The following is a 56232-nucleotide window of genomic DNA, read 5'->3' as shown; positions in this document are numbered from 1 at the left end:
TGGTCCGCCTGGCAGGATCCCCGCATGGCTGAACAGAGGCGGGACGAGCGGGATACGGAGGACTCCGGGGATCCCAGAGCGAGCCGGCGGGCGTCCGGGGACGAGGCACGCGCCTGGACGGAACTCGTCGAGGCCGCGCGCCGGACCGTCGCCGACGGACTGGTGGTCGGCACCTCCGGCAATGTCTCGGTCCGGATCGGCGGAACAGTGCTGGTCACGCCGTCGGGCGTACCGTACGACCGGCTCACGGCGGACGATGTGACCGGGGTCGACCTCGACGGCCGCCAGGTGCTCGGCGCACTGGTCCCGACCAGCGAGCTGCCGCTGCATCTCGCCGTGTACCGCACCACCGGCGCGAGCGCCGTCGTCCACACGCACGCCGTGCATGCCACGGCCGTCTCCACGCTCGTCGGCGAACTGCCGCTCATCCACTACATGGCCGCGGCACTCGGCGGCCCCGTCCGGGTCGCCCGCTACGCGACCTACGGCACCGACGAACTGGCCGCCAACATGCTCCGCGCCCTCGAGGACCGCACCGGCTGCCTGCTGCAGAACCACGGCACGCTCACCCACGGCACGACCCTCACCCAGGCCTACGACCGCACGGCCCAACTGGAGTGGATGTGCAGACTCTGGCTGACCGCCTCCTCGGTCCCCGGCCGCTCCCCGCACCTCCTGACCGCGACCCAGCTCGCCGACGCGGAAGCCCGCCTGCGGACCTACGGCCAACACCCCTGACACACCCGCACCCGCACCCGCCAGGCGTGCGGGGAACCGCGCGAACGGGGGTCCGGGGGGCGAGGCCCCCGGAGACGGGACGGGAAGGGGCGGCGGGGGCGAGAAGGACTCCCCCGCCCTCCCCACCAGGCGCCCCCCGGCCCCCCGCCCCCGCCCCCGAAACCGTGAAGCGGAACCGCGACGGCCAGGGCCGCGGAGCGGCTGGCCCGGCCCGCCGCCGCCCGGAGGCCGCCGGAACCGATCCCAGGCGGCCCGCCGCCGCCCGGAGAACCCGCACCGCCCCGCGGGACCGCCCCGCGGGACCACCCCGCACGGGCCCCCACGACCGCGCCCACTGGCCGGTTGTGCGTTCCGACAGGACACTGGAGAGCGTGCGCACTGTCAGAGCGACGGCCGCTGCCGTCACCGCCGTGATGGGCGCCGGCGCCGCCGCGGTGGCCGCCGGCCGGTTCGCCAGCGACGCAGCCCTCAGAATCCCCCCGGGCGGCCCCCTGCCCGCCGAGCCCCGGCTCACGGTCCACGCCACCGCCGCCGGCCAGGTCACCCTGACCCGCGGCCTCGCCGCCCTGCGGCCCGGCCGCCACGGCCTCACCGGTGACGGCTTCCACGCGGTCGTCGGCCCCGTGCTGTCCGGCACCCAGGCCACCGCCGACACCGTCGTACGCCGGCTGGAACGCGTCACCTACGGCACCCCCGAGCCCGGCGACCGCGCCTGGTTCACCCCGAACGTCCACGTCGGCGACCCCGGCACCGCCCTCGGCCTGGACCACACCGGCCTCGGCGTGCCCGGGGAGCTCGGCCCGCTGCCCGTCTGGTTCGTGCCGGGCGACCGGGACACCTGGGTGATCACCGTCCACGGTCTCGGCACCACCCGGGAGCACACCATGAACGTCATGGAGTTCCTGCACCGTCACCGCTTCCCGGTGCTGGCCCCCGCCTACCGGGGCGACCCGGGCGCCCCGGCCTCCCCCGACCGCCTCAACCACCTCGGCGAGACCGAGTGGCGCGACCTCGACGCGGTACTGCGCCACGCGGTGAGCTCCGGTGCCCGGCAGGTGATCCTCTACGGCTGGTCCAGCGGCGCCACCATGGCGCTGCGCGCCGCGGCCCGCTCCGAGCTGCGCGCACGCGTCGCCGGTCTCGTCCTCGACTCGCCCGTCCTCAGCTGGGAGGCCACCCTGCGCGCCCTCGCCGCGGCCCGCCGCACCCCGGGCGCGCTGCTGCCGCTCGCCGTCCGCGCCGCCCAGGGCCGCACGGGCCTGTACGGCGAGCGCAGCCCCGGCGCCGTCCACCTGGACCGGATCAGTGTCCCCACCCACATCTTCCACGGCCCCGACGACAAGGTGGCTCCCTGGCGGTTCTCCCGCCGCCTCGCCGCGGCCCATCCGAACACCATCACCCTGCACGCCGTCGGCGGCGCTCCGCACGCCGCCATGTGGAACGCCGGCCCGGAGACCTACGAAGAGGCCCTGCGGCGCTTTCTGACCCCCTTGATGTGAAGCCGGTGCCGACGATTCCGTTCCGCCCTGGACCACTGGCCTGATCACCTCCTCCGCCCGCGTCCGGGGCGGGGGCGCGGACCGTCCCCGCGCCCCCGCCGGCATTCCGTTTGGGTTTTCGGACCGTCAACCGCGAGACTGCACCCGTGACGTCCCGTATCCCGCGCGACTCCAGGCTTCGACTCGTCCGCCCGCGACCCCTGGCCGCCGCCCCCACAGCGATCAACCAGCGGCGCCCGCGCCGCCCCGCGCCACGCCCCCCGGAAGGCACCCCCGCACCGGCGGAGCTGGCCAGAATGGCGCGCTCCGGTCTGGCCGCCGCGGCCCGCGTCGCCCGCTGGGCCGACGCCGCCCTCGGCCCCGGCGGGGACAGCGCCACCACCGACGGCAAGGCCACTCTCTCCGACGCGACCGCGGAACGGGCGGCCCGGCACCTCGGACTGACCGCCGCTCAGGTCCGCGCCGACTGGGACACCGCCCGGCTGGCCGGCCTCATCGAGGTGCACGGCGACACCGCCCGCCCCGGCTGGCGGCTGCGCGCCTGGAACCGCGACGACAGCGCCGTACTGCGCGGCTGGGTCGCCCTGTGCGACGCGTGGTCGCTGGCCCACCCCGAACCCGAGGAGTACGAGCCCGCCGCCGTCGCCGAGGTCGTCACGGCCATGCCGCAGGTGCTCTCCTTCCTCCAGCTGTCCGCCGGCCCCGTCCCCGTGCCGCAGCTCCTCGACCTGCTGCAGCAGCGCGTCACCGAACTCCGCACGGAACGCTGCGAGATCGACTACGCGCAGCAGACCGGCCCGCTCCGCCCCGCGCTCACCGAGCCGGCCGCCGACGCCCCGCTCGAGCCGCTGCTCGACTGGGCGCTGCGGGCCCTGGCCTCCGTCGGCGCCCTCACCTACGGCGACGGACAGGCGACGCTCACCCCGCTCGGCAGCTGGGCGGTCTGGGTCAAGCTGGAACAGATCTGCGTCGCCGCCCAGAGCCCCGCGGGGAACATCGAGCAGGGCGCCGAGGACATGCTGCGCGGCTGCGGCCGGCTACGGCCCAACGCGGCCCGCGCCGAATACCGGGCCTGGCTCGCCGCCCGGCCGGTCGGCAGCGCCGTCACCGAACTGATCGACGCCGCCCGCGGCGAGGACGCCCTGCTGCGCGGCCTCGCCTTCGAGGCGCTGCGCGTGGTCGGTGCCCCCGCCGAGCCCGAGGTCCGCACCGTGCTCGACGAGCCGACGCTGCGGCCGTACGCGCTGCTGTGGCTCGCCGAGCACGACGGAGCCGACCCGGAGGACGCCCACGAGGTCCTCACCCGCGAGGAGTCCACCTGGCTGTGGGTCGACACCGCCGCCGCCGTCGCCGACCACGGCGAGGCCCCGCTGCTGGTCCGGCACCTGGAGTCCGCGGTGCAGCCGACCGTCCCCGCCCTGCTCAGCGAGGTGCGCGCCGTCGGCCACCCGCGCACGGTGCAGGTCCTGGTGGCCCTGGCCGCCGCCCACCCCGACCCGGCGCTGGCCAAGGCGGTCCGCCGGGCGGCCTTCCAGGTCCATACCGGAGGCTGACCCGCCCGCCGGCACCACGCCGCCCGGGGCCCGGGGGCCGGGCCTCAGCCTCCCGTCTCCGGGGCGTACGTCCCGAAGCTCCAGACGTTGCCCTCCGCGTCCCGGGCCATGTAGTCCCGTGAGCCGTAGTCCTGGTCCGTCGGCGGCATCAGGATCTCCGCGCCCTGCTCCACCGCGCGCCGGTGGTGTGCGTCGACGTCGTCCACGACGACGTACACCCCGGCCGGGCCCGCGCCCTTCATCGCCGTGTCGAACACCCCGCCCCGGCCCTTCGAGCCCAGCATCACCACGCCGTTGCCCTGCACCAGCTCGGCGTGCATCACCGTGCCGTCCTCGCCCTCGTAGACCGACAGCTCCCGGAATCCGAACGCCTCCGTGAGCTGCCGGATCGCCGCCTTCGCGTCCCCGTACAGCAACGTCGGAACGACACTCGGACGCCCGCCACCCGTGCCTGTCATGCGATCACTTCCCTGTGTCTCGCGTACACCGGTATGTCCCGTTGCCGCCAGTCTGGCACCGGGCACCGGCAACGCCGGGCCGCCCGCACCCGGAAAAGGTGTTGCAGGGCCCCGTTAGAATGGCCCGTATGGCCATTCTCCTCGCGCATTAGACGGCGGGAACGTCCTCAGCCGCCCACCGCCAACCCTTACCTGCCCTGGAGTCTGTCCGTGATCTCCGCCTCCGGCATCGAGCTGCGCGCCGGTGCCCGTGTGCTCATCGAAAGCGCCACCTTCCGCATCGCCAAGGGCGACCGCATCGGCCTGGTCGGCCGTAACGGAGCGGGCAAGACCACCCTCACCAAGGTCCTCGCCGGCATGGGTATCCCCGCCGCCGGTACGGTCACCCGCTCCGGCGAGGTCGGTTACCTGCCCCAGGACCCGCGCACCGGCGACCTCGACGTCCTCGCCCGCGACCGCATCCTCTCCGCCCGCGGCCTCGACACGCTGATCCGCAAGATGCGCGACAACGAGCAGCGCATCGCCAACGGGCAGGGCGCCACCCGTGAGAAGGCCCTCAAGCAGTACGAGCGCCACGAGACCGAGTTCCTCACCAAGGGCGGATACGCCGCCGAGGCCGAGGCCGCGACCATCGCCGCCGCGCTGAACCTGCCCGACCGCGTGCTCGGCCAGCCCCTGCACACCCTCTCCGGCGGTCAGCGCCGCCGCGTCGAGCTCGCCAGGATCCTGTTCTCCGACGCGGACACCCTGCTGCTCGACGAACCGACCAACCACCTCGACGCCGACTCGATCGTCTGGCTGCGCGACTACCTCAAGACCTACCGCGGCGGCTTCATCGTGATCTCCCACGACGTCGATCTGGTCGAGACGGTCGTCAACAAGGTGTTCTACCTGGACGCCAACCGCGCCCAGATCGACGTCTACAACATGGGCTGGAAGCTGTACCAGCAGCAGCGCGAGGCCGACGAGAAGCGCCGCAAGCGCGAGCGGCAGAACGCCGAGAAGAAGGCGTCCGCGCTGCATTCGCAGGCCGACAAGATGCGCGCCAAGGCCACCAAGACCGTCGCCGCGCAGAACATGGCCCGCCGGGCGGACAAGCTGCTGGCCGGCCTGGAGGCGGAGCGGAAGTCGGACAAGGTCGCCAAGCTGCGCTTCCCCGAGCCGTCCCCGTGCGGCAAGACCCCGCTCATGGCGGAGGGACTGTCGAAGTCCTACGGCTCGCTGGAGATCTTCACCGACGTGGACCTGGCCATCGACAAGGGCTCCCGCGTCGTCATCCTCGGCCTCAACGGCGCGGGCAAGACCACCCTGCTCCGCCTTCTCGGCGGCGCCGAGAAGCCCGACACCGGCCAGGTCATCGAGGGCCACGGCCTGAAGCTCGGCTACTACGCGCAGGAGCACGAGACCCTCGACCCGGACCGCACGGTCCTGGAGAACATGCGCTCCGCCGCCCCCGATCTCGACCTGGTCGAGGTCCGCAAGACGCTCGGCTCGTTCCTGTTCTCCGGCGACGACGTGGACAAGCCCGCCGGCGTCCTCTCCGGCGGTGAGAAGACCCGTCTGGCGCTGGCGACCCTCGTGGTCTCCTCGGCCAACGTGCTGCTCCTCGACGAGCCGACCAACAACCTGGACCCGGCCAGCCGCGAGGAGATCCTCGGCGCGCTGCGCACGTACAAGGGCGCGGTCGTCCTCGTCACCCACGACGAGGGCGCCGTGGAGGCGCTCCAGCCGGAGCGGATCATCCTGCTGCCGGACGGTGTCGAGGACCTGTGGGGCGCCGACTACGCGGACCTGGTCGCTCTCGCCTGAGCCACGCCCGGGGCGCCGGCCCCGGGTGACCGCGGGCGTGATCCACTGCGTATGGATCATTCGGCCCATCGGTGATCCATCAATCGAGTGAGATCTCCTCATCCCGAGGTGTGTCCTACACGGATTTCGCGGCCGGGCCCCCGGTGAACCGGGGCCCGGCCGTCGCGCCTCCCTGACCTGGTGCTTCTCGAGGGAAGCCGGTGGGAGGTATCGACGGGGCCGGCCGGAATCACTGGTTCCGAATGTGCGGACGCGCTCCTGTCGTCACCACCTTGTCTCATCGACCTTGCCGAATGGGTGGCCATGAGGGCCGGAAGGGGTGATCATGAGGAGACCAGAGCGCACTTCCCATGAGGAGGCACGGGTGGCCGAGACTCTGAAGAAGGGCAGCCGGGTGACCGGCGCCGCGCGCGACAAGCTCGCGGCAGACCTGAAGAAGAAGTACGACGCCGGTGCGAGCATCCGGGCGTTGGCCGAGGAGACCGGCCGCTCGTATGGCTTTGTGCACCGCATGCTCAGCGAGTCGGGCGTCACGCTGCGAGGGCGTGGCGGGGCGACACGGGGCAAAAAGGCCCCGTCGGCCTGATCCCGGCGCCACGAAACCCGATGGTGGCCACCCGGTCGGCCGATTGGCCGGCCGGGTGGTTACTGTGCAGTCACTTACATGACCGCACCCATCGGAGGCGCCCCATGGCTTCGTCCGCCCAGGACCTCGGTCCGGTACTCGACAAGGACGGCGTACGGCTCACCGTCGACGACGCGATCGCCACGGTGACGCTGACCAACCCGGCCAAGCGCAACGCGCAGAGCCCCGCTCTGTGGCGGGCGCTGACCGAGGCGGGCCGGCTGCTGCCCGGCTCCGTCCGGGTCGTGGTGCTCCGCGGCGAGGGCAAGTCCTTCTCCGCCGGGCTCGACCGGCAGATGCTCTCTCCCGAGGGAATCGAGGGCGAGCCGTCGTTCCTCGACCTCGCGCGCGGTGACGACGCCGAACTGGACGCCACCATCGCCGTGTACCAGGAGGCGTTCACCTGGTGGCGGCGCAGCGACATCGTGTCCATCGCCGCCGTGCAGGGGCACGCCATCGGAGCCGGATTCCAGCTGGCCCTCGCCTGCGACCTGCGCGTCGTCGCGGACGACGTGCAGTTCGCCATGCGCGAGACCGGCCTCGGACTCGTCCCCGACCTGACCGGCACCCACCCCCTGGTGGGCCTCGTCGGCTACGCCCGCGCCCTGGAGATCTGCGCGACCGGGCGCTTCGTCACGGCCGAGGAGTCCGTACATACCGGCCTGGCCAACGTCGCCGTGCCCGCGGCCGACCTGGACGCGGCCGTCCAGGACCTCGCCGCCGCGCTGCTGGCCGCCCCCCGGGACGCCGTCATCGAGACGAAGACCCTCCTGCGCGGCGCCCAGGACCGCACCTACGAGGAGCAGCGCGTCGCGGAACGGGCCGCCCAGGCCCGCCGCCTGCGCGACCTGGCCGGCCTCGGCGAGTAGCACCCGGACGACGCCCGCGCCCCGGCGGCGGACACCTGCCGCCGGCCGGACCGGCCTGACACTCCCCAGGACACTTCGCGGACGGCGGTCACCCGCCCGGCCGCGCGGGAGCGGGCTGTGAGACCGGCGTGGCTTCGTCCGGTGAGGCGCGTGGTGAACGAGCGGGGCCGCGGGTGCTGCTGCCCGCCCGGATCCGTCCCGGACCGGACGGCCACGGGTCCCGCCCGCCGCGACGGCCCACCGGCGCAGCCGAAAGGACAGTGCCGCGTGCTCCGTCCCGGTGCGGGGCCCGGTGGCCGGTCAGTCGAGGGCGGTGACCAGGACGGACACCGTCGGCCGGTCCGGCAGGGCCGCCGACACGGCCTCCCGGACCGCCCGGGCCACCTCCAGGGGGCGGTGGTCCATCCGGACGGCGAGGTCCACGCGCACATGCCGGCGGGGCAGGGCCGCACCGTCCTGATGTCCGGCCCGACGGACCGGGCGGGCCGGCCCGCCCGTCAGCCGCGTCACCCCGGGGACGGCGAGCGCGGCGACCGCGACCCGGCCCGCCTCCGGGTCGCCGGGGCCGGCCGGACCAGAGGCCGGCTCGGAGGCCGGCTCGGGCTCGCGCGCCAGCGGGGCGGGCGGCGTCGGCGGCTCGGTGTCCAGCAGCTCCGTCACGCACAGGTCCACCTCCGTCACCGCCAGCCCGATCCGCTCCGCGGCCGCCCCGGCCAGCGCCGCACGCAGACCGGACGCGGTCACCGGCAGCGGCTGGGCGGCAGTGGCCGCGAACCGCGCGGCCAGCCGCAGCGGCCCCGGTGGCAGTGCGCCGGGCGGCGGCGGCACGGCCGGCCCGTCCGCGTCCTGTGGTCCCGCGAGCCCGATCCGCAACCCGTCCAGGCGTACGCCGGGCGTGTCCCGCGCCACCGCGTGGCGCAGCAGTACCGCCGCCGCCCGCTCCGCGATCCACGCGCCGTCGCGCGCTCCGCCCAGGGGCACGAGCCTGCCCAGCCCCACCTGCTGTCGCACCGCGTGCGTCCATCGGTCCGCCGTCACTCCTCCAGCCTGCCGCATTCCTGGCGCGATACCCGGCAACCGTGCTTACGGTTGTCGGAGGAGGACGACCGAAGGGATGTACGGCGATGACCGACATGACCGACTCAGGTTCGGGCGCACAGGCATCCGACCCGGAGAAGAACCTCGAAACCGCCCCGCGCAAGGGCCAGGCGGCCCGGCGCGGCGGAGGTGACCCCTCCACCCGTGGCCGCACCACCATCGCCGACGGGGTCGTGGAGAAGATCGCCGGCCTGGCCGCCCGGGACGTGCTCGGCGTGCACGCCATGGGCAGCGGACTGTCGCGGACCTTCGGGGCGGTACGCGACCGGGTGCCCGGCGGCACGAAGTCGGTGACGCGCGGTGTGAAGGCCGAGGTCGGCGAGGTGCAGACGGCGCTCGACCTGGAGATCGTCGTCGACTACGGCGTGTCCATCGCCGATGTCGCCAGGGACGTACGGGAGAACGTCGTCGCGGCGGTCGAGCGGATGACCGGCCTGGAGGTGGTCGAGGTCAACATCGCGGTGAGTGACGTGAAACTGCCCGAGGAGGAGGAAGAGGAGCAGCAGGAGTCCCGTCTTCAGTAGGAGCCGGTGAGTGTGGAGTGGAGGAGCGCACCATGAACATGGCCGTGGTCGGCATGATCGCCGGCATGGCTCTGGGCTTCGCCGGATACTTCGGCGGTTTCGGGGCCTTCCTGCTGGTGGCTGCCCTGGGCGCCGTCGGCTTCGTCGTCGGGCGGTTCCTCGAGGGTGACCTGGAACTCGGCGACTTCTTCCGTCCTCGTGACGAACGGCGGCGGTGACGGCGGTGAGCACGGGCACCGTCGGACTCGGCGGAAGTCCCCGGGCCGTCGCGGCGGGCGAGCGCGGGGAGACCAGGATCGCCGACCGGGTGGTCGCGAAGATCGCCTCGCAGGCGGCCCGCGAGGCGGTCGGCACCCTGCCGCCGGACGCCGCGCCGCCGCACGCGCATGTGGCCGTGCGTCATGACGCCGCCCGGATCCGTGTGCACATCGAACTCGACTACCCCGGCGACATCGGCGGCCGGTGCCGTCGGGTACGGCGCCACGTGGTCGACCGGGTACGCACGTTGACCGGCATGGCCGTGCCCGAGGTCGCGGTCCAGGTGGAACGGCTGCATCCCTTGGCCGGATCCGGCACGGAGCACGGGAGGACGCGATGAGCGACCCCCACGGCACGGCCGTGGAACAGAATCCCCCGCCCGCGCGGGACCGGCCGGCGCCGGCCGGCGCGACGACGGGCACCGGCGGTTCTGGTCGGCCCGCCGGGTCCCCGCGGGCCTGCTGGCGCTGGCGATCCTGGTGATCGCGGGCGCGTTCCTGTACGACATCGTCGCCGTGCGCGCCCAGCGGGACGGGATGAGCTGGCGCAGGGAGCTGGCCCGGCAACTGGCGCGGCGGCCCCTGGACGACGTCTGGGTGCTGACCGGCGCGGCCGTCGCGGCCGCGCTCGGGCTCTGGCTGCTCCTGCTCGCCGTGACACCCGGCCTGCGTTCCCTGCTCCCGATGCGCCGCACTCATCCCGACGTACGCGCGGGACTGAACCGCGACGCCGCCGCGATGGTGCTGCGCGACCGGGTCATGGCGGTGGCCGGCGTGCAGTCGGCGCGGGTCAGGATGGGGCGGAGCCGCGCCGATGTCCGCGCGGTGTCGCACTTCCGCGAACTGGACGACGTACGGGCCGACGTGACCGCGGTACTCGACGAGGCGGCCGAAGGGCTGGGCCTGGCCCGGCCGCCCACCCTGTCGCTGCGTGTGCGGCGGCCCGGACGGAAGGAACGGTAGCGGTGTCCAAGGGTGTCAACCGTGTGCTGCTCGCGATCGCCGGTCTGGTGCTGATCGCCCTCGGCGGTTCCGTGCTGGCGATCGGCCTGGGGGCGCCGGCCCCTTCCTGGTGGCTGCACCACGGACGCGGCGACGTACTGCTGGACGGAGCCGAGCGGACCCGGTGGCGGGACCAGACCTGGTGGTGGCCGGTCGTCATCGCCGTCCTCGCCGTGGTCGTCCTGCTCTGTCTGTGGTGGCTGGTCGCGGTGGTGCGCCGGCGGCGACTGGCGGAGATCCTGGTCGACACCGGTGACGGCGAGGGCGCGGCACTGCGCGGCAGGGCGCTGGAACACGCCATGGCGGAGGAGGCGAACGGCCTGGACGGGGTCGCACAGGCGCACGTCGCGCTCACCGGCGGCCGGGGCGGTGCCCGGACGCGGGTGCTCCTCACCCTGGAACCCCACGTCGGGCCCGGCGCCGCCCTGCACACCCTCACCACGGGCGCCCTCGCTCACGCCCGCGACGCGACAGGTCTGGCCACCCTCCCGACGGAGGCCCGCCTCCACGCCCAGAAACACCGCCCCGAACGAGTGACCTGACCTGCAGCCCGCAGCCCGCAGTCCGCAGCCCGCACCCGCCCGTTCCCGCGGGCAGTCGGGTCTCCCCCAGTGGGGGAGACACCCCGAAAGCGCCGGGCAGCGCGAACACACCCTGCCCCGCCCCCGCGCCCCGCGCTCGTACGCCCACCCCACCGGCCCGCCCCGCGTCAGAACCCGTGCCGGGAACCCCCGTCCACGGGCACCATCACCCCCGACAGATAGGAAGCCGCCGGCGACAGCAGATACGCCGCCGTACGACCGAACTCCTCCGGCGTCCCGTACCGCCGCAGCGCAATCCGTGACTCCGCGGCCTGCCGCGTCGCCCCCGGGTCCGCGGACAACGCGTCCAGTTCCCGCACCCGGTCCGTGTCGATCCGCCCCGGCAGCAGCCCCACCACCCGGATCCCCCGCGGCCCCAGCTCGTCCGCCAGCGACTTGGCGAAGCCGGCCAGCCCAGGGCGCAGCCCGTTCGAGATCGTCAGCCCGGGAATCGGCTCATGCACCGACCCCGACAGCACGAACCCGATGACACCCCCCGCGCCCAGCTCTCCCGCCGCCGCCCGCGCCATCCGCACCGCGCCCAGGAACACCGACTCGAACGCCGACCGCCACTGCTCGTCCGTGGTGTCCGCGACGAACCCCGGCGGCGGTCCGCCCACGCTGACGAGCATGCCGTCGAAGCGCCCGAACCGCTCCCGCGCGGCCGCGATCAGCCGCTCCGGCGCCGACGGGTCGGCGTTGTCGACGGCCACCCCGGCCGCGCCCGGCCCCAGCGCGGCCGCCGCCTCCGCGACGGACTTCTCCTCACGCCCCGTGACGACCACCTTCGCACCGTCGGCGACGAGCTCGCGCGCGGAGGCGTTGCCCAGCCCGCGGGTCGCCCCGGTGACGACGTACACCCGGTCCTTCAGCCCAAGATCCATGACGTCTATCCTGCCCCCTCGGCGCCGAACAGGGCGAGGGCGGTGTTGACCAGACCGATGTGACTGAACGCCTGCGGGAAGTTCCCCAGCAGCCGTCCGCCCACCGGGTCGTACTCCTCCGCCAGCAGCCCCACGTCGTTGGTGAGCCCGAGGAGACGTTCGAACAGCTCGCGGGCCTCCTTGGTCCGCCCCGTCATGTGCAGGGCGTCCGCCAGCCAGAACGAGCACACCAGGAAGGTCCCCTCCTCACCGGGCAGCCCGTCGACCCGCGCGGCGTCCGGCGTGTACCGGCGTACGAGTCCGTCCTGGCCCAGCTCCGCACGGATCGCCTCGATGGTGCCGAGCACCCGCGGATCGTCCGGCGGCAGAAAGCCCACCCGGGGAATGATCAGCAGCGCCGCGTCGAGTTCACACGATCCGTAGGACTGCGTGAACGTGTTCCGCGCGGCGTCGTACCCCTTCTCGCACACCTCCCGGTGCACCTCGTCCCGCAGCTCGCGCCAGCCGTCCAGGTCCCCCTCCAGGTCCGGGAAGTCCTCCATGGCGCGCACGGCGCGGTCGGCGGCCACCCACACCATCACCTTGGAGTGCACGAAGTGGCGCCGTCCGCCGCGCACCTCCCACAGCCCCTCGTCCGGCTGCCGCCAGGCCGTACGCAGGAACCGCAGCAGTACCGACTGCAGCGCCCACACGTCCGGGTGCGGGGACAGCCCCGAACGCCGGGCCAGCGCCAGGGAGTCCATGACCTCCCCGTACACGTCGAGCTGGAGCTGGTTCACCGCGTCGTTGCCGACCCGTACCGGTCTGGCCCCGCCGAAACCGGAGAGCCACGGCAGTTCGAACTCCGGCAGCCGCCGCTCGCCCGCGAGCCCGTACATGATCTGGAGGTCCGCCGGGTCGCCCGCGACCGCACGGAGCAGCCAGTTGCGCCACGCCTCCGCCTCCTCCTGGTACCCGGCGGCCAGCAGCGCGCGCAGGGTCAGCGTGGAGTCCCGCAGCCAGCAGAAGCGGTAGTCCCAGTTGCGCACCCCGCCCGGCTCCTCCGGCAGCGAGGTGGTGGGCGCGGCGACGATGCCGCCGGTGGGACGGTAGGTGAGCGCCTTGAGCGTGATCAGCGACCGGACGACCATGTCCCGGTGCGGGCCGTCGTAGCGGCAGCGGCGCGCCCACGCCTGCCAGTCCTTGACGCTGTGCCGCAGGGAGGCGTACGGATCGACGAGCGCGGGCCGCGGCTCGTGGGAGGGGTGCCAGGTCAGCACGAACGCGACCCGTTCGCCCTCCTTCACGGTGAACTCCGAGTGGGTGCCCAGGTCCTCGCCCCAGGTGGGCACCTCCGGGACGCTGCGCAGCCACGCCGAGTCCGGTCCGGCCACCGCCACCCGGTGGCCGTCCTCCCTGCGCACCCAGGGCACGACCGAGCCGTAGTCGAAGCGCAGCCGGAGCGTGCTGCGCACGGTCACCTCACCCCGTACACCCTGCACGATGCGGACCAGGTCGGGCGCGCGGTGGCGCTGCGGCATCAGGTCGGTGACCAGCACCGCCCCCTCGGGGGTCTCCCACTCGGTGTCCAGGACGAGGGTGTCCTCGCGGTAGGAGCGGCGGGTGTACCGGTCCGCGCCGACCGGAGCGATCCGCCAGTGCCCGTTGTTCTCGTCGCCGAGCAGCCGTGCGAAGCACGCCGCCGAGTCGAAGCGGGGCAGGCAGAGCCAGTCGACCGAGCCGTCCGCGCCCACCAGGGCAGCGGTCTGTTCGTCGCCGATGAGCGCGTAGTCCTCGATACGGTGCACGGAGTGCGGGTTCCCGTCCATCGGGCGTGGCAATCAGGGGCGAAGCCGGAGGAGTGACGGGCCGTCGGCCGCCGCGGCGCCGTCACCGGAGAAGATGACTCCGGGCTGGGAGGGGGCCTGGTTGAGCACCCACAGGCCGATCAGCGTGGCCAGGGTGAAGACGACCGCGACGAGTACGGTGAGCACGAGCCGCCGCCGGCGTTCCCGGCGCAGCCACTCGCCGCGCGCGGTGCGGTAGGCGTCGGGGTCCGGCAGCACCTCGCCGGCCAGCACTCGGAGGGCCTCGCGCAGTTCCCGTTCGGTGCGCTCCGCGTCCGGCGGGCGGGGCGGTTCGGTCCGGCCGCGGTCCGCGCGGTCCGGGCTGGTGCCACGCGACGGAGTCGCGTCTCGATGCGTCATCGCCGGGCCTCCATCGCCTGGGTCAGCGCGGCGATACCGCGCGAGGTGTGTGTCTTGACGGAGCCGCGGGTGATGCCCATCGCGGCGGCTATCTCGCTCTCCTTCAGCCCGAGCCAGTGCCGCAGCACCAGAGCCTCGCGCTGCCGGGCCGGAAGATGCTGCAGGGCGCCGATCAGCACCCGCTGGTCGTCGTGGAGCAGCGCGGTGTTCTCGGCGGAGGCCACCGTCCGGTCGGCCGGGGCCGGCGGGTGTTCCTCGTGCCGGCGGGCGACCTGGAGGTGGCGTATCCGCATCCGGGTCAGATTGCAGACCGTGGAGCGCAGATACGCCTCCGCGGCGGCCACGTCCTTCAGCCGCCGCCACTTGCGGTAGATCTGGTAGTACGCCTCGGCGACCACGTTCTCCGGGTCGTCGGCGCCGAGCAGCACGGCGAGCCGCAGCATCGAGGAGTAGTGCAGTTCGAAGAGGCGGGCGACACCGGCCTCCCGCTCCAGGTCGGCGGCGCCGGTGACGGCGGGCCCGAGCGGCCCGGCCGGAACCGCGGAAGGCGGCGGGGGCGCGGCGGGCGGAGGTGACGTGGGGGCCGGCGGCAGGGCGGTCCGGGCGTGCGGTCTGCGTCTCACGAGTTGTTCGCTCCCGTCTCCGGACGTCGCCCGGCCGTCAGCCGGGACGACAGGTCGGTGGCGTCGGCGCCGCGCGGAACACCGAACCGTGCGAGGGCCGCGGTGCCGGACACCGCGACGGTCAGATTGAGCAGCAGGGCGGCGACCCCGGCGTAGATCTCCAGCGGTCCGTCGCCCGTACCGAGCGGCACGATGGAGGAGAACCCCTCGCGCACCACCAGAAACGTTCCGGCGGCCATGCCCACCGCCCACCCCGCGAGCAGCGCCCGCGGATGCAGCCACCGCGTGTACAGCCCGACGGCCACCGCGGGGAAGATCTGCAGGATCCACACCCCGCCGAGCAGCTGGAGATTGACGGCGTCCTGGTCGCGCAGGCCGAACACGAACGCCACGGCGCCGAGCTTCGCGGTCAGCGACACCGCCTTGGCGACCCGCACCTGCCGTTTCGGCGTGGCCGTCGGATGGACGTACTCGACGTACACGTTCCGTACGAAACTGGTCGCCGCGGCGATCGACATCACCGCCGCCGGCACCAGCGCGCCCACCACGATCGCACCGAACACCAGCCCGGCCAGCGGGCCCGGCATCAGCCGGTCGACCAGCATCGGCACCGCCGCCTCGGCCCCGCCCTCGGGGGCCCGCACCCCGGCCGCCAGCGCCGCGATGCCGAGGAACCCGAACAGCGCCAGCAGCGCGGTCCAGGCGGGCAGCCCCGCTGACACCTTGCGCAGGGTGCGCGTCCCGTCGGCGGCGAACCCGGCGGTGAGCACATGCGGGTACATCAGCAGCGCCAGCGCGGAGCCGAGCGCCAGCGTGGCGTAGGCGGGCTGCTGGTCCGGCGCGAGCAGCAGCGGCGAGTGGGCCGTGTCCGTACCGCCGAGGGCGCGCGCCGCCCCGTCGAAGACCGCTCCGGGGCCGCCGAACCGCTCCAGTACCAGCCAGCAGACGGCGGTCAGCGAGACGAACACCGCCACCGCCTTCATCGCGGAGATCACCGTCGGCGCCCGCAGCCCGTGCCGGTAGGTGGCCACGGCGAGACCCGCGAACACCCCCACCATCACCAGGTCCCCGGTGGCGCCGTGCGGATACAGACCGCCCGCGGTGAGCACCGCGCGGATGCCGAGCAGCTGGAGCGCCAGGTACGGCATCGTCGCCAGGATCCCGGTCAGCGCGACGGCCAGGGCCAGCGGGGGCGAGCCGTAGCGGCCGCGCACGAAGTCGGCGGCGGTGATGTAACCGTGCCGCCGGGCCACGCTCCACAAGCGGCTGAGCAGCACGAACGCCAGCGGACAGACGATCACCGTGTACGGCACCGCGAAGAAGGCGGGGGCGCCGTTGCCGTACACCAGACCCGGGACGGCGGTGAAGGTGTACGCGGTGTAGACCGTCCCGCCGAGCAGCAGCCAGGTCCAGCCGGGGCCGAGGCTCCGGTCGGCCAGCGCCCAGCCCTCCAGCGAGGGCAGCCTGTCGCTCGGCCGGAGCCGTCGCGCGGTGACGGCGAGCAGCGACGCCCCGCCGATCACGGCGAGGAACGTCGCGGTCATGGCGCCGTCGGCCATGCGTCACCTCCCCGTCCCTGGAGTGCTGTGCCCTCGGGGAAGAGTTGCGCGGAGGGCCCGTCCGGATGACAACGGACGGATGGCTCCTCCGCCCGGCGCGCCGCGCGGACGGCCACCCGCCCGGCGCGCCGCGCCACTCTCGCACAGAGCGCCCCGCACCGGGAGAGGAGCGCGGGCCGTGCCACGCACCGGTGCCTCCCGGTCACGGTGCGTGGGCCCGGCGGGGCCGGGCTACACCACCGCGGGTGCCGGCTCCCCGGCGTCCGGCACCGCCGCCGCCCCGGACCGCTCCCGCCGCTCACGGCGGACCAGCACGACCCAGCCGACCGGCACGGCCACCGCGAACAGCCACCACTGGACGGCGTACGCGTAGTTCAGCGCCGCGTTCTCCTTGCCGGGGCTCCCCAGCTGCTCCGGAGTGCCGTCCCGCGGCTCGGGCGCCGTCTGCGCCAGGTACCCGCCGAGCACCCGGGCGCCGAGCCGCTCGGCCTCCTGCTCACTGTTGACCAGCATGACCTGCCGGTCCGGCAGACCCTCGAGGTCCTTGATACCGCTCGCCTCGGTCGTCTCGTCGGGCATCAGCCGGCCCCGGATGGTGATCTCGCCGCGCGGGGGAGCGGGAACCTCGGGGAAGGCGGTCTGGCTCGGCCCGTCCGAGGGGATCCAGCCCCGGTTGACGAGCAGCACTCGGCCGTCGTCGAGGACGAAGGGGGTGAGGACGTGGAAGCCGACCTTGTCGTCGGCGTTGGTGCGGCGGCGGACGACGACCTCGTCATCCGTGTCGAAGCGGCCCACGGCGGTCACGGTGCGGTACCGCTCGGCCCGGGTCACGGCGTGCCCCGGGGAGGTGAGCCGCTCCACCGGGACCGGGTCGGCCTCCAGCGCGTCGGTGACCAGTTGGTTCCGGGCGGCGCGCTGGTCATGGCGGTCCATCTGCCAGAAGCCCAGCCAGATCATCGTGGGGATGAGGACCAGGGCGACCAGGGTGATGGTCACCCATTGGCGGGACAACAGAAAGCGGTACACCCTCCGACCGTACAACTCCGCCGAGGGGTGCTTGTCCGCGGGTACGTCCCTTCACACCCGGTCGACGATCCCCGCCGCCCCCTCCGCGCGGGCGCAGTGGGCGCCGCAGTACCAGTGCCCGTCGGCCTCCACGCCCTGGCCGATGATCCGCACCCGGCAGTGCTCGCAGATCGGGGCCATGCGGTGGATCGCACAGGCGAAGCAGTCGAAGACGTGCACCGCCCCGCCCTGCGCGTGCACCTCGAAGGTCATTCCATAACTGTTGCCGCACACTTCACATGTCGCCATGGGGCACAGCGTGAGCGGTCGGCCCGCCGCGGGGCGAGCGGGCGGCGGGCGAGTCGCCCGCCAATCACCCGTCCGTACGGCCCGGACGCCGTGCCGCGCCCGGCCGGGTCAGGCGGATTCGACGTCCCCGAGCAACTGGCCGAACGCCGCCTCGTCGACCACCGGCGTGCCGTACTGCCGGGCCTTGACCACCTTGGACGTCCCCGAGTCGGGGTCGTTGGTGACCAGGAGGCTGGTCAGCCGGGACAGACTGGTGGCGACGTGCAGCCCGGCCTCGGTCGCGCGGTCCTCCAGCAGGTCCCGCTCGACGGTGGTGTCTCCGGAGAACGCCACCCGCATGCCCTGTTTGAGCCGCTTGCCCGGTTCGTACCGTCCCGGGTTGGGGTGGGGGCACGCGGGCCGCTTCCGGGACGGACGCCAACCGGCCGGATGCCGGCCGCCGTGGCCGGCCTGCTGTCCGATGCGGGGCCGGTCCGTCCACTCGGTCAGCGGCAGGCACTCGTGCAGCGGCAGCCGCAGACCGCCCGCCGCCGCGGCCCGCAGACTGGGCCGGAACGCCTCCGCCAGCACGCGCGCGTCGTCCAGCGCGTGGTGCGCCCGCTGCTGCACGACGCCGAAGTGCGCGGCCAGGGACTCCAGCTTGTGGTTGGGCAGCGGCAGTTTCAGCTCCTTGGAGAGGGCGATGGTGCACAGCCGCTGCTTCACCGGCGCCTCGCCGCGCGCGCGGGCGTACTCCCGGGCGATCATCTGCCAGTCGAATACGGCGTTGTGCGCGACCAGTACCCGGCCCTCCAGCCGGGCCGCGAACTCCGCGGCGACCTCCTGGAAGCGGGGCGCCCCCTTGAGTATCTCGCTCGTCAGGCCGTGGATCCACACCGGGCCCGGATCGCGCTCCGGATCGAGGACCGTGTACCAGTGGTCCTCGACCTCGCCCCGCGCGTCCAGCCGGTAGACGGCCGCGGAGATGATGCGGTCGTCCCGGGCCAGCCCCGTGGTCTCGACGTCGACGACCGCGTACCCCCGGGGATACGCGGCCGGCCACGTGGCGGGGGAGGGGGCTGCGGCGGTGAGGTCTTCGAGCATGGTTCACGAGGATACGGGCCGCGACCGACACTGCTGTCCGTCAGGTGCCCCGCGCGGGGCACCTGTTCGGATACCGGGGCACATACGGACAGGTGCCCGGACGTTTCCGCCCCGCGGTCACCAGCGGATCGGCACCGGAAGCGCCGTCAGGAGTCCTGACACCGCGACCACCAGGGCGAGCGCGTACACCTCGGCCCGCGCGGGTGAACTCGCGGTCAGCGGATCGGCCGCGCGGGCCAGCCGGATCCGCGCCCACAGCGCGAGGGCGGCGACGCCGGCCATGAGGATCACCTTGGCGAGGAGGACCCGTCCGTACGCGGTGTCCGTCAGCTGTTCCAGGATGCTCCCCGCCGGCATCCGGCGCAGTGAACTGCACACTCCCGTCGCGGTGATGGCGGCCAGCAGCACGGCCGCCACGCGCGCGTAGCGCCCCAGCAGCGCGCCGCCCGCCTCGTCGCGCCCCCACACCCTCATCGTCCGCAGCGCGTACACCAGACCACCCACCCAGAGCGACGCGCAGGTCAGATGCACCAGGGTCAGCCCGGAGCCGATCAGGGGGCTGTACTCGGTCGTCGGGTGCGCGCGCAGCGCCTCCGCGACGACGACCGCGGCCAGCGGCCACAGTTGTGTGGCGGGACGGCCGGAGGCGGCGCACAGGGCCGCCGCGAGGAAGCCGTTGACCTCCAGGAGGGCCAGCTTGCCGTCCCGGGAGCCGTGGAGTCCGCCGACGTCGATGTCGGCGAGGCTGCCGGGAACGAGGTTGCCGGCGGCCACGACGGCGGCGAGGGCGACGGCGGCCGCCAGGCCGACACAGTTCGCGGCCGTCGACCAGCTGGGGGGCAGGGTGGCGGGAGCCCCCGGCACGGAGCGGACCAGCCGTCGTACGAACAGTTCGCCGACGGGTACGGCGAGCGCCGCGAAGAGCAGCGTGCGGAGCAGGGCCGTACCGCCGGTGCCGGGCGCCGCCTCCTCCCCGGTGCCGTGCAGCGCCGGGGCGGGGCCGAGGAGCGGTATCAGCGCGCCCAGCACCACCAGCACGAGTACGGCGGCGGCCCGCCCGGCACCCGGTCGCGGGGTACCCCTGTGTGCACCGGTCCCCCCGGGCACGGGCTTCGTCAGAGTCACCCCGGGATCTTCACAAGATCACACCAATCGGGCAAGTCCCGGGCGGAATGTGCGTATTGTGCTTCCGTGCGCGTGTGCCGCCGCCGTCACATCCAGCGCGCCGGATCCGCCCCCCAACTCCCCGGCGGCCGCGCCCAGTCGCGCGGGCCACCGGCGAACGACACCGGCGGCAGGGCGTACCGCAGCCGCCCCAGCGGACTGTCCGCCTCCGCCAGCCACGGCCCGGGACCCACCTCACCGGCACCCGCCCCACCCGCCCGCCCCGCTTCCTCCGGCGGGTGGCCCGTTCCCTCCGGCGGGCGTCCCGTTCTCTCCGGCGGGTGGCCCGCCTCCTCCGGCAGGTGCCCCGCCTCCTCCAGCAGCCACCCCGCCGTCCGTGCCAGGGCCACCCGTACGAGCCTGCTGCCGCCCTCGCCGGTCTGGCCGGTCAGGGCCCGTAGCACCCCGGCCGCCAGCAGGTACCCGGTGCCGTGGTCGAGCGCCTGGGCCGGCAGCGCGCCGGGCCGGCCCTCCCGCGCCTCGGCCGAGGCGATTCCCGTGGCCACCTGCACCAGGCTGTCGAAACCGCGCCGGCCGTCCCAGGGCCCGTACGCGCCCCACGCCGACAGCTCGGCCACCACCACTCCGGGACGCCGCGCGGCGAGCTCCCGCGGGGTCAGCCCGAAGCGGCCCAGGGCGCCCGGACGGTACCCGGTGACCACCACGTCCGCCGTCGCCAGCAGTTCCTCGAAGAGATCCCGGCCGGCGGCCAGGTCCAGCAGCGCCGACCGCTTCCCGAAGCCGGTGTCGGCGTGCTGGTCGGGGAGTTCCGGCAGCCACGGGGCGTCCACCCGCAGCACGTCCGCGCCGAGCAGGGCGAGGGTGCGGGTGGCGACCGGGCCGGCGATGACCCGGGTGAGGTCCAGCACCCGCAGTCCGGCGGCCGGCAGCAGCGGGCCTGGGCCCACCCGTGTGAGCACCCGCGCGGGGGACGCGTCCAGCCGCGAGAGCTCCACCGGGGGACGGGACCGCAGCGCCGCGGCCTGTTCGTGCGCCGCCCACTCCCCGGGCGTACGCAGGGCGACGGCGAGGCCGCCCGCCGCGTACACCGTCTCCTCGATCTCGCGCGCGGACCGCTCCGCGACGGCCGGGGCCACCGCGTCCGGGTCGTCCGCCACACCCAGCGCGTCGAGCAGCCGGGCCCGGTGGTGCGGATAGTTGGCGTGGGTGCGCACCCACCCGTCCGCCGTACGCCAGAGGCGCGACAGCGGGGCGAAGCTCTCCGGGGCCCGGCCGCCGACCAGCAGGTGCCGCTCGCTGACGAACGCCGTCGCCACCGCCCCGTCGTCCACCCGCACCGCCGGTACCTCGTCGTCTCCCGCCCGCCGCGCCCCGAGCTCGGCGGCGGCCAGCGCGCACGCGCCCACACAGGCGCGGGCCAGGTCCCGCACCGGCAGCCGGGCGGGCAGCACACCGGGCCGTTCGACGGCCGACACCCGGGCGAGGAGGGCGGGATCGCCGCCGAGGGCGGACCAGACGGACGTGAGAGCGGTCATGGCAGCACTGTGCAGCACCGGCCCGGCAGGCGGGACCGCGCCCCCGGGAGCAGCCGAGGGTCCGGGCGGATCCGCCCGGCCCCTCGTTCTCTCACCGGTCCCGCGCGACTACCGCGTCACCGCGTCCAGCGCGTCGGCGGTGCCCCAGCCGTAGAAGCCGTTGCGGTTCCTCGGGCCCTCGCACACCGCGTCGACCTTGCCGTCGCCGTCGATGTCGTACGGGTCCGTGCAGGCGGTGGCGTCGGCCTGGGCGTACAGCAGGGCCTTCACCAGCGCCGGCGGGGCGTACGGATGCCTCGACTTGATCAGCGCGGCGACACCCGCGACATGCGGGGACGCCATCGACGTGCCCGCCATGTAACCCCACCTGCCGCCGGGCAGCGTGCCCAGGATCAGGCCGCTGGTGGCCGGCGGGGCCGGCGTCTGATAGGCCGTCGAGTCGCCGCCGGGCGCGGCGATGTCGATGACTCCCCGGCCGTAGTTGGAGAACGACGACTTCAGACCCTTGGCGCCGGTAGAGGCGACCGTCACCACACCCGGCAACTGGGTCGGGATGTCCAGGCACTCGGCGGGGTCGATCACCCGGTCGGACGGGGTGCCGTCGTTCGGGGAGACCGGGTCGGTGATCTCGTCGGCCGCGAGGTCGTAGTTCTCGTTGCCGGCCGCGGCCACGTTGACCGCGCCCCTGCGCTCCGCGTACCGGGTGGCCCGGGTGACGGCCTCGAGGAGCGCCTTCTGGTCCGGGTCGTCCTTGCAGTTGAAGTACCAGGGGTCGGTGTAATAGCTGTTGTTGGTGACGTCGACCCCGTGCTCGGCGGCCCACATGAAGCCGCAGACCACGGCCTCGGTGTAGAAGTAGCCGTCCGGGTTGGACACCTTGATGCCCGAGACCTTCACCCCGGGCGCCACGCCCGTCATGCCGATGCCGTTCTTCGCGGCGGCGATCTCACCGGCGACATGCGTGCCGTGCGGGCTCTCCTGCGCGCCCGGCCGCCAGGCGCCCTCGCTGGTGTCCGGCTTGCCCGTCACACAGTTGACCGACGCGGCCCGGTCGAAGTTGGGCGCGATGTCGGGGTGGGTGTCGTCCACGCCGGTGTCGATGACGGCGACGGTCACCCGCGAGCTGCCCAGCGACTTCTCGTGCGCCTGGTCCGCCTTGATGGCGGGCAGGGACCACTGGAGTCCCTGGAGCGGGTCCTGCCCGTCCACGGCGTCGGCCCTCGCCTCGGCGATCTCGGCGGCGCCGAGCACCTTCGGGGTGACCGTGTCCGCGGTGGCCGCCGACGGCAGCGGCGCGTGCCGGGTGGCACCGGCCGACTGCACACCGCGTACCTTGCGAACGGTCCTGGCGAAGTCGGCGTTCGAGGAGTGGACGACGATGACGCCGATCCTGTCGTACGACGTCACGATCGTGCCGCCGGCCTTGGCGATCGCCTTCCTCACGTGCGCCGGGGTGCCGTGGCCGCCCCGCACGTTGACCACGTAGCTGAGCGATTCCGCGGTGGTGCCGGAGGTGGCGGCGGCCGGCCGGCCGTCGGCCGGGGCGGCGGTGGCCGCGGTGGCCGCGGTGTTCGGCAGGAACGCCAGCGCGGTCGCCATGGCCATACCGGCCGGGAGGACGAGCGCGCGGCGGCGGCGCGGCTGAGACACTGTCATGAAGTCTCCAGTTCGTTCACTGTTGCGGGGCGGACGGGGCGGGAGGGGGACCACGGGCTCACTTGACGGCGCGCAGCGCGTCGACGATGCCGAACCCGTAGAAACCGTTGACCCGGTCACCGCCCTCGCATGTCGCGTCCTGCGTGCCGTCACCGTCCTGGTCGTACGACTCGGGGCAGCCGGGGTTGTCCGCCTGGACCTTGAGCAGTGTCTGCAGCACCGCCGGAGTGGCCCAGGGGTGCTTGGACTTCAGGAGCGCGGCGACACCGGCGGCGTGCGGCGAGGCCATCGAGGTGCCCTGCAGGAAGGCGTACCCGCCGTTCGGCATCGTGGAGAGGATGCGGCCGTTCTTCGACGGGGTGTCCGGCGTCTGGTAGCGCCCGTCGCCACCGGGCGCGGCCACGTCGACGACTCCGTGGCCGTACGTGGAGTAGTACGACTTGAGGTTCTGCGCCCCCGTCGCGCTGACGGTGACCACGCCCGGCAGCTGGGTGGGCAGGTCGTAGCACTCGCCCGGGTCGATGGTGCGCTCGACCGGCGTGGTGTCGTTCGGGCTGGACGCGTCGTCGATGGCGTCCGAGGCCAGGTCGTGGTTGGAGTTGCCGGCCGAGGCCAGGTGCAGTGTGCCCTTGCGCTGCGCGTACAGCTGGGCCCGGTTGACCGCGTCGACGATCGCCTTCTGGTCCGGGTCGTCCATGCAGTTGTACAGCCACGGGTCCACGTAGTAGCTGTTGTTGGTGATCTCCACACCGTGGTCGGCGGCGAACACGAACGCGCAGACGACGTTCTCCGGGTAGAACAGGCCGTTGTCCGGGTCGCTGACCTTGATGCCGGCCACCTTGACGCCGGGCGCGACACCGGCGACACCGATGCCGTTGCGGGCCGCGGCGATCTCACCGGCCACATGCGTGCCGTGGTAGTCGTCGTCCGTGTACGGCCGCCAGGCGCCCTCGCTGGTGTCCGCCTTGCCGCCCACGCAGTTGGCCGACTGGGACGCCGAGAAGTTCGGCGCCAGGTCGGGGTGGGTGTCGTCGACGCCGGTGTCGATCACGGCGACGGTCACCCTGCTGCTGCCCGGGTTGATCCTCGCGGCCTTGTCGGCGCCGATCGCCCGCAGGTCCCACTGGTCGGCCTCGAGCGGTTCGCTGCCTGGGGTCTTGGCGGAGACGGCCCGGGTCCGCGCGGCCTCGGCGGCCGTCACATGGTCGACGGCGCCCTCGTCCGTCGTCCCCGCGCGGGTCAGCGGCGCGGTACGGGTGGCGCCGGCCGACTTCACGCCGCGGGCCCGGCGGATCTCCTCGCCGAAGTCCGGGTTCGCCGAATGGGCGACGATCACACCGATCCGGTCGTGGGTGACCACGACGGTTCCGCCGGCCTTCGCGATCGCCCGCTCCACGGAGGCGATCGTGCGGCGGTCCACCGTGGTGTTGACGACGTACGCCAGGGCGGGCGCGTCCGCCGCCTGGCCGGCCGGCACCGTCCGCGGGGCCGCCGAGGCCGCCGCCGGCAGGAAACCGAGCGAGGCGGTCAGGGACAGTGCAAGGGGCACGGCGAGGGCCAGCCGGCGTCTGGAACGCAGATGAGCCATGGGATCTCCACATCATCCGGAAACGAAACCGGCCCGAGACACGGATGGCGCTCGGGCAGGTACATGACGGGGTGGTGCACGGCGAAGCTATCCCGCGCACTCGCTGGCCAGCAATCATCTGCGGGAAACGGCTTCGCAAAACGTCCGCGGAAAAGAAGCGCGGACCGTTGAACCCGTCCTCGCGTGGCGCCGTGCCCTTGAGCAGGAAGGCCGAGGACACTCGCCTTTCGTCCCCGCCCGAACAGAACCAACGCGAGGAGACTCCGTGGCCGCCGAAGCACCGCCCCCCTCGACAGAACAACACAAACTCCCCACTCCCGAGGAGTTCACCGAGGTGCAGGAGAGCGCTGAGTTCGGTGAACTGCGCCGCTCCTACCGCTCCTTCGCCTTCCCGCTGACCATCGCCTTCATCATCTGGTACCTGATGTACGTCCTGCTCTCCAGCTACGCGGGCGGCTTCATGGGCACCAAGCTGTTCGGCAACATCAACATCGCCTTCGTCTTCGGCCTGCTGCAGTTCGCCACCACGTTCCTCATCGCGTGGTGGTACTCCCGGCACGCCGCGACGAAACTCGACCCCAAGGCCGAGGCCATCAAGGCCCGTATGGAGGGCGGCGCATGAGCCCCTCGATGATCACCGTCCAGCTCGCCGCCAACGAGGCGAGCGAGCACCGTCCGCTCATCATCACGCTGTTCGCGCTGTTCGTCCTCGGGACGCTCGGCATCACCGTCTGGGCCGGCAAGCAGACCAAGGACGCCGCCGACTTCTACGCGGGCGGACGGCAGTTCAGTGCCTTCCAGAACGGACTCGCGGTCTCCGGCGACTACATGTCGGCCGCGTCCTTCCTCGGCATCGCGGGCGCCATCGCCCTCTTCGGCTACGACGGCTTCCTGTACTCCATCGGCTTCCTGGTCGCCTGGCTGGTGGCCCTCCTCCTGGTCGCCGAGCCGCTGCGGAACTCCGGCCGCTACACGATGGGTGACGTCCTCGCCTACCGGATGCGACAGCGGCCGGTGCGCACCGCCGCCGGTACCTCCACCATCGTCGTGTCGATCTTCTACCTGCTGGCCCAGATGGCGGGCGCGGGCATCCTCGTCTCGCTGCTGCTCGGCATCACCTCCGACGCGGGCAAGATCCTCATCGTCGCCCTCGTCGGCATCCTGATGATCGTGTACGTCTCCATCGGCGGTATGAAGGGCACCACCTGGGTCCAGATGGTCAAGGCCGTGCTGCTCATCGGCGGCACGATCCTCATCACGTTCCTGGTGCTGCTGAAGTTCAACTTCAACATCTCCGACCTGCTGGGCAGCGCGGCCGAGAACAGCGGCAAGGGCGAGGCCTTCCTGGAGCCCGGCCTGAAGTACGGCGTGGACAGCATGACCAAGCTGGACTTCCTCTCCCTGGGCATCGCCCTGGTGCTCGGTACCGCCGGCCTGCCGCACATCCTGATCCGCTTCTACACGGTGCCCAACGCCAAGGCCGCCCGTAAGTCCGTGAACTGGGCGATCGGCATCATCGGCGGCTTCTACCTGATGACCATCGCCCTCGGCTTCGGCGCGGCAGCGTTGATCTCACAGGAGGAGATCATCTCCTCCAACGCGTCCGGCAACACGGCGGCCCCGCTGCTCGCCCTGCATCTGGGCGGCGTCGACTCGGCCTGGGGCGCGATCCTGCTCGCCACCATCTCGGCGGTCGCCTTCGCGACGATCCTCGCCGTGGTCGCCGGGCTCACCCTCGCCTCCTCGTCCTCCTTCGCCCACGACATCTACGCCAACGTCATCCGCAAGGGGCAGGCCACGGAGAAGGAGGAGATGAGGGCGGCCCGCTGGGCGACCGTCCTCATCGGCGTCGTCTCCATCGCGCTCGGTTCCCTGGCCCGCGACCTCAACGTGGCCGGCCTGGTCGCGCTGGCGTTCGCGGTCGCCGCGTCGGCCAACCTGCCGACCATCCTCTACAGCCTGTTCTGGAAGCGGTTCACCACCCAGGGCGCGCTGTGGTCGATCTACGGCGGTCTCACCGTCGCCGTCGGCCTGGTGCTGTTCTCGCCCGTGGTCTCCGGCTCGGCGAACTCGATGTTCCCGGATGTCGACTTCGCCTGGTTCCCGCTGCAGAACCCGGGCCTCATCTCCATCCCCTTCGGCTTCCTGATGGGCTGGCTCGGCACCGTCCTGTCCAAGGAGGAGCCGGACGTCAAGAAGTTCGCGGAGCTGGAGGTCCGGTCGCTGACCGGCACCGGCGCCCACTGATCCGCGCATCCGCACCGCGCGCGGCGGCCGCGTCGTGGGACCCCCGGAGGGCCCTGCGACGCGGCCGCCGCGTGTCTCGTCCCCTTCGGCCGATGTGGGTTGTCGGAGGCGTCGCGTACGCTCGCAGGTACGGGACAGGAGTGATCCGCGTCGAGGGAGGGGGCCCACGTGCTCATTGACACCTACGGCCGAGTGGCCACCGATCTGAGGGTCTCGCTGACGGACCGGTGCAATCTGCGCTGCACCTACTGCATGCCCGAGGAGGGGCTGCAGTGGCTGGCCAAGCCCGACCTGCTCACCGACGACGAGATCGTCCGTCTCATCGGCATCGCCGTCACCTCCCTGGGTATCGAGGAGGTCCGCTTCACCGGCGGCGAGCCGCTGCTCCGCCCCGGCCTGGCCGGCATCGTCGCGCGCGTCGCCGCCCTGGAGCCCCGGCCGCAGATGTCACTCACCACCAACGGCATCGGCCTGCGGCGCACCGCGACCGCCCTCAAGGAGGCGGGCCTGGACCGGGTCAACGTCTCCCTCGACACCCTGCGCCCGGACGTTTTCAGGACACTCACCCGCCGTGACCGCCACAGGGACGTCCTCGACGGCCTCCACGCGGCCCGCGAGGCCGGTCTGACCCCCGTCAAGGTCAACTCGGTCCTGATGCCGGGGCTCAACGACGACGAGGCCCCCGACCTCCTGGCCTGGGCGGTGGAGCACGACTACGAACTGCGCTTCATCGAGCAGATGCCCCTGGACGCCCAGCACGGCTGGAAGCGCGACGGCATGATCACCGCCGGGGACATCCTCACCTCCCTGCGTACCCGCTTCGAGCTGACCCCCGAGGGCGAGCAGGCACGCGGCTCGGCGCCGGCCGAGCGCTGGCTGGTCGACGGCGGCCCGCACCGCGTCGGCGTCATCGCCTCCGTCACCCGCCCCTTCTGCTCCGCCTGCGACCGCACCCGCCTCACCGCCGACGGACAGGTCCGCACCTGCCTCTTCGCCACCGAGGAGACCGACCTGCGCGCGGTACTGCGCTCCGACGCCGGCGACGAGGAGATCGCCCGCCTCTGGAAGCAGGCCATGTGGGGCAAGAAGGCGGGGGCGGGCCTGGACGACCCGGCGTTCGTCCAGCCGGACCGGCCGATGTCCGCGATCGGAGGCTAGCTGTTCCGTCCGGGGGAGGCCGTCGGGCAGGGCCGCCGGCAACCACCCCGGGGGCGCGGGGTGCAGCGCGGCCAGCCACGACGCGCCCTCGGCCGCGAACGGTCGGCACCACGCGTGGACAGGGCGGTCAGCCGTCCCGCGCCTCCCACTCCTCCAGAGGAACGACCTCCTTCAGGAAGTCCCGCATCCCCAGGAACTGCGACAAATGCTCCCGGTGCTCGTCGCAGGCGAGCCATGTCTTCCGCCGCTCGGGGGTATGCACCTTGGGGTTGTTCCACGCAAGCACCCACACGGCTGCCGCACGGCACCCCTTGGCGGAACAGATCGGAGTCTCGGGATCGGGGAGCATCACACACCGACCCTAACCCGGCGGAAAAGAGGCGACGCCGAGCAGCCACGGGGGGAGCTGCCCGGCGTCGGTCCGTCGCTCCGACGGGGGATGCGGAGCGCGTACGAAGTATGTCACGGGTCACCCCGCCCCCGGCACCGTACGCACATGATTGATCTGAGCTTTTCTTGAGCTTGGCGCAGAAGTGTCTTCCCCTTGACGCCGTCCGTCCTCACACCCCGATCTTCACGACCGCTCGGGCCGCTCCGTTCGTCCGTCCGGCGCGGTCCGGGACGCCGTGTCCTCCGCATCGGATTCCGCTGAACCGTCATTCGTCCGCGGCGGCGCGATCATCGGCTTCATCGGCGTCGTCACGAAGGTCGACGGCAGCGACGGCGCGTTTTCGCGCCCGGCGTTGGCGATCACCACCGCCACGTACGGCAGCACCGCCCCGAGCACCAGCGCCACGATCGCGACATGCCGCTCCACGTCCCACAGGGTCGCCGCGAGGATGACCGAGATCGTACGCACGATCATCGAGATGACGTACCGGCGCTGCCGCCCGCGCACATCCTCCTCCAGGCCCGTCCGGGCACCGGTGATCCGGAACACCTGGGCGTCGGCACGCTGCTTCCGCATCACATTCCACATCCACCCGTATCGGACCTTCTCCGCCCCCACCGTCGCGCGGACCGGTCGGGGAAACCGGTGAACCGCCACGTCCACGGTACGCCGCTGCCACCCCGGTCACGATCCCGGGTCCGCCCCTCTCCGGCCGCACGGCCTGCGCCGTTGCGCGTACGCCACGCCCGACATGCGGCGTACCACCTCTCGTCCGACACTGGTCGCAATGCTCGCGTCAAGCCGTACGAGGAGGCAGTCATGGGCTGGTTGTGGGCGATCATCGTGGGACTCGTGCTCGGTCTGATCGCCAAGGCGGTGATCCCCGGCAAGCAGCACATCCCGCTGTGGCTGGCCACCATCTGTGGCATGGCCGGCGCCATCGCGGGCAACGCCGTCGCGCGGGGCTTCGGGATCGAGGAGACCCGGGGCATCGACTGGGGGCGGCACATCTTCCAGCTGGTCGCCGCCATCGTGATCGTCTTCTTCGTGGACATGCTGTACACCACGATGAAGCGCAGGAAGCACGGAGAGCAGCGCGCCTGACCCGACTCCCCGCGACAGCGGAAGGGCGGCGCCCGGTGTCTTCCGGGGACCGCCCTTCGCGGGCCGCCGGCTCAGCCGGCCGTGACCTCCACCGCCGCCAGGTTCTTCTTGCCCCGGCGCAGCACCAGCCAGCGCCCGTGCAGCAGGTCCTCCTCGGCGGGGACGGCGTCCTCGGCGGTCACCTTGACGTTGTTCACGTAGGCGCCGCCCTCCTTCACCGTGCGCCGCGCGGCCGACTTGCTCGGCGCCAGACCGACCTCGGCGAACAGGTCCACGACCGCGGGCAGCTCGCCCACCCGGACGTGCGGCACCTCGGAGAGTGCCGCCGCCAGCGTGCGGTCGTCCAGCTCCGTCAGCTCACCCTGGCCGAAGAGGGCCTTCGACGCGGCGATCACGGCGGCCGTCTGGTCCGCGCCGTGCACCAGCGTCGTCAGCTCCTCCGCCAGCGCGCGCTGCGCGGCCCGCGCCTGCGGCCGCTCGGCGGTCTGCCGCTCCAGCTCCTCCAGCTCCTCGCGGGACTGGAACGACAGGATCCGCATGTAGCCGGAGATGTCCCGGTCGTCCACGTTCAGCCAGAACTGGTAGAACGCGTACGGCGTCGTCATCTCCGGGTCCAGCCAGACGGCGCCGCTCTCCGTCTTGCCGAACTTGGTGCCGTCCGCCTTCGTCATCAGCGGTGTGGCGTAGGCGTGGGCCGTGGCGTCCGGCTCCAGCCGGTGCAGCAGGTCGAGACCCGCCGTGAGGTTGCCCCACTGGTCGCTGCCGCCCTGCTGCATCGTGCAGCCGTACCGCCGGTACAGCTGGAGGAAGTCCATCGCCTGCAGCAACTGGTAGCTGAACTCCGTGTAGCTGATGCCCTCCGAGGACTCCAGGCGCCGGGCGACCGAGTCCTTGGTCAGCATCTTGTTGACCCGGAAGTGCTTGCCGATGTCCCGCAGGAACTCGATCGCGGAGAGGTTCTGCGTCCAGTCGAGGTTGTTGACCATCGTGGCCGCGTTCTCGCCCTCGAAGGCCAGGAAGGGCTCGATCTGGCCGCGCAGCCGCTCGACCCAGCCCGCGACGGTCTCCGGCGAGTTCAGCGTGCGCTCGGCGGTCGGGCGCGGGTCACCGATCTGCCCGGTGGCCCCGCCGACCAGCGCCAGCGGCCGGTGGCCGGCCTGCTGGAGCCGGCGCAGGGTGAGCACCTGCACCAGATGCCCCACGTGCAGCGACGGCGCGGTCGGGTCGAAGCCGCAATAGAACGTGACGGGACCGTCCGCGAGAGCCTTGCGCAAAGCGTCCTCGTCGGTGGACTGGGCGAACAGCCCGCGCCACTTCAGCTCGTCGACGATGTCCGTCACGGTTCTCGTGTCTCCTCGATGATCTCCGGCCGGTCGGATGACGGCCGATGGTGAACGCCTACGAGGTTATACGCCCTGGCTGACCGAGCTCATATGGAAATCGGGGACCCGCAGCGCCGGCATCGCGGCCCGGGTGAACCAGTCGCTCCACTCCCGGGGCAGCGTTCTCTCCGTACGGCCCGCCTCCACCGCCCGGCCGAGCAGGTCCACCGGGGACTCGTTGAACCGGAAGTTGTTGACCTCCCCGGTGACCTCGCCGTTCTCCACGAGATACACCCCGTCCCGGGTCAGCCCCGTGAGCAGCAGCGTCGCCGGATCGACCTCGCGGATGTACCAGAGACAGGTCAGCAGCAGTCCGCGCTCGGTGGCCGCGACCATGTCCTCCAGGGGCCGGTCGCCGCCGCCGTCCAGAATCAGGTTGTCGATCCCGGGTGTCACCGGCAGCCCGGTCAGGCCCGCGCCGTGCCTGCTGGTCGTCAGCCGGTTCAGCTCGCCCGCGCGGATCCACTCCGTGGCCTCCAGCGGCAGTCCGTTGTCGAACACCGACCGGTCGCCGCCGGAGGAGTGCGCGATCACGAACGGCGCCGACTCCAGTCCGGGCTCGCGCGGGTCGCTGCGCAGCGTCAGCGGCAGCTCGGTCAGCCGCTCGCCGATCCGCGTGCCGCCGCCCGGCCTGGAGAACACCGTGCGGCCCTCCGCCGCGTCCCGCCCCGACGCCGACCACAGCTGGTAGATCAGCAGGTCCGCCACCGCGGACGGCGGCAGCAGTGTCTCGTACCGGCCCGCGGGCAGTTCCAGACGCCGCCCGGCCCAGCCCAGCCGTACGGCCAGCTCGGCGTCGAGCGCGGTCGGGTCGACGTCCGCGAAGTCCCGCGTGGAGCGCCCCGCCCACGCCGACCGGGTACGGTCCGGCGACTTGGCGTTCAGCTCCAGCGTGCCGTTCGGCTGGTCGTGCCGCAGCCGCAGCCCCGACGAGGTACCGACATAGCTGGAGACCAGCTCGTGGTGGGCGAAGCCGTACAGCTCACGGCCACCGGCACGCGCGCGGGCGAACGCCTCGCCCAGCGCCGGAGCGAAGTCCGCGAACACGGCGGAGGAGGTCTCGGCGGGAGCCTCGGTGAACTCGGGGGAGTGGTCGACCCCCGTGACCAGTGGCTGAGCGTCCTCGGCCGGACCGGCGCCGCGCGCGGCGGCCTCGGCGGCCCGCACCAGCGGCTCCAGCTCGTCCACGGTCACCGCGGACCGGGACACGACCCCCGAGGCGGTGCCCTCGGCGCCGTCCACCGTGGCGATCACGGTGAGCGTGCGCCCGCGCGTGACACCGTTCGTGGTGAGCGCGTTGCCCGCCCAGCGCAGATTGGCGCTCGACTCCTCGTCGGCGATCACGACACAGCCGTCGGCCCGGGACAGCCCGAGCGCGCGCTCGACGATCTCGTAAGGCTTGTTCACAGGCGCGCTCATCGCCCGGCCTCCTGCGTGGTGTTGAGGATGTTGACTCCCTTGAACAGCGCGGACGGGCAGCCGTGTGACACCGCCGCCACCTGCCCCGGCTGTGCCTTGCCGCAGTTGAAGGCACCGCCCAGGACATACGTCTGCGGCCCGCCGACGGCCGCCATGGATCCCCAGAAGTCCGTGGTCGTGGCCTGATAGGCGACATCGCGCAACTGCCCCGCCAGCCGTCCGTTCTCGATCCGGTGGAACCGCTGACCGGTGAACTGGAAGTTGTACCGCTGCATGTCGATCGACCACGACCGGTCGCCGACGACGTAGATGCCCCGGTCCACGCCCCCGATCAGATCCTCCGTCGACATCCCCGCCGGATCGGGCGCCAGCGACACGTTCGCCATCCGCTGCACCGGCACCCGGCCGGGGGAGTCCGCGAACGCGCACCCGTTGGAGCGCTCGAACCCGGTCAGCCGGGCGATCCGCCGGTCCAGCTGGTAGCCGACCAGCGTGCCGTCCCTCACCAGGTCCCAGGACTGCGCCTCGACACCCTCGTCGTCGTAGCCGACGGTCGCCAGCCCGTGCTCGGCGGTGCGGTCACCGGTGACGTTCATCAGCTCGGAGCCGTACTTCAGCGTCCCCAGCTGGTCGAAGGTGGCGAACGACGTCCCCGCGTACGCCGCCTCGTAGCCGAGCGCCCGGTCCAGCTCGGTGGCGTGCCCGATGGACTCGTGGATGGTCAGCCACAGGTTGGACGGGTCCACCACCAGGTCGTACAGCCCCGCCTCGACGCTCGGCGCCCGCATCTTCTCGGCCAGCAGCTCCGGAATCCGCGCCAGCTCGTCCTCCCAGTCCCAGCCGGTGCCCGTCAGATACTCCCAGCCGCGCCCGACGGGCGGCGCGGTGGTCCGCATCGAGTCGAACTCACCGCTGGAGTCGTCCACGGACACGGCCGTGAACGCCGGATGCAGCCGCACCCGCTGCTGCGTCGTCACGGTCCCGGCGGTGTCCGCGTAGAACTTGTTCTCGTGCACGGTCAGCAGCGAGGCGTCCACGTGGTCCACCCCGCCCGCCGCCAGCAGCCGGGCGCTCCACTCGGCCAGCAGCCCGGCCTTCTCCCCGTCGGGCACGGCGAACGGATCGATCCCGTACGACGACACCCAGGTCTTCTCGGAGTGCACCGGCTCGTCGGCCAGCTCCACCCTCTCGTCGGACCCGGCGGCCCGGATCACCTGCGCGGACAGCTTCGCCATCGCCACCGCCCGCGAGGCGACCTTGGCGGCGGCGTCGAGGGTCAGATCCACCCCGGACGCGAACCCCCAGGTCCCCCCGTGCACCACGCGCACCGCGTAGCCGAGGTCGGTGGTGTCCGACGATCCGGCCGGCCTGGCGTCCCGGAACCGCCAGGACGCGCTGCGCACCCGTTCCAGACGGAAGTCCGCGTGCTCCGCCCCGAGCGCCCGCGCCCGCGCGAGCGCGGCGTCGGCGAGGGCTCTCAGCGGCAGTGCCAGAAACGACTGATCGACTTCATGGGGCACGGGTGGAAATCCCTTCGGGGCTTGCCTGTACTGACCCTTGGGGGGCAGTGAACCACGTCTCACGCAGCGGGCTTCCCTGAAATGCCTGGCGCGCACGACCGGCAGACCACCGGCGAAAGGGGAGGGGCGGGGCAGTGGGGTGAATCAGTCGCGTGGTCCGTCGTCCGGCGGGTGTCCGATGCGAAGACGTGGCACGTGACCCAGCGGATGCACGTGATCAAGGGGGCCGACCGCAGTGCATGCGGCGAGCGCCCTCTCCGTGCGGGACGACCTCACCGCTCTGGTGACCTACGCCGCGGGATGCCCGGAACCGCTCGCACCGAAGCGCCGGCGGCCCACGCACCCGCTACTGCGGACCGAGACGACGGCTGAACTGTAGGAACCCGACAGGAGGCCACGGGAGCCACTGTCGGTGCCCTGATGTCCCGCGGCGGACCCGGACCGATAGGTTTTCGGGGAAGCCGCCTGTCGTGGGGGGTCCGGGGCGGCTGGACCAGACCGCTATCGAAAGGGTGATCCGTTGAGCCGCTCGGTTCTCGTCACCGGAGGCAACCGGGGCATCGGCCTCGCCATCGCCCGCGCGTTCGCCGACGCCGGCGACAAGGTCGCCATCACGTACCGCTCGGGTGAGCCGCCGGCCGCCCTCACCGAACTGGGCTGCCTGGCCGTCCGGTGCGACATCACCGACCCCGAGCAGGTGGAGCAGGCCTACAAGGAGATCGAGGAGGCGCACGGCACCGTCGAGGTGCTCGTGGCCAACGCCGGGGTCACCAAGGACCAGCTCCTGATGCGCATGTCCGAGGAGGATTTCACCTCGGTCGTCGACACCAACCTCACCGGCACCTTCCGGGTCGTCAAGCGTGCCAACCGCGGCATGCTGCGCGCCAAGAAGGGCCGGGTCGTGCTGATCTCCTCGGTGGTCGGACTGCTCGGCTCCGCGGGGCAGTCGAACTACGCCGCCTCGAAGGCCGGCCTGGTCGGCTTCGCGCGGTCCCTCGCCCGTGAGCTGGGCTCGCGCAACATCACCTTCAACGTCGTGGCGCCCGGCTTCGTCGACACCGACATGACCAAGGTGCTCACCGACGACCAGCGGTCGGCCATCGTGTCCCAGGTGCCGCTGGGCCGGTACGCGAAGCCCGGGGAGATCGCCGCAGCCGTGCGGTTCCTCGCCTCGGACGACGCCTCGTACATCACTGGAGCCGTCATTCCCGTTGACGGCGGACTGGGAATGGGTCACTGACACACCATGAGCGGAATTCTTGAGGGCAAGCGCGTCCTGATCACCGGTGTGCTGACGGAGGCGTCCATCGCCTTCCACACCGCCAAGCTGGCCCAGGAACAGGGCGCCGAGGTCATCCTGACCGCGTTCCCGCGGCCCACTCTGACCGAGCGCATCGCCAGGAAGCTGCCCAAGCCGGTCAAGGTCATCGAGCTGGACGTCACCAACGACGAGCACCTCGGCCGTCTGGCCGACATCGTCGGCGAGGAGCTGGGCGGCCTCGACGGCGTCGTGCACTCCATCGGCTTCGCGCCGCAGGACGCGCTCGGGGGCAACTTCCTCAACACGCCGTTCGAGTCGGTCGCCACGGCCATGCACGTCTCGGCGTTCTCGCTGAAGTCGCTGACCATGGCCTGCCTGCCGCTGATGCAGAACGGCGGCTCCGTCGTCGGCCTCACCTTCGACGCGCAGTACGCCTGGCCGCAGTACGACTGGATGGGCCCCGCCAAGGCCGCGCTGGAGGCGACCAGCCGCTACATGGCGCGCGACCTGGGCAAGCAGAACGTCCGCTGCAACCTCATCTCCGCGGGCCCGCTCGGCTCCATGGCCGCCAAGTCCATCCCGGGCTTCGGCGAGCTGGCCTCGGTGTGGGACACCCGCGCGCCGCTGGAGTGGGACCTGAAGGACCCCGAGCCGGCCGGCCGCGGTGTCGTCGCCCTGCTGAGCGACTGGTTCCCGAAGACCACGGGCGAGATCGTGCACGTGGACGGCGGTCTGCACGCCATCGGCGCCTGACCCGTACGCCTCACGAGGGCCCGCGTCCCGCCGGGGCGCGGGCCCTTCGTGTCGCAGCGTCCCGCACGCGGCGGGCGGCTCAGCCGCCGGAGGCCGGGCCGGTCCGCCCCGGACGGCATGCGAAGGGGTAGGCGGCTGCCTCCTCGGCCGCCGTCGCCGCGTCCCCCGCGCGGATCGCGTCCACCAGCCGTCCGTGGTCCATATGCGTCTCGGGGGACATGCCCTCGCTCACGTCGCCGCGCAGCCAGTCCCGGAGCACCTCGCTCAGGTCCGCGTACATCGCGGTCATCACGTCGTTGTGCGAGGCGGCCACGACGGCCAGGTGGAACGTGGCGTCCGCCGCCACGAACGCCTCCGCGTCCTCCGACTCCCAGGCCTCCTCCCGGCGCAGCAGCAGGGTGTCGATCTGCTTGAGGTCCTTCTCCGTGCGCCGCTCGGCGGCCATCCGCGCGGCGGCGGACTCCAGCGTCGAACGGAGCTCGGCAATGTGCCGGGGGTCGGCGCCGGCGAAACGGCGGTGCATCACGCCCGCCAGCTCGCTGGTGGCCACCACGTACGTGCCCGAGCCCTGACGGATGTCCAGCAGCCCGTTGTGCGCCAGCGCGCGGACGGCCTCACGGACCGTGTTACGGGCCACTCCCAGCTGTTCGACCAGTTCGGGCTCGGTGGGAATGCGGGCGCCGACCGGCCACTCACCCGAGGTGATCTGCGCCCGCAGAGCGGTGATGACCTGCTCGGACAGCGCCGAACGGCGTGGATGGCTCAGAGGCATGACACACCTTCGCACGACAGGGGCGCCCCACGGCGACCTCGACCTGGACAGTTAATCATCCCATCATTCTATGATGGGCTCCATGGCTCGCGAGGAAACCCGGACGCCCACGTCCACGACCGCACGCACACCGGCCGTCCCCGAAGCCCGTGAACGCCCCGGAGCCCGGGACGCGCGCGGGTGGCGCACGCGGCTGATCGTCGTCGGCATCGTGCTGGCCGCGGTGAACCTCCGCCCCGCCATCACCAGCCTGGGCGCCCTGCTCGAGGAGGTCCGCGACGGGCTCGGCATGAGCGGCAGCGTCGCCGGACTGCTCACCTCTGTGCCCCCGCTCTGCTTCGCCGTCTTCGGCGTCACCGCACCCCGCCTGGCCCGCCGCTTCGGGGCGGGCGCGGTGGTCTGCGCCGGCATGGTCGCCATCGCCGCCGGTCTGCTGATACGCCCGTACGCCGGCGGCACGGCGGCCTTCCTGGCCACCAGCGCCCTCGCCCTGATGGGCATCGCCGTCAGCAACGTCCTGATGCCGGTCATCGTCAAACGCTGGTTCCCCGACCGGGTCGGCACCATGACCGGCCTGTACTCCATGGCGCTCGCCCTGGGCACCGCCACGGCGGCCGCGGTGACAGTGCCGCTGACCGGCGCGCTGGGCGGGAACTGGCAGTCCGGCCTCGCCGTGTGGGCGGGCCTGGCCGCCGCCGCGGTGCTGCCGTGGATCCCCTTCGTGCGCACACGCGGCGGGTCCCCGGACGGACAGGCGCTCGCGCGGGACTCGAACGCACCGGCCGCCGCGGCGGCGCCCGCGCTGCGCGTCACCCGCAGTCGCACCGCGTGGGCGCTGGCCGTCTTCTTCGGACTCCAGGCCACCGCCGCCTACATCACCATGGGCTGGATGGCGCAGATCTTCCGGGACGCGGGCGTCCCCGCCGGTACGGCCGGGCTGCTCCTCGCCGTCACCATGGTGATGGGCGTACCGCTGGCGTTCGTCATACCGCGCCTCGCCACCCGGCTGCCCCACCAGGGCCCGATCGTGCTCGTACTGGGTGCGAGCGGCCTCGTCGGCTACGCCGGCCTGTACCTCGCGCCGGCCGCCGGTGCGTGGGCCTGGGCGGTGCTGCTGGGCGTCGCCAACTGTGCCTTCCCGCTGGCACTCACCATGGTCGGGATGCGGGCCCGGAGCAGCGCGGGCGTGACCCAGCTGTCCGCCTTCGCACAGAGCACCGGCTACCTGATCTCCATCCCGGGTCCGCTCCTGGTGGGCGTGCTCTACCAGCACAGCGGCGGCTGGGGCCTGCCGATCGCCCTGATGGCCGGTCTGATGATCCCGCAGATGATCGCCGGCATTCTGGCAGGCCGCGACCGCACGATAGAGGAAGAGGCAACGCCCGCCTGACCCCCACAGGGGGCGCGGGGAACTGCGCAAACGGGGGGGGGCTGGGGGCGGAGCCCCCAGGGCCGGGAAGGGAAGGGGCGGCGGGGGCGAGAAGACAACCCCCCACACCCGGAAGCCGACCCATCCCGACCGACCCGCCGCAACCGACCCACCCCGACCGTCCCGCTCTGGGTGACGCGCCCCCGGCCGCCCCCTCCCCGCTGACGCGGCCCTGGCGACCTCGCCGCACGACCCACGCACACCCCGCCGCCAAGCGCACCACCCGCACCCCACCGCCGGGCCCGCGGAACCTGAGCACCCTCCCGGGCAGGCCCCGCAGACATCCCATTCCCCCGGTCGGCAGGCCACCACGCCGCGTCACCCCTGAAGCGCGCCACACCCGAGCGGGATGCGAGACTTGCCCCATGCCAGTCCTCGACCCGAATCCGCAGAACGGCCAGCGCAAGCTGGTGCTCATCTTCGGCGCGTTCTTCGCCATCTTCATCGTCATCGGAGTGATAGCGACCATCCTCGCGCCGTGACGCCCCCGGGCTCCGCCCGCGCACGATGGTGGTGCTGGCACCACCACCCCCTAGGGGGCCAGGCTCAGGGTCAAGTGGGTGGCTCACCGGATGGGTTGGCGCCCGCACGGTCCGTACCTTCGAGATGTGGCCGCGAACGGCGGGCCACGGACACGCGAGGAGCGGAGGCCCCATGTCGGCGCGCACGCACACCCGGCCCCACCCGGCCCCCCGGGGCGGCGCCCAGACCCGGCTGCCGTGGTGGGCCCTGGCCCTGCCCACGCTCGCCTTCGTGGCACTGCTCACCGTGATCCTCGACCCCGCCGACGCCCACGCGGCCGCGGGTGAGCCCACGATCACCCACCTCGTCGAGCGCGCGCAGCAGCTCATGGCCCGCTGAACACCCTCCGAAGGGCTGGTCAACTCCCTGCGCCCCGTGCCCTGTTTCATGCGAAGCTGGGCTACATGAGCGTCGCAGAACCCCGCAGGATTGTCCTTTTCCGGCATGCGAAAGCCGACTGGCCCCCGGTGTCCGACCATGAGCGCCCCCTCGCCGAGCGGGGCCGCACGGATGCCGCGGTCGCCGGACGCAAGCTCGCGGATACCGGTATCGCCTTCGATCTGGCCCTGTGCTCCACCTCGGTCCGGACCCGCGAGACCTGGAAGATCGCGGTACACGAGTTCCCGCAGCGGCCGAAAACGGTCTACGAGGAGCGGATCTACGAGGCCTCGCCAGGCGAGCTGATCGCCCTGCTCAACGAAACCCCCGACGACGCGCAGAATGTCGTGCTGATCGGCCACAACCCGGGCATCCAGGGGCTCGCCGACATTCTGGCCGGCACGTCCGAGGGCGACGCCCGTGAGCGCATGAGCCGCCTCGGCTACCCGGCCGCCGCCTTCGCCATCGTGTCCTTCACCGGTTCGTGGAAGTCCCTCGAGCCGGGTGCCGGCACGCTGACCGACTACTGGGCGCCGACCGAGTGACACCGGGACACGGCACGGGCCCGGCATCCGACGTCCGTCGGTGCCGGGCCCGCGCCGTACCGATGCGCGCAGCGTCCGCGGCCGGGCTCAGACCAGGTCGAGCGTGTCCGCGGCCTCGACCTCCTCGCGTGTGACACCCAGCAGGTACAGCACGGTGTCCAGGAAGGGGAAGCTGACCGCCGTGTGGGCGGCCTCGCGCACCACCGGCTTGGCGTTGAAGGCGACACCCAGCCCCGCCGCGTTCAGCATGTCCAGATCGTTCGCACCGTCGCCGATCGCCACCGTCTGCGACAGCGGCACCCCCGCCTCGGCGGCGAACCGGCGCAGCAGCCGCGCCTTGCCGGCCCGGTCGACGATCTCCCCGGTCACCCGGCCGGTCAGCTTCCCGTCGACGACCTCCAGGGTGTTGGCCTGGGCGAAGTCCAGCCCCAGCCGCTCCTTCAGATCATCCGTGACCTGGGTGAATCCACCGGAGACCACGCCCACCTGGTAACCGAGGCGCTTGAGCGTACGGATCAGGGTGCGGGCGCCCGGCGTCAGCCGCACCTCGCTGCGGACCTTGTCCACCACGGAGGCGTCCAGCCCCGCCAGCAGCGCCACGCGGGCGTGCAGCGACTGCTCGAAGTCCAGCTCGCCGCGCATCGCGGCCTCGGTCACCTCGGTGACCTTGTCCTGACAGCCGGCGTGCGCGGCGAAGAGCTCGATCACCTCGTCCTGGATCAGCGTGGAGTCCACATCCATGACGACCAGGCGCTGCGCCCGCCGGTACAGCCCCGCCCCGACCACGGCTATATCCACCCCGAGCCGGGCCGCGTCGGTGACCAGCGCGGTGCGCAGCGGTTCCGTCTCCACGCCGGACACCGCGAACTCCACCGCCGTGACCGGATACTTGGCCAGCCGGAAGATACGGTCGATGTTGCCGCCCGCTCTGGTGATACGCGAGGCGATCGCCGCCGTCGCCTCCGAGGTGAGGGGGTGGCCCAGCACCGTGACCAGGGAGCGGCCGAGCCCGCGAGGACGGTTGTCGCCCCGGCCGGAGATGATCTCCGCCTGCATCTTCATCGACTCCGCCCAGCTGTGGACGGTGGCCCGCAGATCTCCTTCCAGGCCGCCCGGCGGCTCGCTCACGAGCGCGCAGAGCACGATGCGGCCACGGGTGACGACCTGCTCGATGTCGACCACGTCGACCGAGTAGGCGGCGAGGGTGTCGAAGAGGCCGGCCGTGATGCCCGGCCTGTCCCTGCCGAAGATCTTGACAAGGAGAGTGGGAACGTCGGAGGTCTGCGATGCGCTCATGGTGCTCCCACCGTATCCGGCACCCGGCACCCCGCGCTCCCGAGGTCCGCCACCCGGACGCCCTGCCCCCGGAGCCCCGGTTCCGGGACGGGGCGGGGCGGCGGGGGCGAAGGAAGAGGCCGGTCACGGAGGCGGCGGTGGCGGTGGCGGAGGTCCCTCCTCCGGCCACAGGGGTGGCCGCTCACCCGCGCCCGGACCTTCGGCTCGCCGCCGGGGCCCGCGCCGACCGGCCGGCCCGGCCGGCCCGATCACGGTGGGCGCACCGGAGACATCCCCCTCACCCCCGCCGGAAGCCGGCGGAACCGACGGCCCCAGCACCTCCCGCGGCAGCCGCAGATACGGATTGGTGTCCGGATTCGGCGGCCGGTAGGGAACCCCCGGCGCATACGGCCCGGCCCGCGCCGCATCCTGCCCCTCCCCGCCCCCTTCCCCGCCCAACGCATCCCCTTCCCCGCCCAACGCATCCCCCTCCTCGCCCAACGCATCCCCCTCCTCGCCCAACGCATCCCCCTCCTCGCCCACCGCACCCCGCGCCGCCACCGCCCGCGCCCCCGCCGCCCCGCTGACCCAAGCCAGCAGCGCCCCCACCGCGCCCGCGCCCGCACCCCACACCGCCCCCAGCAGCAGGGCCGTACCGAGACGCCCGCGCAGCTCGATGCCCGCGTCGAACGCGTCGAAGCCCAGCACGGACAGCGAGGCGTTCGCGGACACCTCCGTCAGCCGGGCCAGCAGCGGCAGCGTCAGCGCCGTGGCGACACCCAGACGCAGCGCGCACCGCCCCGCGAAACCCGCCGCCCCGGGCCGCGCCCCCGGCACCGGCGTGCGCACTCCCGTCAGTACCCCGGCCAGCAGCATCATCAGCGCGGCGGCCACCCCCAGCAGCCACATCCGCCCGTCGAGCTCGGCCAGTCGCCCCAGCATGACGGGCCGCTCCGAACCGTCCCGCAGGAGGTCGTCCACAGGGTGCGGCAGCACGTCGAGCAGCGCCCCGCTCGCCCGCCCGTCCCAGGGCACGAACAGACCGATCGGTACCCCCACCCACACCCCGTTCGGCGCCCCCAGCAGCGCCGCCCCCGCGATCCGCCGGGGATGGTCGTCGCCGATCGCCGCGTACCCCGCCGCGGCCAGCCCCGCCGCCACCGCCACCAGCAGCACCGCGACCACCGCCGACACCGCCGGCCGCACCACCCGGTGCACGGCGTCCCAGCCGCGCGGCAGAGGTGTACGGCGGGACGCGCACAGCGCGACGAGCAGCACACCGGCCGACCAGCCGAGCCCGCCGAGCAGCGTCGGTACCGTGTCGACGGTGAAGCCGACCGCCGTCGAGGCATCGACGAGGTCACCGACCCGGTCCGGCACCAGCCCGCCGACATCCCCCAGCCCCGGGATCTCGACCCCGCCCCCACCCGCGCCCGGCAGATCGGCCGGCACCAGCGAGCCGCCGTCGATGGTGATGACGTCGTGCCCGGCCCGGACCAGTCCGCCGGTCATCGCCACGAACAGCGCGACCACCGCTCCCGCGCGGGCGAGAAGTTCGGCGGGGGAGAGGGCGACTCCCGCCGCCCGCAGGGAACGAAGGAAGAAGTACGCGAGCAGCAGCGCCCCCACCAGGCTCACGCCCAGGGGCGTGACGCCGACGGCCGTGTCCGCCTCCATGCCCGACAGCCCGTACGCGGACACGTCGCCGGACGGCGTGACCGAACCGCCCGCCCCCAGCGCCACCACGGCGGCGGTCATCGGACCCAGCGAACCGGCCGCGTCCGCGTCCAGCAGCCGCAGTCCGAGCGCGGCCGTCCCCGCCATCCCGATCAGCGCCCAGCTCACCGCGGCGACCGCGGTCATCAGCACATCGGCCCACGGCACGCGCGGGCCGGGCCGTGCGTCGCCGACGCTCCTGGCAGCACTCATGGCAGACCCCCCGATCCGCGGCGCGGTACGTGGACCGCGCATGTCCCCCTCGCGTGGTTTACCACTCTCCGGGCCGATTTCAACCCCGCCGACGCACGCCGGTCGATGCGTTGGTGCGCGCTCGTGACAAGGCCCGGCTTTCGGTCGGAGGGCCGAGCCTGAAATAGTTCCCCCCGATGTTCGACATCCCTAGACTCCCTGCGATGGGGGAAACTCGGGGGACAACTCAGTGGGGCTGGAGTGCCGGAACTCGTACTGGAATCAAACGGACGGACCTGGACGCTCGATCCGTCCAGGGCTTACACCCTCGGACGTGATCCGCAGGGGGACGTCGTGCTGGACGACGCCAGGGTCTCCTGGCGTCACGCCACGATCAGCTTCAACGGGCGCGGCTGGGTCATCGAGGACCACGGCAGCACCAACGGCACATTCGTACAGGGGCAGCGGATCCACCATCTGGAGATCAGCTCCGACACGGTGCTGAACCTGGGCAACGCCACCGACGGACCGCGCGTGACGCTGTCCGGCGCCGCGGCTGCGGCCGCCACGCCGCAGACACAGCAGCCGTACGCCGCGCAGGGCGCGAACGCGGGCTGGACCCAGCAGGCGCCGCCACAGCAGCAGCCCGCGCAGCCCAACTGGCAGCAGCAGGCGGAACCGCGGCAGCCCGCGCCGCACATCCCGCAGCAGCAGGGCCCCGGCGGCGGCGCGGGGGCGCCGCCGGTCTATGGCGACCGCAGCCCCACCACGTTCCACCAGTTCTCCCTCGGCCGGGTGATGCGCATCGGCCGTGCGCTGGAGAACGACCTGGTCGTCTCCGACCTCCAGGTCTCCCGCAACCACGCCGAGTTCCACTCGACGCCCGACGGGCGCATGGAGATCCGCGACCTCGGCTCGCACAACGGCACCTACGTCAACGGTCTGCCGATCGCCAAGGGCGGCTCCCAGCTGCTCGGCCCCACGGACATCGTGGGCGTCGGCCACTCGACGTTCCGGATCGTCGGGGACCGGCTCGAGGAGTTCGTCGACACCGGTGAGGTGTCCTTCTCCGCCCGCCATCTGACCGTCACGGTCGACGGCGGCAAGCAGATCCTCAAGGACGTCTCCTTCGGCGTCCCCGAGAAGTCGCTGATCGCGGTCATCGGCCCGTCCGGATCCGGCAAGTCGACCCTGCTCAAGGCACTCACCGGCTACCGGCCCGCCGACCAGGGAGAGGTCCTCTACGACAACCGGAACCTCTACAAGCAGTTCGCCGAGCTGCGCCAGCGCATCGGTCTGGTCCCGCAGGACGACATCCTGCACAAGGAGCTGACCGTCAAGAAGGCCCTCAAGTACGCGGCGAAGCTCCGCTTCCCGGCCGACACCACGGCCGCCGAGCGTGACGCCCGCATCGACGAGGTGCTGCGCGAGCTCAAGCTGGACCCCCACAAGGAGAAGAAGGTCACCTCCCTCTCCGGAGGCCAGCGCAAGCGTGTCTCGGTGGCCCTGGAGCTGCTCACCAAGCCGTCGCTGATCTTCCTGGACGAGCCGACCTCCGGCCTCGACCCGGGCATGGACCGCGACGTCATGCAGTTGCTGCGCGGCCTCGCCGACGACGGCCGCACCGTCCTCGTCGTCACCCACTCGGTGGCCGAGCTGGCGAGCTGCGACAAGCTGCTGGTGATGGCGCCGGGCGGCTCGGTCGCGTACTTCGGTCCGCCCGAGGAGGCGCTGAACTTCTTCGGCTACGACACCTGGGCCGACGTCTTCTCCGCCTTCGAGAACTACCGCGACTACGACTGGGCGGGCCGCTGGAAGGGCTCGCAGCACTACCAGATGTACGCCGCGGACCTCGACGCGGTCGCCGCCCAGTCCGTACAGGTCCCGGCGATGCAGGCGATGAAGCCGCCGAAGCCGCAGGGCTGGATGTCGCAGTTCGTCACCCTGGTGCGCCGCTACATCTCGGTGATCGTCTCCGACAAGGGCTTCCTCGCCCTGATGGTGATCCTGCCGGCCGTTCTCGGCGCGGTCAGCCTGCTCATCGACGCGGACAAGGGGCTGCTGCCCAATCCGCCGAACCCGGAGACCGGCCGGATCATCCCGAACGGCACCGCGACCACGGTGCTGCTGATCCTCGCCGTCGGCGCGTGTTTCGCGGGAGCGGCGAACTCCGTACGTGAGCTGATCAAGGAACGGGTCATCTACGAGCGGGAGCGCGCCACCGGCCTGTCCCGCTCGGCGTACCTGATGTCCAAGGTGTTCGTGCTCGGCATGATCACCGTGCTGCAGGGCCTGCTGGTCGGTGTGATCGGCTTCTCCAGCCGGGAGCTCCCGGAGGAGGGGCTGGTCTTCGGCGGCTTCACGCTGCTGGAGCTGTCCGTGCCGATCATGGCGCTCGGTTTCACCTCGATGATGTTCGGCCTGATCATCTCCTCGCTGGTGAAGACCGCCGAGAAGACCATGCCGCTGCTGGTGATGTTCGCGATCATCCAGGTCGTCTTCACCGGCTGTCTGTTCGCGCTGCACGGCTCGATAGGCGTCAACCAGTTCTCGTTCCTGATGCCGTCGCGCTGGGCGGTCGCCGCCTCGGGCGCCACGCTGGACTTCAACAGGATCAGCCCCCCGGAGACGGCGGGGGACCCCGATCCGCTGTGGGAGCACACGGTCGGCGCCTGGGTGATGGACATGGGCGCGCTGGTCGTCCTCGGTGTGATCTGCGGCTTCTTCGTGGCCCGCTTCCTGCGCCGCCACGAGCCCGAGGTCATGCGCAACTGATCCCCGCCGTACGGCCCCGAAGGGCGGCACCCCGTCAGGAGGGTGCCGCCCTTCGGCGTCCGTGTTCGCGAGAAGAGGTCCGCGCCGACCTCAGTACGCGCTGTCGACGTTGTCCATGGTGCCGTACTTGTCGGCCGCGTAGTTGCAGGCGGCGGTGATGTTGGCGACCGGGTCGTAGATGTTCTTCGGGGTGCCCGGGACGTGATAGGCGTCGAACGTCGGGGGGATCACCTGCAGCAGTCCCTTGGAGGGGATGCCGTTCTGGGCGTTGATGTCCCAGAGGTTGATCGCCTTCGGGTTGCCGGAGGACTCCCGCATGATGTTGCGGTGGATGCCCTCGTAGGAGCCGGGGATGCCGTGCTTCTTCATGATGGCGAGCGACTCACGGATCCAGCCGTCCAGGCTGTTGCCGTACGTCTTCGGAGCGGCCTTCTTCACCTCGGCGCGCTCCGCGGCGCGGCTCGCGGCCTCCTCGGTCTGGCGGGCCTTCTCGGCCTCGGCCTTCGCGGCGGCAGCGGCGGCCTTCTTCTCGGCGGCGGCCTGGGTCGCGGCCTCCTTCTTCGCCGCGATCCGCTCGATCTTGACGCTGGAGCCCGCGAGCTGGTCGGTGACGTCGGCCTCGACGCCCTCGATCGGCACGGTGCTGTACGTGACCTTCGCCGCGGGGGCGGAGGCGGCCTCGGCCGTGGTGGTCGTGGACGCGTTGCTCGGGACGGCCGAGAAGCCGATCGCGGCGGCACCGAGAGCCGCGACACCGGCGACGGCCAGCTTGTGGTGACGGGTCAGCGCACGACTATGGCCACGGGTCAGGATGTTCTTGGACATGCGGGACGGACCTCTTCGAATAGCGCGGAGGTCGCTCAATGTCCGGCGGGGACAGGTGCTTCCGGCACAAACGCCGCGGATCGACATCCACGGCGCTGAGCGACGCAGCCATTCTTAGCGGCCGCAAAATGGCGAGGCAAAGGTGTGACCTACGAAGCCGGGTAGTGGAGCGGGGGTGGGCGAAGTGCCCCAGATCGGACAGAACGCCCCGCTCGCAGGGGCGGTATGTCTCTCCTACCCCGCTTCGTACGTGATGTGCGCCCTATGCCCGGCCTCACACCGGCGGCCTCCCTGTCTCACGCGCGGTTGCTGGAGCAATGCGCTGCGTGAGGTGGTCCGTCGCCGTGCCCCGTCCGGCCGTCCCGCGGTCACGTTCCGGTCCTCCCGGTCACCGAGGGAGCAGCCGTCCCCTCGTGGCCGTCGCTGTGTGACCGGCGTGCCCTCTCTCCGTCGTCTCGGCCCGGGACGCAGCGCCACCGGTCCGATTCCTCCTGGGCCGCTGCCCTTGGCCTCCGGGCCTCCGGGTCCTACGCCGGCGGACGCGGCGCGGGACCGGCGGACCTAGGACCAGCGCCCGGCCGAGGGCCGTCGCCCGCCCGATCCGCGCGGTCACGGTCCGCCGGTACCGTGAGGACATGAGCCAAGGCCCCCGGTCCGGCCTCGCCGCGGTCAGTTCCGCGCTGCTGGCCATGAGCAGGCACCTCGAGGTGCGCGACGTCCTGAAGACGATCGTCGCCTCGGCCCGCGACCTCCTCGACGCGCAGTACGCCGCCCTCGGCGTGCCCGACGACCACGGCGGCTTCGCCCAGTTCGTGGTCGACGGCGTCAGTGACGACCAGTGGAAGGCCATCGGTCCCCTGCCGCGCCAGCACGGCATCCTCGCCGCGATGATCGACGAGGCCACACCGCAGCGCCTCGCCGACGTCCGCCGCGATCCACGCTTCGGGGGCTGGCCCAGCGCCCACCCCGAACTGGCCGACTTCCTGGGCCTGCCCATCCGCGACGGGGACGAGGTCATCGGCGCCCTGTTCCTGGCCAACAAGAAGTCCGCCAGGCCCGAAGGCACCTGCGGTTTCACCGAGGACGACGAGGAACTCCTCACCATCCTCGCCCAGCACGCCGCGATCGCCCTGACCAACGCCCGGCTCTACGAGCGCAGCCGCGAACTGACCATCGCCGAGGAACGCTCCCGCCTCGCCCATGAGCTCCACGACGCCGTGAGCCAGAAACTCTTCTCCCTGCGGCTCACCGCCCAGGCCGCCGCCCGCCTCGTAGACCGCGATCCCTCCCGCGCCAAGGGCGAACTCCAGCAGGTGGCCGCCCTGGCCGCCGAGGCCGTCGAGGAATTGCGCGCCGCCGTCGTCGAACTGCGCCCCGCCGGCCTCGACGAGGACGGCCTGGTCGCCACCCTCCGCACCCAGATCCAGGTCCTCGACCGCGCCCACACCGCACGGGTGACCTTCACCGGCCACGGCGTACGCGCCCTGCCCGCGGCCCAGGAGGAAGCGGTGCTGCGCGTAGCCCAGGAGGCCCTGCACAACGCCCTGCGGCACTCCGGGGGCGAGCACGTCGAGGTCACTCTGGACCGCCGGGGCGGCGGGGCGGTGCTGCGGGTCAGCGACGACGGCAGCGGCTTCGACCCGTGCGCAGTGCGCCGCGTGGGCCGCCATCTGGGACTCGTCTCCATGCGGGACCGGGCGAGCGGAGTCGGCGGCAGGCTGAGCGTGGAATCGGCGCCCGGCAAGGGCACCACGATCGAGATGGAGGTTCCCGGTGGCTGACGCGATCAAGGTGCTGCTGGTCGACGATCACCAGGTGGTGCGCCGGGGCCTGCGCACCTTCCTCGAGGTGCAGGGCGACATCGAGGTCGTCGGCGAGGCCGCGGACGGCGCCGAAGGGGTCGCCCTGGCGGAGGAGCTGGCACCCGACGTCATCCTCATGGACGTCAGGATGCCGGGCATGGACGGCGTCGACGCGCTGCGCCGGCTCCGCGAACTGGCCCACCCCGCGAGGGTGCTGGTCGTCACCAGCTTCACCGAGCAACGCACGGTCGTCCCCGCCCTCCGCGCGGGCGCCGCGGGCTATGTGTACAAGGACATCGACCCCGAAGCGCTCGCCGGAGCCATCCGCTCCGTGCACGCCGGGCACGTCCTGCTCCAGGCGGAGGTGGCCGGCGCGCTGCTGTCCCAGGAGGAGACCGGCTCGGGCCCGGGACGCGGCGGCTCCCTCACCGAGCGGGAGCGCGAGGTGCTCGGGCTCATCGCGGACGGCCGCGCCAACCGGGAGATCGCCCGCGCGCTCGTGCTCTCGGAGAAGACCGTGAAGACCCATGTGTCGAACATCCTGATGAAGCTCGACCTGGCGGACCGGACCCAGGCCGCCCTCTGGGCCGTCCGCCACGGCCTCAGCGGCTGACCCGGACGCCGAGACCCGGCGGAAGGTTCCCCTCCGGTGCGAGATTCATACCGTAGTGGGAATGTCCCCCGGACGGCCGTATCCCGCGTCCGCTCCGGCCGTTCTCCAGTGCACGCCGCGGCGCCTGCCGCGGTCATCGCGAGGAGGGCTCGGAAAGTGAAGAACCTGAAGAAGGCAGCGGCCGTGACGATGGTGGCCGGTGGCCTGCTCGCCGCCGGCACCGGAATGGCCTCCGCCACCGAGGGCAGCCACGCGCACGGTGAGGCCGTGGGCTCCCCGGGCGTCGTCTCCGGAAACGTCATCCAGGTCCCGGTCGACGTCCCGGTGAACGTGTCCGGCAACAGCGTCAACGTCATCGGCCTGCTGAACCCGGCCTTCGGCAACACCGCCGTCAACCACTGACGCGGGCCCCCGAGCCCCGGACGCCCGGCCCCCACCCAGGCATCCGGGGCTCCACCCTGCCCCACCCACCCCCATAACCACCCCCCCCCAAAGCACCGCGACAACACTTCCCCTCCCGCGTCCCCGCGTCCCCGCGTCCCCGCGTCCCCGCGTCCCCGCGTCCCCGCGTCCCCGCGGGCAATCGTGCCGCAGGGCGGCACGGGTGGGCGCGACGGCACCCCGCATGCGCCGGGCCGCGCTGCCCACCCCCGGCCAGCCCCGACGCCCCGTGCTCCCCAGCCCACGTCCACCCCCGGCCCGCACCGGCACCCGCACCGGCACCGAGCCGACGAAACCTCACCCCACCCCCCGCTCCTCCACAACGGAGTTGTACGCCGCGACCAAGGCCCGCCGAGCCGTCCGCTCCACCGGCCGCAGCGCCCCCGCCCGCGCCGAGATCTCCGACGCACTCACCGCACCCCCGTGCCCCGCACCCTCCGCCAGCGAGACCAGCACCCCCACCCGCTGCGCCAGCTCCAGCACCCGCACCGCCCGAGGCGGATACCCCGGCGCCAGAACCTCCCGCCCCCGCGACGACAAGGCCCGCGCCCGGTACGCCTCGATCGCCGCCTCCGCCACCGGCCCCGCCCCGGCCACATCCAGTCGCGTCAGCACCTCCGTCGCCTCCCGCAACGCCTCCGCCAGCTCCCGCTCCGCCTCCCCGAGCGAGGGCACATCGGCCGTCGGCGCCTCCCGTGCCGACAGACAGTGCCAGACCACCTCGACATGCACATCACCGTCGGGCCCGGCCTCGGACACCTCCGGCACCAGCCCCAGCGCGGCCCCGCAACAGACCACCGCCTCCTCCGCCTCCAGCGCCCGCGTATTGAACTCCGGCGGCCCGCTCAGCCCCAGCGGATGCCCCGGCGCCGGCAGCGCCACCCGCAGCCCGCCCACCCCGAGCGCCCGCAGCCGCCCCAGCGCCAGCGTCAGCCCCACCGGCGCGGACTCACCCGGCAGCCCCGCCACCCGGTGCACCGCGTCCTCCCCGACGATGGAGAGCACGGCGTCGTCCGGCGAGACGAGTCCGGCCAGCAGGGCGTTCCCCCAAGCGGCAAGGCGTCCAGAGCGAGGTTCCGAGAGCATGCCTACACCCTAGACAGAGCCGAGAACCGGACCGGAGGAATGTCCGGGTCGGACGGTGGCGTAGATTTCATGGTGGGCTGCGCCCACGGGTGCGGCGGACCGAGCCACCAGCCGTACGCGACAGCCGAGACCGGCCACACTGCAAGGGGAGACAACGCGCTCATGAGCGATGTTCTGGAGCTTCAGGACGTATCCGTGGTCCGGGAGGGCCGGGCTCTGGTGGACCAGGTCTCCTGGTCGGTCAAGGAGGGCGAGCGCTGGGTCATCCTGGGCCCCAACGGCGCCGGCAAGACCACCCTCCTGAACCTCGCGTCCAGCTACCTCTACCCCAGCACGGGCACGGCCACCATCCTCGGCGAGACCCTCGGCAAGCCGGGCACCGACGTCTTCGAGCTGCGCCCCCGCATCGGCATGGCCGGCATCGCCATGGCCGACAAGCTCCCCAAGAAGCAGACCGTCCTGCAGACCGTGCTCACCGCCGCCTACGGCATGACCGCCGGCTGGCAGGAGGAGTACGAGGAGATCGACGAGCAGCGCGCCCGCGCCTTCCTCGACCGCCTCGGCATGTCCGAATACCTGGACCGCAAGTTCGGCACCCTCTCCGAGGGCGAGCGCAAGCGCACCCTCATCGCCCGCGCCCTGATGACCGACCCCGAGCTGCTGCTCCTCGACGAGCCCGCCGCCGGCCTCGACCTCGGCGGCCGCGAGGACCTCGTACGCCGCCTCGGCAGGCTCGCCCGCGACCCGATCGCCCCCTCCACGATCATGGTCACCCACCATGTCGAGGAGATCGCCCCGGGCTTCACCCACGTCCTCATGGTCCGCCAGGGCAAGGTACTGGCGGCGGGGCCGCTGGAACTCGAACTCACCTCCCGCAACCTCTCCCTCTGCTTCGGCCTCCCGCTCGTCGTCGAGCAGGTCGGCGACCGCTGGACCGCACAGGGCCTCCCGATGGCCTGAACCGGTACGGAGAATCAAAACCCGTAGCCGCACGGCGCGTTCAAACTGACCGGCGCCCTGTCGGTGACCGGGTGCGCGGTCCTACCATGGCCGGGTGGACATCGACGCATGGCTGTGGTGGCTGATCGGCGCGGCGGTACTCGGCATCGGGCTCGTGATCACCGCGATGCCCGAACTCGGCATGCTCGCGGTGGGCACCGTCGCCGCGGCAGCGGTCTCCGGCCTCGGCGGCGGAGCCGTCGCCCAGGTCGCTGTCTTCGCCGTCGTCTCGACCGCGCTCATCGCCCTGGTACGCCCGATCGCCCGCAGACACCGTGCGCAACGACCCGAACTGGCGACCGGTATCGACGCCCTGAAAGGCAGACAGGCCGTCGTCCTGGAACGGGTCGACGGATCCGGCGGCCGGATCAAACTGGCCGGCGAGGTCTGGTCGGCGCGCGCCCTCGAAGCCGGACGCGCCTATGAGGTCGGCCAGGAAGTGGACGTAGTGGACATCGAGGGAGCCACAGCCGTCATCATGTGACCCCGCGACACAACTGGGGCGAACAGCCTCCCGGTTGCGCCGACGGTCTGTCAGACTCGACCAGCAAGATCTTCAACCGCGGAATCCTCCACAGACGGAAGAGGCCGCAGGTGCCGAGGCTAAGAAGGGTTCGGGGAACCGACGATGGAACCGATCATCATCGTCCTGATCATCCTGGTGGTGTTGGTCTTCATCGCCCTGATCAAGACGATCCAAGTCATCCCACAGGCCAGCGCGGCCATCGTCGAGCGCTTCGGCCGCTACACGCGGACACTCAACGCGGGCCTCAACATCGTCGTTCCGTTCATCGACACCATCCGCAACCGCATCGACCTGCGCGAACAGGTCGTCCCGTTCCCGCCGCAACCGGTCATCACCCAGGACAACCTGGTCGTCAACATCGACACCGTCATCTACTACCAGGTGACCGACGCCCGCGCCGCCACCTACGAGGTCGCCAGCTACATCCAGGCCATCGAACAGCTCACCGTCACCACTCTGCGCAACATCATCGGCGGCATGGACCTGGAGCGCACCCTCACCTCCCGTGAGGAGATCAACGCGGCCCTGCGCGGCGTCCTCGACGAAGCGACCGGCAAGTGGGGCATCCGCGTCAACCGCGTGGAGCTCAAGGCCATCGAACCGCCCACCTCCATCCAGGACTCGATGGAGAAGCAGATGCGCGCCGACCGCGACAAGCGCGCCGCCATCCTCCAGGCCGAGGGCGTCCGCCAGTCCGAGATCCTGCGCGCCGAGGGCGAGAAGCAGTCCCAGATCCTGCGCGCCGAGGGTGAGGCCAAGGCAGCCGCCCTGCGCGCCGAGGGCGAGGCCCAGGCCGTCCGTACGGTCTTCGAGGCCATCCACGCCGGCGACCCGGACCAGAAGCTGCTCTCCTACCAGTACCTCCAGATGCTTCCGAAGATCGCCGAGGGCGACGCCAACAAGCTCTGGATCGTGCCCAGCGAGATCGGCGACGCTCTCAAGGGCCTCTCCGGCGCGATGGGCAACTTCGGCGGCCTGGGCGGCAACGGCGGCGCCCCCGCCCCCAGCGTCCCGCCCCAGGAACGCCGGGAGAAGCCCTCCATCGACTGACCCGCCCAGGGGCGCGGGGAGCCGTGCGAACGACCACGCGCGACCCGCGCCCCGGGGAGCGGCCCCACCCTCTACGGCGCAGCCGTCACGCCGCATCCAGCGTCAACCACTCAGGCAGCGCCTCGAAGTCGTCGTGGCCCAGCGCCAACAGCATCGCGTCGGCGGGCGTCGGCTCGAACGGCTGACGCAGCAACGGCATACCCGCCTGCTCGGGCGTCCGGTTCGCCTTCCGGTGATTGTCCTGCGCACACGACGCCACCGTGTTCAGCCACGTGTCCTGCCCGCCACGCGACCTCGGCACCACGTGGTCCACCGTCGTGGCCCGCCGCCCGCAGTAGGCGCACCGGTGACGGTCCCTCACCAGAACGCCCCGCCTCGACCACGGCGCGCGTCTTCGGAACGGCACCCGCACGTAGTGGCAGAGCCTGATCACCCGGGGCGCCGGTATGTCGACCGCGGCCCCCCGCATCCGCAGCTCGGGGTGGGCCTGCTCGACGACGGCCTTGTCCTGGAGCACCAGAACGACGGCCCGGTTCAGCGTCACCGTCGACAACGGCTCGAAGCTCGCGTTCAGCACCAGTGTGTCCCGCATCACCAGCCCACCTCCCGTGCGCACCGGCCCACCCCTCGGCGGACCGGGATCAACTCTGGCCGGGCGCGCCGAGATGGACAACGCAATATCCGCTGTTGCTCCCACGGGAGGCGACCCCGCGGCCTCCGGCAACAAAAATGCCCGCCCCTGATCAATTCCAAGACCAGGGGCGGGCAAACGTTCGGTGAACGCTCGAGGCCGTACGAGCCGCTCAGGATTCTGCGGGCACCTCGTACTCACCGACCAGATGGGCGCGGGCGACCGTGTGGAACCGCAGGTTGAAGCCCACAACGGCAGGAGAGGCGTCCGAGTCCGGACCCAGCTTCTCCGTATCCACGGCGTACACCGTGAACACATACCGGTGCGGCCCGTCCCCGGGCGGCGGCGCGGCACCGCCGAAGTCCTTGCTGCCGTAGTCGTTGCGCACCTGCACGGCGCCCTCCGGCAGCCCTTCGAACGATCCGCTGCCCGCACCGGCCGGCAGCTCGGTCACCGAGACCGGGATGTCGAACACCACCCAGTGCCAGAACCCGCTGCCCGTCGGGGCGTCCGGGTCGTAGCAGGTCACGGCGAAGCTCTGGGTCTCCGGCGGGAAGCCCTCCCAGCGCAGGTGCGGAGAGATGTCGCCGGCCGACCGGACCTGAGCATCCCCGAGCGTGGCCCCCTCCTTCACATCCTCGCTCGTCACCGTGAACGACGGCACGGGCGGATGGAAGTCGTGGGGGAGCGGCCGGCGCTTGAGCTCGGACACCTCGGTACCTCCTGATCGTCTGCGTTCGGTCGGGACCGAGCCTAGAACCCTAGAACCAGTTGCGCTTGCTGCCGACCTCCGACAGCCACTGGTTGAGGTACGCCGCCCAGTCCGTCCCCTGGTAGTCGTTCAGCCCCACCTTGAAGGAACGGAAGGTGTCGCTGCCCTCGGCGAACAGACCCGGCTTCTTGTCCATCTCCAGCACGACGTCCATGGCCTGCTCGTCGGCCACGAAGCTCAGCTCGACCTGGTTCAGCCCCCGGTACTGCTGCGGCGGGAAGAACTCGATCTCCTGGTAGAACGGCAGCTTCTGCCGGGTGCCACGGATGTGGCCGCGCTCCATGTCCGCGCTCTTGAAGCGGAACCCCAGCTGGATGAACGCGTCCAGGATCGCCTTCTGCGCCGGCAGCGGGTGCACGCTGATCGGGTCCAGGTCACCGGAGTCCACGGCGCGCGCGATGGCCAGCTCGGTGGTCACACCGATGTTCATACCGCGCAGCGACTGCCCGTCGATCATCGTGATCGGCGTCTCCCAGGGGATCTCCAGACCGAACTGCACCGCGTGCACGGCACCGGCCTGGAGCTCGAAGGCACCGCCCAGCGAGGACTTCGTGAACTCGATGTTCTGCTTGTACTCTTCGTCGCCGCTCTCCACCTCGACCTTGGCCTGCAGGCCGACCGACAGACCCTCGATCTGCTGGTTCACGGATCCCCCCTGGATCCGCACCTCGCCCTGGACGACCCCGCCCGGTACGACGTTGACCTCGTGCAGCTCCGTCTCGACCGAGGCCCCGCCGGCTCCCAGACTCGCCAGCAGCTTCTTGAACGCCATGTCTCTCCCCTTTGTCGTCCTGCATCGGTTTGGTGCAAGGACCGCTGATCCCTAACAACGCGATCCGGCCGTGGCCGGTTCCGCCGACCCTCACCCTGGCAAGCGCGGCGCCCGGTGACCACCCCGTGGAACCAGCCGTCTCCAGTACCCTCGGACGGCATGATCGCGACCCCCGACCGTACGCCCCTGCCCAGGGAGTTCTTCGACCGCCCCGTTCTCGACGTCGCCCCCGACCTCCTCGGCCGGATCCTGGTCCGCAGCACCCCGGAGGGTCCGATCGCTCTCCGTCTTACCGAGGTGGAGGCCTACGACGGTCCGAACGACCCGGGCTCCCACGCTTATCGCGGTCGCACGGCCCGCAATGAGGTGATGTTCGGTGAGCCCGGTCATGTGTACGTCTACTTCACCTATGGCATGTGGTTCTGCATGAACCTGGTCTGTGGCCCCGAAGGGCGGGCGAGCGGGGTGCTCCTCCGGGCCGGCGAGGTGGTCGAGGGCGTCGAGGCGGCCCGCACGCGTCGGCTCTCGGCCCGCAGCGACAGAGAACTGGCCAAAGGACCGGCCCGCCTGGCCACGGCCCTCGGCGTCGACCGCGCCCTGAACGGCGCGGACGCCTGCGCCACCGGCGACGCCCCGCTCCGTATGCTCACCGGCACCCCCGCGGTCCCCGACCAGGTACGCAAGGGCCCGCGTACCGGAGTCTCCGGTGAGGGGGCCGTTCACCCCTGGCGCTACTGGATCGACAACGACCCGACGGTGAGCCCCTACCGGGCCCACGTGCCGCGCCGCCGCCGAAGTTGACTCACACCCCGAGGATGCGTAAGGTAGTCCGAGCCGCTTGACCCGGGTACGGCGATCGCCTGCAGCCGGAAGCGGCCACCCACTACCTACGATCACCCCTCAGCGGGGGCGGATTCGTCATGTTCGCGTGTCTGAATTCGACAACCGCAGCGCCCGATTATGAATCGGGCGGAGGGATCGGTTAGCGTAGTGAATGTCGAAAGGCCGACAGGCGAAAGCCAGAGGTTCGACGGCAAAGCCCACCGACTGGGAATGAGGCTCGAAAGGGTCTGATAGAGTCGGAAACGCAAGACCGAAGGGAAGCCCGGAGGAAAGCCCGAGAGGGTGAGTACAAAGGAAGCATCCGTTCCTTGAGAACTCAACAGCGTGCCAAAAGTCAACGCCAGATATGTTGATACCCCGTCCATCCGGTTTCGGATGGTCGAGGTTCCTTTGAAGAAAAACACAGCGAGGACGCTGTGAACCATCGGATTATTCCTCCGGTGGTTCCGCTCTCGTGATGTGTCACC

General features: G+C 72.2%; 55 protein-coding genes and 1 pseudogene. 29 read left to right on the top strand and 27 right to left on the bottom strand.

From position 1 onward, the window contains the following. The first annotated feature begins 24 nt into the window (after positions 1-24). From HTV45_RS06895 to HTV45_RS06885, 3 genes are all read left to right on the top strand, one after another. Positions 25-738: a class II aldolase/adducin family protein gene (locus HTV45_RS06895; RefSeq protein WP_215204731.1), complete on the top strand. Its 714-nt coding sequence runs from the start codon at positions 25-27 to the stop codon at positions 736-738. 371 nt (positions 739-1109) lie between these two features. After that, positions 1110-2237 carry an alpha/beta hydrolase gene (locus HTV45_RS06890; RefSeq protein ID WP_215204730.1) on the top strand — a complete coding sequence of 376 codons (1128 nt, stop codon included), beginning with the start codon at positions 1110-1112 and terminating at the stop codon, positions 2235-2237. Between the two features lie 146 nt (positions 2238-2383). Continuing rightward, a complete protein-coding gene (locus tag HTV45_RS06885) occupies positions 2384-3790 on the top strand; it encodes a hypothetical protein (protein ID WP_215204729.1) in 1407 nt (468 codons plus the stop codon). A gap of 44 nt (positions 3791-3834) precedes the next feature. Here the strand turns inward: HTV45_RS06885 and HTV45_RS06880 are convergent, their stop codons facing one another. Next, positions 3835-4248 (bottom strand): VOC family protein, encoded by a 414-nt coding sequence (locus HTV45_RS06880; RefSeq protein WP_215204728.1) that lies wholly within the window; start codon positions 4246-4248, stop codon positions 3835-3837. Between the two features lie 210 nt (positions 4249-4458). Here HTV45_RS06880 and HTV45_RS06875 point away from each other — a divergent pair, with 210 nt between their 5' ends. The 3 genes from HTV45_RS06875 (at position 4459) to HTV45_RS06865 (ending at position 7551) form a co-directional block, all read left to right on the top strand. Continuing rightward, entirely contained in the window at positions 4459-6057 is a 1599-nt protein-coding gene (locus HTV45_RS06875; RefSeq protein ID WP_215204727.1) for an ABC-F family ATP-binding cassette domain-containing protein, read from the top strand. Positions 6058-6421: 364 nt separating this feature from the next. After that, complete coding sequence (locus HTV45_RS06870) at positions 6422-6643, top strand: helix-turn-helix domain-containing protein (RefSeq protein ID WP_029385158.1); 222 nt, start codon at positions 6422-6424, stop codon at positions 6641-6643. A 104-nt stretch (positions 6644-6747) separates the two neighbouring features. After that, a complete protein-coding gene (locus HTV45_RS06865; RefSeq protein WP_215204726.1) occupies positions 6748-7551 on the top strand; it encodes an enoyl-CoA hydratase/isomerase family protein in 804 nt (267 codons plus the stop codon). Positions 7552-7851: 300 nt separating this feature from the next. On the opposite strand, the gene HTV45_RS06860 is transcribed toward HTV45_RS06865, so the two are convergent. Continuing rightward, positions 7852-8589, bottom strand: a complete 738-nt coding sequence (locus HTV45_RS06860) for a nucleopolyhedrovirus P10 family protein (protein WP_308309241.1) — start codon at positions 8587-8589, stop codon at positions 7852-7854. An 86-nt stretch (positions 8590-8675) separates the two neighbouring features. Between HTV45_RS06860 and HTV45_RS06855 the strand changes: the two genes are divergently transcribed. The 5 genes and pseudogenes from HTV45_RS06855 (at position 8676) to amaP (ending at position 10974) form a co-directional block, all read left to right on the top strand. Continuing rightward, positions 8676-9173, top strand: coding sequence for an Asp23/Gls24 family envelope stress response protein (locus HTV45_RS06855; RefSeq protein ID WP_215204724.1), 498 nt, complete (start codon positions 8676-8678; stop codon positions 9171-9173). 32 nt (positions 9174-9205) lie between these two features. Then, positions 9206-9391, top strand: a complete 186-nt coding sequence (locus HTV45_RS06850; RefSeq protein ID WP_215204723.1) for a hypothetical protein — start codon at positions 9206-9208, stop codon at positions 9389-9391. Next, complete coding sequence (locus HTV45_RS06845) at positions 9388-9771, top strand: Asp23/Gls24 family envelope stress response protein (protein ID WP_215204722.1); 384 nt, start codon at positions 9388-9390, stop codon at positions 9769-9771. Before HTV45_RS06850 ends, HTV45_RS06845 begins: the two co-directional genes overlap by 4 nt. 82 nt (positions 9772-9853) lie before the next feature. Continuing rightward, positions 9854-10393, top strand: a pseudogene (locus tag HTV45_RS06840) (DUF6286 domain-containing protein); the annotation flags it as partial. 2 nt (positions 10394-10395) lie between these two features. After that, complete coding sequence (amaP, locus tag HTV45_RS06835; RefSeq protein ID WP_215204721.1) at positions 10396-10974, top strand: alkaline shock response membrane anchor protein AmaP; 579 nt, start codon at positions 10396-10398, stop codon at positions 10972-10974. A 167-nt stretch (positions 10975-11141) separates the two neighbouring features. Here amaP and HTV45_RS06830 read toward each other — a convergent pair whose 3' ends face one another. The 12 genes from HTV45_RS06830 to HTV45_RS06775 all read right to left on the bottom strand — a co-directional run bounded on the left by HTV45_RS06830 (position 11142) and on the right by HTV45_RS06775 (position 24566). Next, a complete protein-coding gene (locus HTV45_RS06830; protein ID WP_215204720.1) occupies positions 11142-11897 on the bottom strand; it encodes an SDR family oxidoreductase in 756 nt (251 codons plus the stop codon). A gap of 5 nt (positions 11898-11902) precedes the next feature. Continuing rightward, positions 11903-13684, bottom strand: coding sequence for a glycoside hydrolase family 15 protein (locus HTV45_RS06825; protein WP_215204885.1), 1782 nt, complete (start codon positions 13682-13684; stop codon positions 11903-11905). A gap of 33 nt (positions 13685-13717) precedes the next feature. Beyond that, positions 13718-14083, bottom strand: a complete 366-nt coding sequence (locus HTV45_RS06820) for a hypothetical protein (RefSeq protein ID WP_215204719.1) — start codon at positions 14081-14083, stop codon at positions 13718-13720. Then, positions 14080-14577: a sigma-70 family RNA polymerase sigma factor gene (locus HTV45_RS06815; protein ID WP_251691568.1), complete on the bottom strand. Its 498-nt coding sequence runs from the start codon at positions 14575-14577 to the stop codon at positions 14080-14082. The genes HTV45_RS06820 and HTV45_RS06815 overlap by 4 nt, the downstream gene beginning before the upstream one ends. 125 nt (positions 14578-14702) lie before the next feature. Then, positions 14703-16265 carry a sodium:solute symporter gene (locus tag HTV45_RS06810; RefSeq protein WP_215204717.1) on the bottom strand — a complete coding sequence of 521 codons (1563 nt, stop codon included), beginning with the start codon at positions 16263-16265 and terminating at the stop codon, positions 14703-14705. Positions 16266-16496: 231 nt separating this feature from the next. After that, positions 16497-17291 carry an SURF1 family protein gene (locus HTV45_RS06805; RefSeq protein WP_215204716.1) on the bottom strand — a complete coding sequence of 265 codons (795 nt, stop codon included), beginning with the start codon at positions 17289-17291 and terminating at the stop codon, positions 16497-16499. A 51-nt stretch (positions 17292-17342) separates the two neighbouring features. After that, the gene (locus HTV45_RS06800) at positions 17343-17579 is read right to left on the bottom strand and encodes a hypothetical protein (RefSeq protein WP_215204715.1); all 237 of its coding nucleotides are present in this window, start codon (positions 17577-17579) and stop codon (positions 17343-17345) included. Between the two features lie 108 nt (positions 17580-17687). Beyond that, positions 17688-18662, bottom strand: coding sequence for a DEDDh family exonuclease (locus HTV45_RS06795; RefSeq protein ID WP_215204714.1), 975 nt, complete (start codon positions 18660-18662; stop codon positions 17688-17690). Between the two features lie 117 nt (positions 18663-18779). Beyond that, positions 18780-19700, bottom strand: a complete 921-nt coding sequence (locus HTV45_RS06790; RefSeq protein WP_308309275.1) for a CopD family protein — start codon at positions 19698-19700, stop codon at positions 18780-18782. 173 nt (positions 19701-19873) lie between these two features. Next, positions 19874-21322 (bottom strand): CoA transferase, encoded by a 1449-nt coding sequence (locus tag HTV45_RS06785; RefSeq protein WP_215204712.1) that lies wholly within the window; start codon positions 21320-21322, stop codon positions 19874-19876. A gap of 108 nt (positions 21323-21430) precedes the next feature. Further along, complete coding sequence (locus tag HTV45_RS06780; protein ID WP_215204711.1) at positions 21431-22978, bottom strand: S8 family serine peptidase; 1548 nt, start codon at positions 22976-22978, stop codon at positions 21431-21433. 58 nt (positions 22979-23036) lie between these two features. Further along, positions 23037-24566, bottom strand: a complete 1530-nt coding sequence (locus tag HTV45_RS06775; RefSeq protein ID WP_215204710.1) for a S8 family serine peptidase — start codon at positions 24564-24566, stop codon at positions 23037-23039. Between the two features lie 265 nt (positions 24567-24831). Here HTV45_RS06775 and HTV45_RS06770 point away from each other — a divergent pair, with 265 nt between their 5' ends. The 3 genes from HTV45_RS06770 (at position 24832) to moaA (ending at position 27971) form a co-directional block, all read left to right on the top strand. Beyond that, positions 24832-25188 (top strand): DUF485 domain-containing protein, encoded by a 357-nt coding sequence (locus HTV45_RS06770; protein WP_215204709.1) that lies wholly within the window; start codon positions 24832-24834, stop codon positions 25186-25188. Next, complete coding sequence (locus HTV45_RS06765) at positions 25185-26813, top strand: cation acetate symporter (RefSeq protein ID WP_215204708.1); 1629 nt, start codon at positions 25185-25187, stop codon at positions 26811-26813. Before HTV45_RS06770 ends, HTV45_RS06765 begins: the two co-directional genes overlap by 4 nt. 168 nt (positions 26814-26981) lie before the next feature. Beyond that, positions 26982-27971 (top strand): GTP 3',8-cyclase MoaA, encoded by a 990-nt coding sequence (moaA, locus tag HTV45_RS06760; RefSeq protein ID WP_215204707.1) that lies wholly within the window; start codon positions 26982-26984, stop codon positions 27969-27971. Between the two features lie 127 nt (positions 27972-28098). Here moaA and HTV45_RS06755 read toward each other — a convergent pair whose 3' ends face one another. Both HTV45_RS06755 and HTV45_RS06750 read right to left on the bottom strand, forming a co-directional pair. Then, positions 28099-28320: a hypothetical protein gene (locus HTV45_RS06755; RefSeq protein ID WP_215204884.1), complete on the bottom strand. Its 222-nt coding sequence runs from the start codon at positions 28318-28320 to the stop codon at positions 28099-28101. Between the two features lie 225 nt (positions 28321-28545). Beyond that, positions 28546-28938 carry a DUF3099 domain-containing protein gene (locus HTV45_RS06750; protein ID WP_215204706.1) on the bottom strand — a complete coding sequence of 131 codons (393 nt, stop codon included), beginning with the start codon at positions 28936-28938 and terminating at the stop codon, positions 28546-28548. A gap of 243 nt (positions 28939-29181) precedes the next feature. Here HTV45_RS06750 and HTV45_RS06745 point away from each other — a divergent pair, with 243 nt between their 5' ends. Further along, positions 29182-29466 carry a GlsB/YeaQ/YmgE family stress response membrane protein gene (locus HTV45_RS06745; protein WP_215204705.1) on the top strand — a complete coding sequence of 95 codons (285 nt, stop codon included), beginning with the start codon at positions 29182-29184 and terminating at the stop codon, positions 29464-29466. 71 nt (positions 29467-29537) lie between these two features. Here HTV45_RS06745 and tyrS read toward each other — a convergent pair whose 3' ends face one another. The 3 genes from tyrS to HTV45_RS06730 all read right to left on the bottom strand — a co-directional run bounded on the left by tyrS (position 29538) and on the right by HTV45_RS06730 (position 33787). Further along, positions 29538-30806, bottom strand: coding sequence for a tyrosine--tRNA ligase (gene tyrS / locus HTV45_RS06740; protein ID WP_215204704.1), 1269 nt, complete (start codon positions 30804-30806; stop codon positions 29538-29540). A 66-nt stretch (positions 30807-30872) separates the two neighbouring features. After that, complete coding sequence (locus HTV45_RS06735) at positions 30873-32267, bottom strand: metallopeptidase TldD-related protein (RefSeq protein ID WP_215204703.1); 1395 nt, start codon at positions 32265-32267, stop codon at positions 30873-30875. Further along, positions 32264-33787: a TldD/PmbA family protein gene (locus HTV45_RS06730; protein ID WP_215204702.1), complete on the bottom strand. Its 1524-nt coding sequence runs from the start codon at positions 33785-33787 to the stop codon at positions 32264-32266. Before HTV45_RS06730 ends, HTV45_RS06735 begins: the two co-directional genes overlap by 4 nt. A gap of 520 nt (positions 33788-34307) precedes the next feature. On the opposite strand from HTV45_RS06730, the gene fabG reads away from it, so the two are divergent. Continuing rightward, entirely contained in the window at positions 34308-35027 is a 720-nt protein-coding gene (fabG, locus tag HTV45_RS06725; RefSeq protein WP_215204701.1) for a 3-oxoacyl-[acyl-carrier-protein] reductase, read from the top strand. Between the two features lie 6 nt (positions 35028-35033). Next, positions 35034-35801, top strand: a complete 768-nt coding sequence (fabI, locus tag HTV45_RS06720; RefSeq protein WP_215204700.1) for an enoyl-ACP reductase FabI — start codon at positions 35034-35036, stop codon at positions 35799-35801. Positions 35802-35880: 79 nt separating this feature from the next. Here the strand turns inward: fabI and HTV45_RS06715 are convergent, their stop codons facing one another. Beyond that, entirely contained in the window at positions 35881-36573 is a 693-nt protein-coding gene (locus HTV45_RS06715; RefSeq protein WP_215204699.1) for a FadR/GntR family transcriptional regulator, read from the bottom strand. 82 nt (positions 36574-36655) lie between these two features. On the opposite strand from HTV45_RS06715, the gene HTV45_RS06710 reads away from it, so the two are divergent. The 4 genes from HTV45_RS06710 (at position 36656) to HTV45_RS06700 (ending at position 39447) form a co-directional block, all read left to right on the top strand. Further along, positions 36656-37963 carry a CynX/NimT family MFS transporter gene (locus HTV45_RS06710; RefSeq protein ID WP_285899621.1) on the top strand — a complete coding sequence of 436 codons (1308 nt, stop codon included), beginning with the start codon at positions 36656-36658 and terminating at the stop codon, positions 37961-37963. A 404-nt stretch (positions 37964-38367) separates the two neighbouring features. Further along, positions 38368-38484 (top strand): SGM_5486 family transporter-associated protein, encoded by a 117-nt coding sequence (locus HTV45_RS34120; protein ID WP_251691528.1) that lies wholly within the window; start codon positions 38368-38370, stop codon positions 38482-38484. 172 nt (positions 38485-38656) lie between these two features. Next, positions 38657-38863 carry a hypothetical protein gene (locus HTV45_RS06705; protein ID WP_215204697.1) on the top strand — a complete coding sequence of 69 codons (207 nt, stop codon included), beginning with the start codon at positions 38657-38659 and terminating at the stop codon, positions 38861-38863. A gap of 65 nt (positions 38864-38928) precedes the next feature. After that, positions 38929-39447, top strand: a complete 519-nt coding sequence (locus HTV45_RS06700) for a histidine phosphatase family protein (RefSeq protein ID WP_215204696.1) — start codon at positions 38929-38931, stop codon at positions 39445-39447. Positions 39448-39534: 87 nt separating this feature from the next. Here the strand turns inward: HTV45_RS06700 and serB are convergent, their stop codons facing one another. Next, complete coding sequence (serB, locus tag HTV45_RS06695; protein WP_215204695.1) at positions 39535-40743, bottom strand: phosphoserine phosphatase SerB; 1209 nt, start codon at positions 40741-40743, stop codon at positions 39535-39537. Between the two features lie 123 nt (positions 40744-40866). Then, positions 40867-42651, bottom strand: coding sequence for a streptophobe family protein (locus HTV45_RS06690; protein WP_215204694.1), 1785 nt, complete (start codon positions 42649-42651; stop codon positions 40867-40869). A gap of 240 nt (positions 42652-42891) precedes the next feature. On the opposite strand from HTV45_RS06690, the gene HTV45_RS06685 reads away from it, so the two are divergent. Continuing rightward, positions 42892-45405 carry an FHA domain-containing protein gene (locus HTV45_RS06685; RefSeq protein WP_215204693.1) on the top strand — a complete coding sequence of 838 codons (2514 nt, stop codon included), beginning with the start codon at positions 42892-42894 and terminating at the stop codon, positions 45403-45405. 90 nt (positions 45406-45495) lie between these two features. On the opposite strand, the gene HTV45_RS06680 is transcribed toward HTV45_RS06685, so the two are convergent. Continuing rightward, positions 45496-46230, bottom strand: coding sequence for a transglycosylase SLT domain-containing protein (locus HTV45_RS06680; protein WP_215204692.1), 735 nt, complete (start codon positions 46228-46230; stop codon positions 45496-45498). A gap of 635 nt (positions 46231-46865) precedes the next feature. Here HTV45_RS06680 and HTV45_RS06675 point away from each other — a divergent pair. The 3 genes from HTV45_RS06675 to HTV45_RS06665 all read left to right on the top strand — a co-directional run bounded on the left by HTV45_RS06675 (position 46866) and on the right by HTV45_RS06665 (position 49047). Further along, on the top strand, positions 46866-48011 hold the full coding sequence (locus HTV45_RS06675; protein WP_215204691.1) for a GAF domain-containing sensor histidine kinase: 1146 nt from the start codon (positions 46866-46868) through the stop codon (positions 48009-48011). Beyond that, positions 48004-48645, top strand: a complete 642-nt coding sequence (locus HTV45_RS06670) for a response regulator transcription factor (RefSeq protein ID WP_215204690.1) — start codon at positions 48004-48006, stop codon at positions 48643-48645. Before HTV45_RS06675 ends, HTV45_RS06670 begins: the two co-directional genes overlap by 8 nt. 156 nt (positions 48646-48801) lie before the next feature. Next, positions 48802-49047, top strand: coding sequence for a chaplin (locus tag HTV45_RS06665; protein WP_103542920.1), 246 nt, complete (start codon positions 48802-48804; stop codon positions 49045-49047). 336 nt (positions 49048-49383) lie between these two features. Here the strand turns inward: HTV45_RS06665 and HTV45_RS06660 are convergent, their stop codons facing one another. Next, positions 49384-50172 carry a hypothetical protein gene (locus HTV45_RS06660; RefSeq protein ID WP_215204689.1) on the bottom strand — a complete coding sequence of 263 codons (789 nt, stop codon included), beginning with the start codon at positions 50170-50172 and terminating at the stop codon, positions 49384-49386. A 162-nt stretch (positions 50173-50334) separates the two neighbouring features. On the opposite strand from HTV45_RS06660, the gene HTV45_RS06655 reads away from it, so the two are divergent. The 3 genes from HTV45_RS06655 to HTV45_RS06645 all read left to right on the top strand — a co-directional run bounded on the left by HTV45_RS06655 (position 50335) and on the right by HTV45_RS06645 (position 52747). Next, positions 50335-51132, top strand: a complete 798-nt coding sequence (locus tag HTV45_RS06655) for an ABC transporter ATP-binding protein (protein WP_215204688.1) — start codon at positions 50335-50337, stop codon at positions 51130-51132. Positions 51133-51226: 94 nt separating this feature from the next. Further along, positions 51227-51655, top strand: a complete 429-nt coding sequence (locus tag HTV45_RS06650) for an NfeD family protein (protein ID WP_215204687.1) — start codon at positions 51227-51229, stop codon at positions 51653-51655. 144 nt (positions 51656-51799) lie between these two features. Further along, positions 51800-52747, top strand: a complete 948-nt coding sequence (locus HTV45_RS06645; protein WP_215204686.1) for an SPFH domain-containing protein — start codon at positions 51800-51802, stop codon at positions 52745-52747. An 85-nt stretch (positions 52748-52832) separates the two neighbouring features. Here the strand turns inward: HTV45_RS06645 and HTV45_RS06640 are convergent, their stop codons facing one another. From HTV45_RS06640 to HTV45_RS06630, 3 genes are all read right to left on the bottom strand, one after another. Next, on the bottom strand, positions 52833-53339 hold the full coding sequence (locus HTV45_RS06640; RefSeq protein WP_215204685.1) for an HNH endonuclease: 507 nt from the start codon (positions 53337-53339) through the stop codon (positions 52833-52835). Positions 53340-53550: 211 nt separating this feature from the next. Continuing rightward, complete coding sequence (locus tag HTV45_RS06635) at positions 53551-54090, bottom strand: YbhB/YbcL family Raf kinase inhibitor-like protein (RefSeq protein WP_215204684.1); 540 nt, start codon at positions 54088-54090, stop codon at positions 53551-53553. A 49-nt stretch (positions 54091-54139) separates the two neighbouring features. Further along, positions 54140-54922, bottom strand: a complete 783-nt coding sequence (locus HTV45_RS06630) for a sporulation protein (protein ID WP_215204683.1) — start codon at positions 54920-54922, stop codon at positions 54140-54142. 159 nt (positions 54923-55081) lie between these two features. Here HTV45_RS06630 and HTV45_RS06625 point away from each other — a divergent pair, with 159 nt between their 5' ends. Then, positions 55082-55723, top strand: a complete 642-nt coding sequence (locus HTV45_RS06625) for a DNA-3-methyladenine glycosylase (RefSeq protein WP_215204682.1) — start codon at positions 55082-55084, stop codon at positions 55721-55723. The last annotated feature ends 509 nt before the right edge of the window (positions 55724-56232 follow it).

The sequence above is a fragment of the Streptomyces sp. CHD11 genome (assembly GCF_018638295.1).
Lineage (GTDB): Bacteria > Actinomycetota > Actinomycetes > Streptomycetales > Streptomycetaceae > Streptomyces.
This window is presented reverse-complemented; position numbering and strand designations above follow the sequence as displayed.

Coding starts and splice junctions, on each gene's coding strand:
- HTV45_RS06895 (WP_215204731.1), top strand. CDS start 25: ATGGCTGAACAGAGGCGGGACGAGCGGGATACGGAGGACTCCGGGGAT.
- HTV45_RS06880 (WP_215204728.1), bottom strand. CDS start 4,248: ATGACAGGCACGGGTGGCGGGCGTCCGAGTGTCGTTCCGACGTTGCTG.
- HTV45_RS06865 (WP_215204726.1), top strand. CDS start 6,748: ATGGCTTCGTCCGCCCAGGACCTCGGTCCGGTACTCGACAAGGACGGC.
- HTV45_RS06855 (WP_215204724.1), top strand. CDS start 8,676: ATGACCGACATGACCGACTCAGGTTCGGGCGCACAGGCATCCGACCCG.
- HTV45_RS06850 (WP_215204723.1), top strand. CDS start 9,206: ATGAACATGGCCGTGGTCGGCATGATCGCCGGCATGGCTCTGGGCTTC.
- HTV45_RS06830 (WP_215204720.1), bottom strand. CDS start 11,897: ATGGATCTTGGGCTGAAGGACCGGGTGTACGTCGTCACCGGGGCGACC.
- HTV45_RS06820 (WP_215204719.1), bottom strand. CDS start 14,083: ATGACGCATCGAGACGCGACTCCGTCGCGTGGCACCAGCCCGGACCGC.
- HTV45_RS06810 (WP_215204717.1), bottom strand. CDS start 16,265: ATGGCCGACGGCGCCATGACCGCGACGTTCCTCGCCGTGATCGGCGGG.
- HTV45_RS06800 (WP_215204715.1), bottom strand. CDS start 17,579: ATGGCGACATGTGAAGTGTGCGGCAACAGTTATGGAATGACCTTCGAG.
- HTV45_RS06795 (WP_215204714.1), bottom strand. CDS start 18,662: ATGCTCGAAGACCTCACCGCCGCAGCCCCCTCCCCCGCCACGTGGCCG.
- HTV45_RS06785 (WP_215204712.1), bottom strand. CDS start 21,322: ATGACCGCTCTCACGTCCGTCTGGTCCGCCCTCGGCGGCGATCCCGCC.
- HTV45_RS06780 (WP_215204711.1), bottom strand. CDS start 22,978: ATGACAGTGTCTCAGCCGCGCCGCCGCCGCGCGCTCGTCCTCCCGGCC.
- HTV45_RS06775 (WP_215204710.1), bottom strand. CDS start 24,566: ATGGCTCATCTGCGTTCCAGACGCCGGCTGGCCCTCGCCGTGCCCCTT.
- HTV45_RS06765 (WP_215204708.1), top strand. CDS start 25,185: ATGAGCCCCTCGATGATCACCGTCCAGCTCGCCGCCAACGAGGCGAGC.
- HTV45_RS06755 (WP_215204884.1), bottom strand. CDS start 28,320: ATGCTCCCCGATCCCGAGACTCCGATCTGTTCCGCCAAGGGGTGCCGT.
- HTV45_RS06750 (WP_215204706.1), bottom strand. CDS start 28,938: ATGCGGAAGCAGCGTGCCGACGCCCAGGTGTTCCGGATCACCGGTGCC.
- HTV45_RS06745 (WP_215204705.1), top strand. CDS start 29,182: ATGGGCTGGTTGTGGGCGATCATCGTGGGACTCGTGCTCGGTCTGATC.
- HTV45_RS06735 (WP_215204703.1), bottom strand. CDS start 32,267: ATGAGCGCGCCTGTGAACAAGCCTTACGAGATCGTCGAGCGCGCGCTC.
- fabI (WP_215204700.1), top strand. CDS start 35,034: ATGAGCGGAATTCTTGAGGGCAAGCGCGTCCTGATCACCGGTGTGCTG.
- HTV45_RS06715 (WP_215204699.1), bottom strand. CDS start 36,573: ATGCCTCTGAGCCATCCACGCCGTTCGGCGCTGTCCGAGCAGGTCATC.
- HTV45_RS06710 (WP_285899621.1), top strand. CDS start 36,656: ATGGCTCGCGAGGAAACCCGGACGCCCACGTCCACGACCGCACGCACA.
- HTV45_RS34120 (WP_251691528.1), top strand. CDS start 38,368: ATGCCAGTCCTCGACCCGAATCCGCAGAACGGCCAGCGCAAGCTGGTG.
- HTV45_RS06705 (WP_215204697.1), top strand. CDS start 38,657: ATGTCGGCGCGCACGCACACCCGGCCCCACCCGGCCCCCCGGGGCGGC.
- HTV45_RS06700 (WP_215204696.1), top strand. CDS start 38,929: ATGAGCGTCGCAGAACCCCGCAGGATTGTCCTTTTCCGGCATGCGAAA.
- serB (WP_215204695.1), bottom strand. CDS start 40,743: ATGAGCGCATCGCAGACCTCCGACGTTCCCACTCTCCTTGTCAAGATC.
- HTV45_RS06690 (WP_215204694.1), bottom strand. CDS start 42,651: ATGAGTGCTGCCAGGAGCGTCGGCGACGCACGGCCCGGCCCGCGCGTG.
- HTV45_RS06680 (WP_215204692.1), bottom strand. CDS start 46,230: ATGTCCAAGAACATCCTGACCCGTGGCCATAGTCGTGCGCTGACCCGT.
- HTV45_RS06675 (WP_215204691.1), top strand. CDS start 46,866: ATGAGCCAAGGCCCCCGGTCCGGCCTCGCCGCGGTCAGTTCCGCGCTG.
- HTV45_RS06660 (WP_215204689.1), bottom strand. CDS start 50,172: ATGCTCTCGGAACCTCGCTCTGGACGCCTTGCCGCTTGGGGGAACGCC.
- HTV45_RS06655 (WP_215204688.1), top strand. CDS start 50,335: ATGAGCGATGTTCTGGAGCTTCAGGACGTATCCGTGGTCCGGGAGGGC.
- HTV45_RS06645 (WP_215204686.1), top strand. CDS start 51,800: ATGGAACCGATCATCATCGTCCTGATCATCCTGGTGGTGTTGGTCTTC.
- HTV45_RS06640 (WP_215204685.1), bottom strand. CDS start 53,339: ATGCGGGACACACTGGTGCTGAACGCGAGCTTCGAGCCGTTGTCGACG.
- HTV45_RS06630 (WP_215204683.1), bottom strand. CDS start 54,922: ATGGCGTTCAAGAAGCTGCTGGCGAGTCTGGGAGCCGGCGGGGCCTCG.
- HTV45_RS06625 (WP_215204682.1), top strand. CDS start 55,082: ATGATCGCGACCCCCGACCGTACGCCCCTGCCCAGGGAGTTCTTCGAC.